Here is a 57,671-nt window from a genome sequence, read left to right as displayed (position 1 = left end):
ATGAACGGCAGCAACCAGCCGATTACTGACCTTCCCTTCATCGTCACCCCGGACTTGATCCGGGGTACCGCTTGACTTCGAACGCTGCGGAAGCCCGCAAAAGAGCTGGATCCCGGGTCAAGCCCGGGATGACGAGGGTAAAGGGCAGCTTCCGGCCGCGCCGGACATCCCGCACCGTTTCCCAAACACGCCAACCAAAAAAAGGCACCCACCCGGCCGGGAGCCGAATGAGTGCCAAGATGAAGGTCTCGTCCTCGCAAGGAGGCAGAGCTCTTCTGGGTCGCAAGGCTGGATTATGCCCGCGCGACGATTCGCGATTGTATGGAAACGCCAAAACGACAGCGGGCACGATTCTCGCGATTAACGGTGCAAAATCCGTATTGCCGTCAGGTTTCGGACACCAGCGGGCTGACCTTGCCCGCCAGCTGCTTGCGGCCCCGGGTGGTCGCTTCGGTCAGCGCCGAGGGTCTGGCGAGCTGGCCGGGGGTCGCGCCGGCGAAGCGCTTCATCTCGCGGATCAGGTGCGACTGGTCGTAAAAGGCATCGCCGAGCTGCGCCGCGTCGAGCCCTTCGCCGCGCGCGAGCGCCGACGCGGCGCGGACGGCGCGATATTTGCGCGCCAGCATCCGCGGCGACAGGCCGTAATAATGCTTCGTCATCCGCTCGACCGAGCGGATCGACATGCCGGTCGCCTCGACCAGTTCGGGAACCTGCGGCGATACGGTCCCGGTCAGCCACTCATCGACCGTGCGGGTGAACCAGACAGGGGCCGGCTGGTTCTTCTTCAGGATCTCGCGCGCGAAATTATTGACGATGATCAGGCGTTCTTCGTTGCCCGGTGCCGCCATCAGCGCCGCGATCACATCGTCGATCCAGTCGCCGAACAGGCCGGCGGCGTCAATTGCGCGGTCGGTCAGCTTGTCGGCATGGTCGCCCATCAGCGTCGCCCAGCCGACCGGCAACAGGCCGAAACCGAAGACGCGCAGCGACCCGCCCTTGACCACAGCGCGGACGCTGCCGCTCGTCGGGCCGAGGATCGTGGCGCGCGTCGCCGGAAAACGATGGCCGTCGGGGAAGATATATTCGCCGTCGGCAACGTTCATCATGCGGAATTGCGGGCGGTCGGCGCGTTCATATTCGTCGAACAGCGGCGGGTCGATCCGCATGAAATAAAAACTCGACACCATGTCCGCCAGATCGGGATCGGGCGGGAAATAATGCAGTTCGAACGGCGCTTCGCCGCTCACGTCCCCTGACGAGGAAATCATATCCGACATGACGAGACCGACCCCATCGGCAGCTTTGTTGCCGCCTGTTTATGCCGCGTATAATTTTCCTTTCGTCGCGGCGCGTCAAGCCGCAATTTATTTAGGCCCCGCTAGCCTTTCTGCGTGGCGATCCAGGCGTCGACGCGGCGCTCCATGATGTCGAGCGGCACCGGTCCCGATTCGAGGATGACGTCGTGGAAGGCGCGGATGTCGAAGCGCGGCCCGAGCGCGGCCTGGGCGCGGCCGCGCAGTTCCATGATCTTGAGCTTGCCGATCAGATAGGCGGTCGCCTGGCCCGGATAGACGATATAGCGCTCGATCGCCTTTTCGATATCGCCGTCGGGGTTGGGCGTATTGTCCTTCAGATATTGGATCGCCTGCTCGCGGCTCCAGCGCTTGTCGTGGATGCCGGTGTCGACGACCAGCCGGCAGGCGCGCCACAGCTCCATCCCCAGCCGCCCGAAATCGCTGTAAGGATCGGTGTAAAAGCCCATGTCCTTGGCGAGTTCCTCCGAATAGAGCCCCCAGCCTTCGGTATAGGCGGTGAAGCCACCGAAGCGGCGAAAGGGCGGCAGGCCGGTGAGTTCGGTCTGCACTGCGCGCTGCAGATGATGCCCCGGAATGCCCTCATGATAGGCGAGCGCCTCAAGCTCGGTCTTCGACATGTCCTTGAGGTCATAGAGATTGACATAATAAGTGCCGGGTCGCGACCCGTCGGGCGAGGGCGACTGGTAGAAGGCCTTGCCCGCCGATTTCTCGCGAAACGCCTCGACTGCCTTCACCTGCAACGGCGCTTTCGGCAGCGTGTTGAAGAAGGCCGGCAGCCGCGCTTCCATCGCCTTCACATGCGCATCGACCTCGGCCAGATAGGCCTCGCGGGTCGTATAATAATATTGCGGGCTCGTGCGCATATGGTCGAAAAACTGGTGCAGCGTGCCCTTGAAGCCGACCTTGGCCATGATCGTCTTCATCTCGCCGTGGATGCGCGCGACTTCGGACAAGCCGAGCGCGTGGATCTCGGCCGCGGTCATGTCGGTCGTCGTATAATTCGCCAGTAGCGCGGCATAATAGGCCGCGCCATCGGGCATCCGCCACACCCCGTCCTGCGTCGGTGCTCCCGCCTGCTGGCGTTTCATCTCGGCGAGCAGGCGGCCATAGGCGGGATCGGCGCTCTCGGCCCAGGCGGCCTTCGCCGCCGCGATCAGCCGTGCCTTTTCGGCCGGGGCGGCGTCGATCTTGCCGACCTTCGCGCTGATATCCTCGATCAGCGCATTGTTGGGGCCGCGCAGATTGCCGATGTCCGAAATCACATAGGCATAGACCCATTTCGGCGGCTGAAGCCCCTTTGCGGCGCGCTCGGCCGACTGGGCGATCAACGTGTCGAGCACGGACCCCAGGCCGCGGATGCGTTCGATATAGGCCTCGGCTTCGGCGACGTTCGATACGCGGTGAATATTGATCAGAAAGGCGGGCAGCTGGCTTTGCGCGCCGTTCATCTGGTCAAAGATATAGCCATGATCGCGAAACGCGAACAGCCGGTCGGCGCGTTCGGCCTGCGCGTTGAACAGATCGAACGACAGCGCATCGTCGGGCGACAGCCGGGCAGGGTCGAAGCTGGCGCGCATCGCTGCCGCCGCCGCCTGTTGCAGCTTGTGCGTCGCGACTTCGGTTTCGTCGCTGGGGTCGTTCCAACGTCCGTAATCGCCGTCGCGGATCCCGCGATACGCCTTGCCCTGCGGCGACAGCGACAGCTGCGCCGCGTCATATTTCTCGAAGAACTCGGCGAGGCCGGCCCCCGCAGGCGGTTCGGGCGGAACCGGCGCTGCTGCGGCCGACGTCGCGGGAACCGGGTCGATGGTGGCCGACGCGCATCCGGCGAGCGCAAGGACGAACAGGCTGCCGGACAGCCTGGCGGCAAGGCGAAGGTGCGACACCATATTTCTCCCGGTTTTTCCGATATATTCGGGCTACCCATCCCAAGGCTTGCCATAGCGTCCGGCGCGGCGCAATGGCGGGGCATGTCGCTCCTCGCTTCCGCCGCCGACGCCGCTTATGCGCTCGCTCGCCCGCTCGTCCACGCCACCGACGGCGAGGCCGCGCACAATCTGACGCTCGCGGCGCTTCAGCCGCTGCCGCGCGCGCGCCAGGCGCTGACCAGCCCGGCGCTCGCGACCGAACTGGCCGGTCTGCAATTCCCGAACCCCGTCGGCCTTGCTCCCGGTTTCGACAAGGATGCGCGCGTCGCGCATGCGATGCCGCATTTCGGCTTCGGCTTCGTCGAGGTCGGGACGCTGACCCCGCTGCCGCAGGAAGGAAATCCCCGCCCGCGATTGTTCCGGCTGGTCGAAGATGGCGCGGTGATCAACCGCATGGGCTTCAACAACGGCGGGCAGGCTAGGGCGGCCGATCGAATCCGCTGCCTGCGCCGCTACGGCCTGCCGGTGCCGCTTGGCATCAACATCGGCGCGAACAAGGACAGCGCCGACCGCATCTCCGACTATGCGAAGGGCACCGCGGCGATGGCGCCGCTCGCTGATTATCTGACCGTCAATATTTCATCGCCGAACACCCCGGGCCTGCGTGCATTGCAGGACAAGGGTGCGCTCGAAGCCTTGCTCGACGGCGTCGCCGCCGCGCAGCCCGCCGGCGCGGCCAGGCCCGTCTTCCTCAAGGTCGCGCCCGATCTGGAACCCGCCGACATCGACGACATCGTCGCGGTGGCGCTGGACAAGGGGCTTGCGGCGGTCATCGTGTCGAACACGACGATCGAGCGGCCGGTGCTCGCCTCGCGCCACGCGAACGAAACCGGCGGCCTGTCCGGCGCGCCGCTCGCCGCCCTGGCGCTCCTGCGAGTCCGCGATTTCCGTGCCGCCAGCGGTGGCAAGCTGCCGCTCGTCGCCGCCGGCGGCATTGCCTCGGCGCAGCAGGCATGGGACCGCATCCGCGCGGGCGCCAGCCTCGTCCAGATCTATTCGGCGATGGTCTATGAAGGCCCGGGACTTGCGGGACGCATCGCCCACGGCCTCGAAAAACTCGCCGAACGAGACGGATTCGCACGGGTGGCGGACGCGGTGGGAACCTCCGCCTGATCGTCCATCGGGCTTGCACTGCCTCCACCCCCGCGCCAATGTCGCGTCCATGACCAAACGACTCCTTCCGATCATCAGCCTGTTTCTTATCGCCATTCCCTCGCTCGCCGCAGCGCAGGGCGTCACATCGTCCGCCGATCCGCGCGCGACCGAGGCGGGACGCGACATATTGCATCAGGGCGGCACCGCCGCCGATGCCGCGGTGGCGATGGTCGCCGTGCTGACGCTTGTCGAACCACAGTCGAGCGGCGTCGGCGGCGGCGGCCTGCTGGTCTACCATGACGCAAAGTCGGACAGCATCGGCACGATCGATGGGCGCGAGACCGCGCCTGCGGCGGCGAAACCCGGCCGCTTCCTCGGTCCCGACGGCAAACCGCGCGGCTACGCCGATGTGATCCCGGGTGGGCTGTCGGTCGGCGTCCCCGGCAATATGCGGTTGATGGAAATGGCGCACCAGAAATGGGGCAAGCTCGAATGGAAGGCCTTATTCCAGCCCGCGATCAAGCTCGCCGACGAGGGATATGAGGTCACGCCCGCGCTCCATAACTGGCTCGAAAGCTATCAGGATCTGTGGAAGGATTTCCCCGCCGCGCGCGCTATCTATTATGTCGATGGCAAACCCGCGCCCGTCGGCACGCGACTGAAAAATCCCGCCTATGCGGCGCTGCTGCGCGATATTGCGGCGCGCGGCCCCGATGCCTTCTACACCGGCGCCAACGCCCGCGCGATCAGCGATGCGGTGGCGAAATCGGTGCGCAACCCCGCGATGCTGACCGCCAAGGATCTCGCCGCCTATCGGGCGAAGGACCGCCCCGCGGTCTGCGCCACCTACCGCGTCTACAAGGTCTGCGGCATGGGCCCGCCCTCGTCGGGCGCGACCACCGTCCTCGGCATCCTTGGCATGCTCGAGGGTTGGGACATGAAGACGATGGGCAAGGATAGTCCGATGAGCTGGCACCTCATCGCCGAGGCGATGCAACTCGCCTATGCCGACCGCGCCAAATATCTCGGCGACGCTGATTTCGTCGAGGTTCCGGTCAAGGGCCTGCTCGACAAGGCCTATCTCGCGCAGCGCCGCCAGCTGATCTCGCCCTATGGCGCCGCGGGCCATTATGAAGCGGGCACGCCCCCGGGCGCCCCGCCGCGCACCCCGTCGGGTCCGGTGGCCGAGGGCGGCACGACGCATTTCGTCGCGGTCGACCGTGCGGGCAACGTCGCATCGATGACCTCGACCGTCGAAAGCATCTTCGGCAGCCACCTCAACGCCAACGGCTATTTCCTCAATAACGAACTCACCGATTTCGATCACAGCCCGGTGCAGGACGGCGCGCCCGCCGCCAATCGCGTCGAGGCAGGAAAACGGCCGCTGTCGTCGATGTCGCCGACGATCGTCTACGGCCCCGACGGCAAGGTCATCCTCGCGGTCGGCTCGGCGGGCGGCAAGCGGATCATCATGCATGTGACCAAGGTGCTGATCGGCGTTCTCGACTGGGGCCTGTCCGCCGAAGATGCGATCGCGCTTCCCAACCTCTTTTTCGGGCAGCAGGGCGTGGTGATCGAAAACGATGCGGCGGGGCAGGCGATCGCGGCAAAGATGCAGCCGTTCGGCTACAGCTTCACGCCGATCGACCTCGGATCAAAGCTGAACGCCGCGCAGCGCGTCGGCGATGTGTGGCACGGCGCCGCCGATCCGCGCGGCCCCGGCACCTCCTCGGTGGACGGCGCGCCGCCGCAGGGATAACCCTATAGACCAATGAACCTCTGTGGGAGAGCAAGAGGCATGAAGCTGGAAAACCCCCATCTCGACCAATTCCCGAGCTTGGTCGCGATGTTCTTCGACCGCGCCAAAAAGGGCGGCGAGGATCCCTTTCTGTGGCGCAAGGCCGACCGCGCGTGGCAGCCGCTGAGCTGGCGGCAGGTCGCCAATCAGGTCGCGGCGCTCGCGCATAATCTTCGCGAACTCGGCCTCAAGGAAGGTGACCGGGTGGTGCTGGTCAGCGAAAACCGCCCCGAATGGTGCATCGCCGACCTTGGCATCATGGCGGCGGGCTGTATCACTGTGCCGACCTATACGACCAATACCGAACGCGATCATCAGCATATCCTCGACAACAGCGGCGCCAAGGCCGTGATCGTATCGACCGCGAAGCTGGCGCGCACGCTGATGCCCGCGGTGATGCGGTCCGAAGCGCATATCGTGATCAGCATGGAAAGCTTGCGCGTCGGGCAGCAGGGTGAGGTCGCGGTCCACGACTGGGACCCGCTGGTCCAGAATGGCGATACCTGGCTGGAGGAAACCAAGGCGCGCGGCCTCGGCGTGACCCGCGATGATATCGCGTGCCTCATCTACACCAGCGGCACCGGGGGCGCGCCGCGCGGGGTGATGCAGCATCATGGCGCGATCCTGCACAATGCGGCGGGGGCGGCCGAAGTGCTGGTCAATGATTTCGGCATCGGCGATGAGGAAGTGTTCCTGTCCTTCCTGCCGCTCAGCCACGCCTATGAACATTCGGGCGGCCAGTTCCTGCCGATCATGGTCGGCGCGCAAATCTATTATAGCGAGGGGCTCGAAAAGCTCGTCTCGAACATCGAGGAAACGCGCCCGACGATCATGGTCGTCGTGCCGCGCCTGTTCGAGGTGATCCGCGCGCGGATGATCAAATCGGTCGAAAAGCAGGGCAAGCTCGCCAACTGGATGCTGAACCAGGCGCTGCGTGTCGGCGAAAAGGATTATGAGCGCCGCATGGGTTTGCTCGACCGGCCGGTCGACTTGCTGCTCGACAAATTGTTCCGGCCCAAGATCGGCAAGCGCTTCGGCGGCCGGATGAAGGCGCTGGTGTCGGGCGGTGCGCCGCTCAATCCCGAAATCGGCGTCTTCTTCCACTCGATCGGGCTGACCCTGCTGCAGGGCTATGGCCAGACCGAGGCCGGGCCGGTGATCAGTTGCAACCGCCCCAGTGCGGGGATCAAGATGGACACCGTCGGCCCGCCGCTGATGAACACTGAGGTGAAGATCGCCGACGACGGCGAAATCCTCGTGCGTGGCGAACTGGTGATGAAGGGCTATTGGCGCAATCAGGCGGAGACCGAGCGCGTGCTGGTTGATGATTGGCTTCATACCGGTGACATCGGCCATATCGACGCCAAGGGCCGCATCGTCATCACCGACCGCAAGAAGGACCTGATCGTCAACGACAAGGGCGACAATGTCTCGCCGCAGCGCGTCGAAGGCATGCTGACGCTGCAGCCCGAGATTTTGCAGGCGATGGTTTATGGCGACAAGCGCCCGCACCTTGTCGGCATTCTCGTTTCCGATCCCGAATGGGCGGCCGAATGGGCCGAGGCCGAAGGGCTGCCCAAGGATATGAAGCTGCTCCGCGAGCATAAAAAATTCCGCGCCGCAATCCGCGCCGCGGTCGACCGCGTCAACGGCCAGCTTTCGGTGGTCGAAAAGGTGCGCAAGTTCGACTTCGCCGACGAAGCCTTCACGATCGAAAATGAACAGATGACGCCATCGATGAAGATCCGGCGCCATGTGCTGAAGCAGGTCTATGAGGACAAGATTGCGGCGCTCTATAAGGCGTGACCTTGCCGTGCGGAGGGAGCGCTGTTGAAGGAAGGTGCCGCGTTAGTGGGGCCTAGCTGTTTAGGCCTCATCATGCTGAAACAAGTTCAGAGTGACGATGATTTTAATGTCTGATTTCGGCCGGAAGCGGACATTCCCTTTTTCGTCACCCCGGACTTGATCCGGTCCCGCTTGATGCCGAAACTGCCGGTGCTCCCCAAGAGAAGCGGGATCCCGGGTCAAGCCCGGATGACGAGGATGGGCGAAGCAACGGCCGCTCTCCACCCCAATGCCGCCATTCGGCATCACTGCCAAAAGCTATAAGCAAGCGGGGTTTGCGACCCGAAGAGCTCGGCGCAAACCGGAACCCCGCCTGCGACTGAACCGATGGTTCAGCCTTCGTCCCCCGCCGGTTTGCGATAGGGGACAAATTCGCCAAGCACACAGGTCGGACCGCGGATGCCGCTCGATCGGTCGACCAGATGAAAGAAATCGCCGCTGCAGGTCGACGACCCGAACTGGCGCGTAACCATGATGTCGCTGTCGCGCGCCAGGCCCGGACAGCTGCCTTTCAGGTCGTTGCGATAAACAAGGCTGCCGTTCGCGCGATAGAGCAGGATATTGTCCGAGACGCGGATCGTGTCGGTGGTGCGAAAGGTCGGCAGACATTTTTCCGGCTTGCCAGGCACCTTGCCCGCCAGCTGCTTGTCCAACGTCTCGGCCTGTTTCGGGGTCAGAGCGGCAGCGCCCGGCTCGGCGCCACCCGCGGGCGCGCAGCTTGCGATCAACGGTGCCGTCAGGATTACCAGCATCGCGGCCGCAATGGGATTGAGCTTCGCCATCATCTGCTCCTTCGTTCATCATGGCTTCGGAAAAATGAACGTTCCCTGAAGCCGTGTAATCGCTACGCAGCGTCCTTCAGCGCGCGGATGCGGCCCAGTTCGGCGGCGCTGGTCGCGCGCAGGAACGGGTTGGTCGCACGCTCCTCGCCGATGCTCGTCGGCACCGTCGCCTCGCCCGCGCCGCGCGCCGCCTCGACCGCCGCCAGTCGCGCCGCCAGCGCGTCGTTGCCCGGATCGACGGTCACCGCGAAGCGCGCATTCGACAGCGTATATTCGTGCGCGCAATAGACGCGCGTCGCATCGTCAAGCATACCCAGCCGCTGCATATTGTCGAACATCTGTTCTGCGGTGCCCTCGAACAGCCGCCCGCAACCCATCGCGAACATCGTGTCGCCAACGAAGATCGCGCGGTCAGCGGCAAAATGATAGGCGATATGGCCTGCGGTGTGCGCGGGGACGTCCCAGACCTCGGCGATATGCGAACCCAGCCGCACCTGGTCGCCGCCCTTTACCCGCACATCGAGCGTAGGGATGCGCTCATATTCGGCCGCCGGGCCAGTGATCGTGCAGCCGCCCCACGCCTTCGCGGCTTCCTTGATCGCCGCATTGCCGCCGGTATGGTCGGGATGCCAGTGCGTGTTCCAGATATCGGTGATCGTCCATCCGCGCTCTGCCGCTGCGGCGAGCACCGGGTCGGCCACCGCGGGATCGACGACCATCGTCGCCCCGCTATCGGATTCATGTACCAGCCAGACATAATTGTCGCTGAGGACGGGGATGCGGACGATGTCGAGTGCGGTCATGACGTCTCCATTCCTTCGCGGCCTCATTCACAGCATAGACGGCGCCAGGCCGAGGCGGCCTTGATGTGTGGCCTACCAGCTGCCCGTGTTCGGCATCGATACCCAGGGTTCCTGCGGCGGCAAATGGCCGTCCTGGAGCAGTTCGACCGAAATGCCGTCGGGCGAACGGACGAACGCCATATGGCCGTCGCGCGGCGGCCGGTTGATCGTCACGCCGGCATCCATCAACCGCTGACAGGTCGCATAGATGTCTTCGACGCGATAGGCGAGGTGCCCGAAGTTGCGGCCGCCCTCATAGGTCTCGGCCGCGCTGCCGTCCTCAGGCGGCCAATTATAGGTCAGCTCGACCTCGGCGACCCCATCCTGTCCGGGGCAGGCAAGGAAGATCAGCGTGAAGCGCCCCTGCTCGCTATCGAAACGGCGCGTTTCCTCGAGCCCGATCAGCTTGAAGAAGGCGATGGTCGCGTCGGGATCGGTGACGCGGATCATGGTGTGAAGATATTTGGCCATGGCCCTATTTAGGCGCGAAGGCTCCGTCCTTCAAACGCTTCGAACAAGTTTACGAATGCATCGGGCACCGGGGCGGTCGCACCGCGCGCTTCCTCGACATGGACGCTGACCTCCAGCCCGGCCGCGCGCAGGTCGTCCTTGTCCCTGCCATGGAGCTCGAAAAGGAAGGTCATCGAACTGCGGCCGACGCGCGAACAGCGAACGCAAATATCGATTTCTTCGTCGAGCAGGATCGGCGCCTTATAATCGACCTCGGCACGCGCGACGTGGAATTCGGGGCTTTCCAGCGCGGTCCAGCGGTCATAGACACCGGCGGCGCGCCAATATTCGGTGATGCCGATGTCGACATATTCGAGATAGCGGCTGTTGAACACCACCGCCTGCGCATCGATCTCCGCATAGCGGACACGCTTGGAGACGTGGAAACGAAAGTCGCTGCGGGCCATGATGTTCCTTCTCGATTATGAGGCTGCGAGGCGCGCGACGGTGTCGATGAGCAACGCGATATCGCCGTCGCGCGACAGCCGGTGGTCGCCGCCCTTGACGAGCGTCACCTGCACATCCGCGCTTGCCAGCGCCGCGGACAATTTTACGCTGATCTCCGGCGGTACGTCGCCGTCTTCCTCGCCATGCAGCAGGCGGACGGGGCAGGTGAGGGGGATTTCGCCGTCCAGCACCCGGTTCGCTTCGCCCGCCTGCCAGAAGGCACGCGTCGTAACATAGGGCTGGTCGCCGTACGGGGTGTCTTCGCGAAGCTCGCCTTCCGCCAGGATGATCGCCTTTTCTTCGGGTGTGAAGCCCCAGTCGGTGAAATCGGGCGCCGCCGCGATGCCGACGAGCCCGGCGACGCGTGCCGGTCCGTCGCGTTGGACCAGCGCGAGTGCAGCCAGCAGCATCAGCCAGCCGCCCATCGACGATCCGACGATGACGACCGATCCCTCGATCCGCGCGTCGATCAGATCGATGATGTCGCCGCGCCAGTCGAGCAATGTCTGGTCGGCGAACAGCCCGTCCGACAGTCCGCACCCGGCATAATCGAGCAGCAGGCACGCCCGCCCTTCGCTGGCCGCCCAATCGAACAGGGCGGTCGCCTTGCCCCCCGCCATGTCGGACATATAGCCGGGCAGGAAGACGATCGTCGGTCCCGCGCCCTTTGTGTAGCGAAAGGCCAGCCGTGGCCGCGTGGTGCGGCCCAAATAATCGGGCGTATCGGACACGCCGGTCAGATGACCCAGTCGACGGTCTGCATCTGCGTCGCGGCCTGCCCCTTGGCGGCGCGCTGTTCAACCATGATCTTGTTGAGGCGGCGGATCGTGTCGCTGCCGGTCGTGATGCACCAGCCGGGGACCACCGCATGCACCAGCGCGCAGGCACCGCCCCAGATCATCGTCACGCCAAAGCGCGATGCGACGCCGAAATGCTCGGCATAGCTTTCATCGACGGCCTTGGGATGATCGACGAACAGGCGCTTGAACATGTGAAGGCTCCTTTTTCGGCTGGCGGGATCCCATGGACGGGGCGGCCTGATATCCGTTACGAGATGGCCTGTGCGAAGCGGCCGTTGCGACGATACTGGACCAGCCAGCCTTCGGCCACATCGGCGAGCGACGTCGGCGTGACGCCGAACTGCGCCAGGCCATCGGCCGCCGCCGCGACGACATTGTCGGTCTGCAGCATCAGCCATTGATCCTTGGTGATCGGCGCGCCGGGCGCCCAGCCGAGCCCGCTGGCCAGTGCCGACGCGACCATATCGGGAATTTCGACGAACAATCGCTTGCGGCCCGTCGCCTCGGCGATCCATTGCTGCAGTTCGGCCATCGTCAAAACCTGCGGCCCGCCGAGCTCAAATGTCCCGCCCGCAGCCGTCGGAGCAAGCGCTGCGACCACCGCATCGGCAACATCGCCGACATAGACGGGCTGGAACTTCGCGTTGGGAGCGATCACCGGAACGACCGGCGACAACCGCATCATGGTCGCAAAGCGATTGATGAACTGGTCTTCGCGGCCGAAAAGCGTCGACGGGCGCAGGATCACGGCATCGGGAAACGCCGCGCGGACCGCCGCTTCGCCGTCGCCCTTGCTGCGGCCATAGGCCGACGCGCTGCCGCTGTCCGCGCCGATCGCCGAAACATGGACGAGCGTACGCACGCCCGCCGCTTTCGCGGCGGCGGCGACATGGCCGGCACCATCGGCCTGAACGGCGAACATATCGTCGAAACTGCCCGCCAGGTTGATCACCGCATCGCTGCCCGCGACCGCACGCGCGACGCTGGCGGCATCGCGTACGTCGGCGACGGCGAATTGCGTCTGGCCCAGTCCGCCGAGCGGCTTCAGGAAGACCGCCTTGCGCGGTTCGCGCTCGGCGATGCGCACGCGTGCCCCGCGCGACAACAGGCGCTGAACGGTATAGCGGCCCAGAAAACCGCCGCCGCCCAGCACCGTAATCAACTGCCCGTCGAGCTTTTGCATCATGTCCGCCTGTGTCTGATTCTCAGATGGCGCAACGCGGCACCACATGGCCCCCATGCCGCGAAGCGCCTCGCGGGGCAAGGGGCGACGCGGCGCATGGTGACGCGAAACCGCGCACGCGCGATAAAATATGCCGCCTTGCGCGCAGCGCGGTTGACAAGCCGACCACCCCCCCGCTAAGCGCCCGCTCCTACCCCGTGCCCAGATGGCGGAATTGGTAGACGCACCAGCTTCAGGTGCTGGCGATCGCAAGGTCGTGGAGGTTCGAGTCCTCTTCTGGGCACCATTTTCTCCAAAGACCCTTTGTTTTCAAAGGGTCAGCGAGAGCGCACCCGAAGTCTACCCAACACTTCTCGGGTAAGTGGTCATTTGACCACGTTTTCGGGTGCTGACTGTGCATCCGCAGACCATTGAATTGCAAGAGAATTTGGTTACGATTTGCGCTCGCGGACGCCCGCATGCACGTGCTTTTGCTCTGCATCGGCTATGCAAGACGTGGAAAGCTGTCCCCGGTCCCCGGTCCAATTTACCCAACAAATTTGTTTCGCTGAACGACCTGTGGCATTCGGCTCGCTAGATAATAGCGTTGGCGCAGGCGTCTGCCCCCGGTCCGTTAGCGCATATCGATCAGCAAAACCTCCGCGTCGCTGTCAGCCACAATTTCCAGCAGATCCTCCGACGTGATCGCGGCGCCGTCCCCTTCGCGCATTTCGGTCCCGTTGAGTGCGGCGATCCCCGCCACGATCTGTACCCAATAGCCGCGGCCAGGCTTCAAGTCGCGCGCGAGGTTCATTCCCTCGTCGAGCCGGGCCATCTCCATCGACGCGTCCTGCCGTAGCGTCAGCGACCCGGCGCGGCCATCCTGGCTTGCGATAGTCACCCACTGATTGCGTGCCATGTCGAGGTCGAAGGATTTTTGGTCATAGGACGGGTCGCCGCCCGTCTCTTGCGGAATGATCCAAATTTGCAGCAAATGGGTTCGCTCATCCGTGCTCGGGTTACGCTCACTGTGCCGGATGCCGCGGCCCGCGCTCATCCGCTGTACCTCGCCCGCCCGAATGGTCGAAGCGTTTCCGAGGTTATCGCGATGCTCGATCGCTCCTTTGAGCACGATCGTGACGATTTCCATGTCGTGATGCGGATGCTCGGCGAGCCCGGCGCCAGGTACCACACGGTCCTCGTTCAAGACCCTGAGATCCCGAAATCCCATATGCTTGGGATCATTGTAATCGGCGAAGGAAAAGCTGTGATGTGCGTCGATTTCGCCACCTTGGTGACGGCCACGAGCACCGCGGTCCCTGAAACGGATCAATGTCACGGTCTCCTGATAGAGCGCCGCGGTCCGTGCGGCGCTCCGGTTGCCTTGATCACATCAAGGAAAAGCGTTGGCCTGCCTCGCAAGTGATGATGCGGACGGCGCCGCAATCGCTGATCGCGGCGCCGCTGTGCGCCTTGATCTGTATCTGAATGCCGAGCCGTCGCCATCATTTTCATTCGCTTGGCAGCCGGCACCGGTGGTCCGGCTCTTTTCGGCAGTGCAGGGCTTCCTGGCACGCCGAGGACGACCGCATAGTGTCCGCTGCTGGCGGCGATAGAGCCAGTGATCGCCCGCAGGTAAGCCAGATCATTTCCGTCGGCACTCGCGCCGGTCTGGATCGCGATCGCAGCGCTGTCTGCGCGCACGCTCTGCCATGAGCTGGCTGTCCCTCGCAAGCTCGGACAGCATCCGGCTTTCCTCAAGCTTATCGAGCTTCTTGACGTCACGGCGACGCTGCTGCTCGAGCATGCAGTCGGTGAACGCCTGGGTGCCATAGTTGGCACCGAAGCTTTCCGCGGTCTGGTCGATGAAGGAGCAACTGTGGATCGTCTCGCGCTTCGCGGATGTCCGGACGGTGCTGCGCGCTGATGTGTGATGATCAGCGGCAACGGGGTGGCTGCGAATCCGGTGATGAACCGCCCGATGTGCCGATCACTCTCACGAGCGACGGCGCGACGCATCTGCGCCGCCGCCGCATCCTCCAGCGCCCGGTCATGCCGGGGTCGCTCAAGCTTCTCGGGCCACGGCTCGAGGCCGAGGCCGCGCAGCTTGTTGCCAGCCTCGCGAACGGCGAGGAGCATGAGGCGATGACGCAGTTCGCATCGCATTTGTTCGTCCATGTCGTGAGCGACCTGATCGGCCCGTCACCCGCCGGACGCGAGGCGATGCTCGCATGGGCGGCGGCGAGTTTCGACCTCATGGGTCCGATGAACGATCGCGGGGCGGCCGCTGTTCCGCAGGTGACCGAGCTCACGGCCTTCGTCGACGGTCTCACGCCCGGCCACGCCGCCGCGATCATCGGCTTTGCTCTCAAGAACAGGCCGCGCGACATGCAACTGATCCTTGGACGGTCTCGCTGCACGGCGCCGGGTATGGCGGGCATGTCATTGACCCGCAGGTGAAAGAGTCCTTGCTTCAGCGCGACCAGTTCGACGCGGTCAACGCCTATATGCGACCTTGATCAACGAGATGCTCGGACAAGATCAGGGAGAGCCTATCTGGCCCCCGGTTTTCGAGTCCGAGGGCACCGCCCCGGGCAGGTCACCAGAGGCTGCTTTAATAACGCTGTCCCCCCAAACCGGACCGTCCGCGATCGGCCGGTCAGGGGCGTTGAAGTGCAAAATCCAGCGCCGCCCGTACCGCAGCGACCTGCGCCCCGACACATTCCTCGGGCGTCGTGCGGGGGCTGTCGGGATACACTTCGGTGGTGGTCGTGTAGCGCGCCCCGGTAATCGAGGGGCACAGGCCGAGGTCCTTTAGCGGGTATTGGATCACGCCCCTTGCAACGACGGTCGAACCGATGATCTCGCCCTTTGCGTCCGCTGGGGCGATATGGGTCACCTGTTCGACCGCGGCTATAATCGAGCTCTGGAACTCTGGCTGGGGATTCTCGCTGTCGTCGACGAGATAAAACCCGTCGGGAATAATCTCGGTCTCGTGATCCTTGCCGTCGCGCGCGGCTCGCGCAGGCCCGAATTCACTGGCGTCGCTGTCGGTCGTCTCGTGCAGGTCGATATGGACCAGGAACGTCTCGTCCACAGACGCGACCAGCTCAATCAGCGCGGTCGCCTCGCGCGCCGGCCCGTCGACGCGGAAGTTGCGATTGGGGTCGACGGCGTCATGGTTCCAGCGGTTGATGCGCTCATATGCCCACGGACTCACGCAAGGGGCGACAAGCAAATTGACCTTGCCGGCATAATCCGCCGCGTCGGTCTCTAGAAATTCCAGGGCTCCGAGCACGCCACTGGTTTCATATCCATGGACGCCGCCGGTCACCAGCGCGGTTGGCAGGGCAGGATCGAAACGCCGGTCGCGCAGCGCGAACAGCGTGAAGCGCTCGCCCGCATAGTCGAGTTCGCCATAGACAATCTTCTCGTAGCGATCGGCAAGGGCTTCGATGCGCGGCACGATGTCTCTGTCGTAGCGACGAAGGCGTGACTGCCGGCTGCGCCATTGCTCTACGTCATCCTCTCCCCACGGCTGCCCGGGGATGCCAACTGGATAAAAGCGCGCCATTTTCATTTCATTGCCATCCGTCAGATTTCCTTTGGACCGCGATTGTCGAGCGCCCGTAAGCGATAAGCGCGGCAAGTGGCCGTTGCTTAGCTCCGCACGCGGACAATATCCATGTCCCTGAGGGCTTGCTCAGCCCGTGGACCAAGATGCGGGTCGCTGAACGTCTGCTTCTCTCAGCAGCTAGCTGGTGCCGCTTACAGGACTCGAACCTGTGACCCCATCATTACGAATGATGTGCTCTACCAACTGAGCTAAAGCGGCAACGTCGGCGCCTCTAACAGCGCGGTCGAGCCGTGACAAGCGCCGTCGAGGATTTGTTCTTCAGAAGAGTTCGTAGAAGCGGGGTAGGGTGCCCGATGGACCGCGCATTACACCGTCTCGCGCGCATCGCGCGGCGAGCGGCGCAGCGTGATCGCCATCAACTTAAACAGCGATCGGCGAAAGCCCAGAAGAGCGCCTGTTGGGCATAGACGCTGGCCAGGTCGGCGCTGCCCTGGTGACCGCTGTCCATGTCGGTCTTCAGGATAGCGGGGTTATCGCTGGTCGAACGATGGCGGACTTCGGCGACGAGCTTGGCCGGTTCCCAATAGGAGACGCGGTCGTCCTTCAGTCCCGCGGTGCAAAGCAGGGGCGGGTAGGGCGCCGCACGCACATTCTCGTAAGGCGAGATCGATGCGATATAATCGTAAGCCTTGGGATCGGCGAGCGGATCACCCCAGTCGGGGCGGAACAGCGGGACGAGCGGGTGGCTGACATCGCTCATCGTATTCAGCATGTCGACGAACGGGACCTGCGCGATGACGCCGCCCCACAAGGTCGGCGCGATGTTCATGCTGGCGCCGACGAGCAGCCCGCCGGCCGACAGGCCATAGGCGATCACCCGCCCTTTCGTTGCATAGCCCCCGGCGCACAAATGTTCGGCGCTGGCGATAAAATCGGTGAAGCTGTTGCGTTTGGTGAACTTGCGGCCGCCGAGAAACCAGCGGCGTCCTTTCTCGGACCCGCCGCGCACATGCGCGATCGCATAACGCCAGCCGCGATCGACGAGCGCGAGCGCGGGGATGGAAAACTCGGGGTCGCTGGGGACGCCGTAGGAGCCGTATCCATATTGCAGCAACGGCGCCGATCCGTCCTTCGGCGTGCCGCGCCGCGACAGCAGGGTGACGGGAACCATCTCGCCGTCGGGGGCGGGGGCGAACAGCCGTTCGACCTCATAATCGTCGGGGTTGAAGTTCGCGACCTGCTGTTGCTGGACGACGCTCTGCTTGCCGTCCGCCAGATCGACCGCGATCCAGCGCCGCGGTGATTTCGGCGACTGGTGGACGATCATCACCGTCGGCGCGGCATAGCTTTGTTCGGCGGGCAGTTCGATCGCATAGGCGGGGTCGTCGAAGGCGATACTCCGTTCGCTGCCGTCGGCGCGCAGGATGACGAGCTGGTGCAGCCCGTCGACGCGTTCCAGCCGCACGAGTGCGCTCTGGAACGGCTGCAATTGCAGGATCGGGGTGCCGGCGCGATGCGGGACGAGCGTCGCCAGGGTGCGAAAGCTCTTGGGATCGAGCTGCAGCAGTTTCATGTCGAACGCGTCGTCGGCATCGGTCAGCGCGACCAGATGGCCGTTCCACTCGTCGATTTCATAACGGACACCGGTCTTGCGCGGCCAGACGACCATCGGCGGCGCCGTTTCATCCGCTGCCGCTAACAGCCGGACCTCGGCGGTTTCGGGGCCGGCAAGGGTCAGCGCGACAAAACCGTCGGCGGCGGTCCGCTTGACGCTCATGAAGATCGCCGGATCTTTTTCCTCATAGACAAGGTCGGTCGTCTTGCCGTCGACCGAGGTGCGATAGAGCCGCGTCGGCCGGTTGCGCGCGTCGCGCCATATCCAGAACAGCCATCCCGACGAGGGCGCAAAGACCATCGCGTCATAGCCATAAGCGTCTTTGTCGACGAGCGTGCGCAGCGTGCCGCTTTGATTGTCGCGGATGATGATGCGGTGGCGGTCGTTGCCGATCACATCCTCGGCCCAGGCGAACCAGCGGTGGTCGGGGCTCGGCTGGTGCCCTGTGCTGCGGAAATAGGGCTGGCCTTTGGCGCGAGCCGCCTCGTCGACGAGCAATTCGGACTTGCCGTCCCGTTCGCGGATGTAGCGGGCGTGCGTCGCGCCCGCCGGGATCGCCGAGGAATAGGCCCAGCCGTCCTTTTCGATCGCCGGCGCCGCGACGTCGCCCGCGCCGCGCGCCAGCATCGCGCGCACCAGTTCGTCCTGAAGCGCGCGGGTCGGCTTCAGCATCGCTTCGGCATAGGCATTTTCGTCGGCGAGCATTTTGGCCACCGGCTTCGGAATATTATCGCGCGTGCGTTCGCCCTGTTCGGGGACGAACTTCATCCACGAATAGACGTCGTCGCGCTTGCGGCCGAGCTGTTCGATGACATGCGACAGGCGCGGCGCGTTCGGGCGCGGCGCGTCGGGCCAGCGCGGCGCAGCGGCCTTGGCTCCCGCGCTGCCGCCGGTGAGCAGGAACGCCCCCGCGGCCGTGCCAGCCAGAAACTCCCGCCGCGCCATATTGCCAAGCCTCCTCATCCCGATCTCTCCCGTGCGATCCAATATATCGTCAGTTTATGGCGCGATGAATGGCTTACTGCGCCGATCAGGCCGCCCAATCCATCGATCGGGCAAATCGTCGCGGCACCGTTCCCCGCCCTACGGTGGCCCGATCGCGCGCGCTGGCCCGATACGGCGCGATATTGGCCCAACCCTCGCCGACACGATGGCTCAGCATGTTAGCGTGATGGCTGGAGTTGCACAGCAATCAGGGAGGCGAAAATGAAAATTGCATCGGCCCGGCGGATCGTCGTTTATGGTATTTCGGCGCTGGCCCTTGCCCAGGCGTCGGGCGCGATGGCGCAGGGCGCACCCGCCGACGACAGCGAAATCGTCGTCACCGCGGCGAAGCGCGAACAATCGGTCCGCGACGTCAGCGGTTCGGTATCGGCGGTCAGCGAAGCGACGCTGCAAAAGCTCAACGCGCAAAGCCTTGCGGATTACATCACCCGCGTCCCCGGCGTCGTCTTCAACGATTATCAGCCGGGCGTTTCCGAAGTCGTCATCCGCGGCGTCGCCTCGTCGACCTATCATGAAGCGAACCAGGCGACGACGGGCTATTATCTCAACGAAATTCCGCTGATCGAGCCGGGCTTTCCGCTCGTTATCCCCGACGTCGACAGCTTCGACGTGAGCCGCGTCGAGGTGCTGCGCGGGCCGCAGGGCACGCTGTTCGGTTCGTCGTCGCTCGGCGGCGCGATCAATTATGTCGTCAACGAAGCCGATCCGTCGAAATTCGACGCGGGCTTCGAAGGCAGCGTGTCGACCACCAAGCGCGCGGGCGAAGCAAGCTATGGCGTCAAGGCGATGGTCAACGTGCCGATCGCGACCGACAAGCTCGCCGTCCGCCTCGTCGGGCTTCAGCGCGTCGACGCCGGCTATCTCAACAACACGCTGCTCGGCAAGAAGGGCAGCAACGACCTGCGCGTCCGCGGCCTGCGCGGGTCGATCGTCTTCACCCCGACCGAAACGACGCGCATCTCGCTGCTCAGCATGTATCAGGAATATGATCTCGACGATCAGACCTATGTGATCTTCGGCCCCCCGAAGACCTTCGACCGCGCCACCAACGTCGCCGAATATCAGGACACCCAGTTCATGATGCACAGCCTGCGGATCGAGCAGGACCTGGGCTTTGCGACGCTGACCGCGATCGGCAGCCATACCGAGAAAAAGGCCGATCTGGCGTTCGACAATTCGATCTTCGGCGGCAACGACCCGCGCACCGACACCCCCGAACTGGCGAGCAGCGTCGGCAAATCGAAGACCGAATATGGCGAACTGCGGCTCGCGTCGCCCGACGGCGGCCGCTTCCGCTGGCTGATCGGCGCCAATTACACGCGGCTGCGCTCGCACAATACCGACGGCACCTATATCGAGGGGATCGCCGATTATATCGACGCCAACCCCGGCGAATTCGACGGCCAGCCGGGCAGCGAGCTCGCCCCCGGCGACCTCGCGACGCGGACGATCAGCAGCAACCGGGTGACCGAAAAGGCGATCTTCGGCGAAGCGTCGTTCGACATCGTCGACGCGCTGACGCTGACCGTCGGCGGCCGCCTGTTCGAATATCGCACCCGCCCGCGGCTGCAATATCTGCCCAACGCCAACCTCGTCGACCCGTTCGACTTCGCGCCGGCGGCCAGCAAGGATTCGGACTTCATCCCGAAGGTCTCGCTGACCTACAAGCCGTCGAACGACTTCATGATCTACGCGCTCTATTCGGAAGGCTTCCGCATCGGCGGCGTCAACGTCTATTCGGCGGCGGTGCCAGGCCTGCCGCTGACCTTCGAAAGCGACACGACGAAGAATTACGAAGTCGGGACGCGCTTCGACCTGATCGACCGCACGCTCAGCGTCGACGTCACCGCCTATCATATCGACTGGGGCAACATCCAGGCGCGGCTGTTCACGCCCGACCCCGATTATGATGCCTATACGGTCAACGGCGGCGGCGCGAACATCGACGGGGTCGAAATCAGCCTCAATCTGCGTCCGACGCGCAACCTGACCTTCAGCTCGAACGTCTCGTACAACGATGCGCGGCTGTCGACGCTGCTTCCCGACAGCTTCGCGCCGGGCGGCGGCTATGCCAAGGGAACCCGCCTGCCGGGCGCATCCGAATGGACGCTGTCAAACTCGCTCGACCTCAGCTTCCCCGACATGAAGCTGAAGCCGCGCTTCGGCATCGCCCACCGCTATCTGTCGAGCGCGCCGGTCGATTTCGCCGGAACGCTGGAGAAGGGCGACTTCCACCTCGTCGACCTCAACGCGTCGGTCACGGTGGCGGATCGGATCGAGCTGGGCCTGTTCGCGAAGAATCTGTTCAACCAGTACGGCATATTGAACGCCCCGTTCGCCTTTGCCGGATCGGTCGCGCGGCCGCGGACGATCGGGGCGAGCGTCCGGTTCAGCCTGAATTGACAGAGATAGCAAAATGGGGCCGCTTCGCTGGTTGGCGGAGCGGCCCCTTTTGTGTTGCGCTGAAAGCAGGCTCGTTTCTGTCCGCTTTCGGCCGGTTGCGGACCCTAGCTAAATAACCGTCGCCCCCGCGAAGGCGGGGGCCGCTGGCAACCTTGCGCCAGGCCGACGGCGGCCCCCGCCTTCGCGGGGGCGACGATTATCGATGGGTAGCCAACGGCCGCTCCCCACCCCAATGCCGACGTTTATCCGCTGAATCCCGCAAGAAACGCCGCGACATTCAGGCCCAGGTCGCCGACGGCGTAGCCGCCTTCCATCACGATCAGCGTCGGAACGCCCAGCGCCGCGATCCGCGCCGCCATCACGCCATAATCCTCGCGTTCGAGCGCGAAGCTCGAAATCGGATCGCTGCTGTGCGTGTCGGCGCCGAACGAGACGATCAGGAAACGCGCGCCCCAGGCCGAAATCGCATCGAGCGCCCGGTCGAGCGCCGGAACATAGGCCGCGCCGTCGGTGCCGCGCGGCAGCGGCAGGTTGAGCGTGCTGCCCATGGCTTCGCCCGCTCCGGTCTCGTCGGCATGGCCCCAGTAAAAGGGATAGTCGGTGCGCGGATCGGCGTGGATCGAGGCGAAGAAGATGCCCGGATCTTCGTAGAATATATCCTGCGTCCCGTTGCCGTGATGATAATCGACATCGAGGATCGCCACCGGGCCCAGCCCCTGCGCGCCGGCCGCGCGCGCCGCGATCGCGGCGTTGTTGAGGTAGCAATAGCCGCCCATATAGTCGCGCCCGGCGTGGTGCCCGGGCGGACGGCACAGCGCGAAGCCGTGGGCGTCGCCGCTCGCCGCCAGATGATCGAGCGCGGTCAGCGCGCCCTGCGCCGACCAATAGGCCGATTGCCACGTTCCCGCCGCGACCGGCGTCCCGGCGTCATAGCTATAGGCGCCCAGTTCGGCGTCGATGCGGCCGAAATCGAGCGGCCGCCGGTGCCGGATCGGAAAGGTATAGCCGATCGCATCGCCGCTGCGTCCCGCCGCCACCCACGCGCCATGCGCGCGCTCGAGGAAGGACAGATAATCGGCGTCGTGCACGGCGAGCAGCGGCGCCATGCCGAAATCGCGCACGGGTTGCCAGTCGGCGAACTGACGGGCGATCGAACGCGGACGCTCGACATTCTCGGCATAGGGAACCCAGTCGCCATTGTGCAGTTCGCGCAGCGGGGTGTGGAGCAATTGCCGGTCGTCGAAAAACAGCTTCATGGGTGCGCCTGTCCCTCCATCCATGCGGCGAGCACCCGGTCGGGGTGGCCCGCGACGATTTCTGCAAAACCCGCCGCGCTTTCGTCCTGACCCAGCTTGAAGCGGGGCTCGCTCGACCGGACATGCGCGCGAAAGCCGATGACCTGCGCCAGCATTTGTTCGTACCGCGGGCCGACGCGGGCGGTGGACCAACGGTCGCCTTCCATCTTTTCCGCCAGCCGCTCGATCGCCGCATGCGTTTCTTCGGGGACGAATTCGACCTCGACCTGGAAACGCAGCACGGCAAAATTCCACGTCGGCGCCCAGTCGGGCTTGGAAACCAGCCCGGGCGACACATAGCCCTCGGGACCGTTGAACAGGATCAGTCCGCGCGGGTCGGCGCGAAAATCGGCGACAATGGGGCTCTGCCGCGGGCAGTGGCCGAACAGCGCGACAATCTCTCCCGCTTCATTCGTTTCGCCGATCAACGGCAGCGGGCTGGCGTTGAAATCGCGCGAAACCAGCCAGGCGAGCGGATAGTCGGCGACCAGCCGGGCGACGTCGGCGGCACTGCGCGGCTGATAGGGATCGCTCATCCGATCGTCTCTTTGATCCAGGCCGCCTGGTCGTCGAGCGCGCGGCTCGCGAGCGGCGAAATCGACATCGCCTCCAGGAAGCTGTGGGTGGCGCCGCGATAGACGATGCTGCGCACCGGCACCCCGGCTTCGGCCAGGCGTTCGGCGAAAGCATGGTTGCAGTCGGCCAATATGTCGCATTCGGCAACCGCCAGGAAAGCAGGCGGCAGGCCGGCAAGGTCGGCGCGCAGCGGCACGACGAGCGGATCGGCGAGCTGGTCGGCGCTGCTTACATAATTGTGCCAGAAATCGTCCATCTCGGCCACCTCGAGCGAATATCCGTCGCCGAACCGGTCATAGCTCGGCAGATGCTCGGGGGCAAAGGCGCCGTAATTCAGTACCATCGCGGCGGGCAGCGGCCGCCCGCGCGCGCGCTGCAGCAGGCAGGTCGCGACCGAAAGGTTGGCGCCCGCCGAATCGCCGCCGATGACGATGCGGGCAGGGTCGATGTTCAGCGCGCCGGCCTGTGCGGCGATCCAGTCGAGCGCTGCGGCGCATTCCTCCAGCGCGACCGGGAATTTCGCCTCGGGCGACAGGCTGTAATCGATGCCGATCACCGCGACCCCGGCGCGCGCCGCATATTCGCGCATCAGCCGGTCGTGGGTTTCGATGCTGAACAGCATCCAGCCGCCGCCGTGGATATAAAGCATCGCGGGCAATGTCGCGTCGGCGACCGGGCGGTGAACGCGCAGGCGGATGCCATCCATGTCCATATCGACGCTGGTCACCATTTTCGGGCCACCTTCGCGCCACGGCTGGCGGACGCGTTCGGCCGCGGCGCGGCGCGCGGGAAGCCCGGCGCCGGCGGGCGCCGCATGCGTCACATAGGCCGCGTTGATCGCATCGACGAAGCGCCGGACGTCGGGATCGACCACGATATCCTCACCGGCGTTCAAGCCTTTCGGCATATTGGCATTTCCTTCCCAAATCGGTCCTCTCCGCTGATAGCTTCGCAGCGCCGCAGCCTATCGAACAATCGGGCCAATCACCGCTGCATACAGGCCATTAGCCGCGGGGCGGGCTGGTCAGCGCCGGTTTTGGCCTATATTATCGCGTCAGCTATATTATGCGAGGATCGGGCCATGAAGCATAGCATCGACATCCTTTCGACCGCCCGGCCGGTCATCGCGCTGCAGGATGAATATCCCGCGGGCTTCGTCGACCCGATGCACAGCCACGACCATATCCAGATCCTCTATGCCTCGTCGGGGGTGATGTCGGTGCGCACGCCCGAACGCAGCTTCGTCATTCCGCCGCAGCGCGCGGTGTGGCTGCCCGCCGGGATGAGCCACGAGGTCGCGTGCCGCGGGCCGGTGTCGCTGCGCACCTTGTACCTGCCCGTGGGACGCGATGAGGAAAGCCGCGATTGCCGCGTCTTCGAAGTGTCCAACCTCGTCAAATCGCTGATCCTCGAGGTCGTCGACTTCCCGCTGCTCTATGACATCGACGGCCGCGAGGGGCGCATCATCGACCTGCTGCTCGCCGAAATCGCGCGCATGCCCAACGCACCCTATCAGGTGTCGATGCCCAGCGATCCCCGGCTGCTGCGCATCTGCAACGCGATCCTCGCCGATCCGTCCGATCCGCGCGATATCGACGAATGGGCCGATCTGGCGGCGATGGGCCGGCGCACCCTGACGCGCAGCTTCAAGCAGGAAACCGGGATGGGGCTGGCGGTCTGGCGGCAGCAGGTGCGCTTGATGGAAGCCCTGTCGATGCTCGCGGCGGGGGCGTCGATCACGCAGGTGACCTACGAGGTCGGTTACGACAGCCCCAGCGGCTTCGCCGCCATGTTCCGCCGCGCCTTCGGCGTCCCGCCGAGCCAGTATCTGAAGCCTTGACCCTCCACTGGCTTGACCCTGTAGCGGCTACAGGGTGCATAGGCTGTTCCGACTCGAGGCGAATCGAGAGGACAGGACTTTGGCCGACCAGCAACGCGCGGTTTTGCGTGCGATCAGATTGCAGCTCCACGGGGTTCGTGGTAGGCGCGGGGCCATGTCGGCCTTCCTCGCCCGCGTCCTGCTCACCGTCTCGCTGCTGTTCGGCAGCGTCGTGGTGCCGGCCATGGCGGGCGGCGAAGCGGCGCATTCGATGGAAATCATCGACGGCGATTGCGACGTGCCGACGGCGTCGGCCGAAGCCGGCGGGCAAGCGCCCGGCACGCCTGACAAGGCTCCGGCGCTCCACATCGACCACCATCATTGCTCGGCCTGCACCGAAGTGAGCGGCCGGCCGCAGTCCTCGGGCCTGTTCGCCGCGGGTAATTTCTTCTTCGGCGGACCCGCAACGATCCTCGCATCGCGCGCGACGGCGCCGCCCACCCAGCCTCCAGCCGCCTGATCACTGCTTCGCGCGGGCCTTTGCCTGCGTCGTCTTGCATTTGATCAGGAGTATTTATGCCGAAATCATTGGGCGCCCTGCTGTGTGCAGGGATGCTGGTCCTGTCGGGCCAGCCGGCGTTCGCCGAACCCGTTTCGCTGTCCGCCGCGCTGGCGCGCGGACAGGATGTGTCGCCGCGGCTCGCCGCGGCCCGCGCCGAACTGAAAGCCGCCGAAGGCCGCGCCATCCAGGCGGGCGTACGGCCGAACCCCACCCTGTCCGCCGAGGTCGAGAATTTCAGCGGCACCGGACCCTATCAAAGGTTCGGCCAGACCGAGACCACGGTCGCGGTGTCGCAGCCGTTCGAACTCGGCGGCAAACGGCGCGCGCGCAAGCAAGTCGCCGCCGCCGAGCGGGAGTTCGCGGCACTCGCGCTGCGCCAGGCCGAGGCCGATCTCACCTATGACATCACCACCGCCTATGCCGAGCTGCGCGCCGCCGCCGATCGCGCCGAACTCGCCCGGAGCGTCGAGCGGCGCGCGGTCGATCTGGTGCGTATCGCCCAGACGCTGGTCGACGTCGGGCGCGATCCGCCGCTGACCGGGCTGCGCGCCGACGCGCTGCTCGCCGAGGCGAGGGCGGAAAATCTGCGCGTCGCCGCGGAGCTGTTGTCGGCGCGGCAGCGCCTCGCGCTGCTGATCGGCAGCGAGGATTCCGAGCTTTCGGCCGGGTCGCGCGACCTGCCGGTGCCGCCAGCCGTCCCCGCCGCTGCGCCAAGCCTGGGCGAACGCCTCGCCGCCGCCGAACGCGATGCCGCCGCGGCGCGCGTCGGGCTGGCGCAGGCGGAGGCGGTGCCCGACATCACCGCGTCGGGCGGGGTGCGCAACTTTCGCGAAAGCCGCGACACCGCGTTCATCGTCGGCGTCTCGATCCCGTTGCCGCTGTTCGACCGCAATCGCGGCAATATCGCCGCCGCGCGCGCGGGCGGCGAAGCGGCCGCGGCGCGGCTGGCGCAGACGCGGCTCGACACCCGCTTCGCCCGGCGTGACGCCGAGCTGTCGCTGGCGGCGGCGAACGAACGCGTGTCGGCGCTGTCGGGGGCGGGGCTGTTCCAGGCCAGCGAAGCCGCGCGGCTCGCCGAAACCGGGTATCAGCAGGGCAAGTTCACCCTCGTCGAACTGATCGACGCCCAGGCGGCGCTGACCGGCGCCCATCTCAAACTCATCGAAGCCGAACTCGACCGCGCCCGCGCCCTTGCCGCGCTGGGCCGCGCGACGGCGCAATAGGAACAACATCATGCAAATCCTTGAAAAGAAAAATCATCTGATGATCGCAGCCGCGATCGGAGCGCTGGCCGTCGGCGCCGCCGGTATCTGGATCGGCACATCGCTGTCGAGGACCCCCGCTGCCGCGCCCGCGTCCGCGCCCGCCGCCGAAGAGGAGGGTCATGCCCCCGGCCAGATCCTGATCGACACCGCGCGCGCCAGCGCCGCCGGCATCGTCACCGAACGCGTCGAGGCCGGCGGCCTCGGTTCCGAAATCCTGGCGCAGGGCGTGGTCGCGGCGACCCCCGAAGGCGAAGCGGTGCTCACCGCGCGCGCCGACGGCGCGATCGTCCGCATCGACCGCCGCCTCGGCGATGCGGTGCGCGCCGGCGACGCGGTGGCGGTGATCGAAAGCCGCGACGCCGCCGCCATCGCCGCCGAACGCAGCAGCGCGGCGGCGCGGCTGGCGCTCGCCCGTTCGGTCCATGCGCGCGAGAGGAAGCTGTTCGATGCCCGCATCACCGCCCGGCAGGACCTCGAGGCGGCCGCTTCGGCCCTCGCCGAAGCCGAGGCCGAGGCACGCCGCGCCCAGTCCGCCGCGTCGGCCGCCAAGCTGTCGGGCGATGGCCGCACGCTTGCGGTCACCAGCCTGATTTCGGGGCGGATAACGAAATCGGATGCGAAGCTCGGCGCCTATGTGCTTGCCGGAACCGAATTATTTCGCGTATCGGATCCGGGTCGCATCCAGGTCAACGCATCGGTGCTCGCCGCCGATGCGCGGCGAATACGCCCGGGCGATACCGCCGTCGTCGAATTGCCGGGGGGCGAAACCGCGAGCGCCACCGTGCGATCGGCTACCCCCGGCCTCGATCCCGAAAGCAAGACCGCGACGATCGTCCTCGTCCCCGACGGCGCCGGCGGCCTGACCCCGGGACAGGGGCTGCGCGTCCGCATCAAGCCGAAGCAGGCGCCCGGCGCGACGCTGATCGCCCTGCCCGAAGAGGCAGTGCAGACGGTCGAGGGGCGCGAGGTCGTGTTCGTCAAGACCGCAAAGGGGTTTCAGAGCGCGCCGGTGGTCACTGGAAAACGCGGCGGCGGGCGGATCGAGATCGTCGACGGCGTGACGCCGGGCGCGGTCATCGCGACCCGCGGCGCTTTCCTGCTCAAGGCCGAAATCGGCAAGGGCGAGGCGGAGCATTGAGATGATCGAAAAACTCCTCGATGCGTCGATACGCTTTCGCTGGGCCGTCGTGCTCCTCACCCTCATCGTCTCGGCCTACGGCCTGACGCAGCTTTTCAAGCTGCCGATCGACGCCGTTCCCGACATCACCAACAAACAGGTCCAGATCAACACCGTCGAGCCCGATTTGGGGCCGCTCGATATCGAACGCCTCGTGACCTTCCCGATCGAAACCGCGATGGCGGGGATTCCGGGGCTGCAAAGCTCGCGCTCGATCTCGCGCAACGGGTTCAGCCAGGTCACGGTGATCTTCGACGACCGTACCGACCTCTATTTCGCGCGCCAGCAGGTCGCCGAACGGCTGGCGCAGGCGAAGGGCAGCCTGCCCGGCGACGCCGAACCGCAAATGGGTCCGGTGTCGACCGGCCTCGGCGAGGTGCTGATGTACACCGTCGATTTCGCGCCGCCGCCCGCCAAGGATCGCGTCGCCGGAAAGCCCGGCTTTCAGCCCGATGGCACCTATCTCACCCCCACCGGCGAACTGCTGACCGACGATGTCGCGAAGCTCGGCTATCTGCGGACGGTGCAGGATTGGGTGATCCGCCCGCAAATGCGTTCGGTTGCGGGCGTCGCCGGGATCGATTCGATCGGCGGCTATGAAAAGCAGTTCGTCGTGTCGCCCGACGCGGTGAAACTGGCGAGCTACGGCATCAGCTTTTCCGAACTTGCCGCGGCGCTCGAACGCGCCAACATCTCGGTCGGCGCCAATTTCGTCGAGCGCGGCGGCGAGGCATTTCTGGTGCGCGCCGACGGCCGCATCCGCACGCTCGACGAGATAGCGCGCGCGACGGTTGCGAGCCGCGGCGGGGTTCCGGTGATGGTTCGCGACGTCGCGACGGTGCGGATCGGCGGGGCGCTGCGCACCGGATCGGCGTCGGAAAACGGCAAGGAACTGGTCGTCGGCACCGTGCTGATGCTCGCGGGCGGCAACAGCCGCCTCGTCGCGTCCGCCGCCGCCGAACGGCTCGACGCCGTCGCGAAGTCGATGCCGCCGGGCATCGCGGTCAAGCCGGTGCTCGACCGGTCAGAACTCGTCGACGCGACGATCGGCACGGTCGAGAAGAATCTGGCCGAGGGGGCGTTGCTGGTCGCCGCCATATTATTCTGGCTGCTCGGTAATTTCCGCGCCGCTGTCATCGCGACATTGGTCATCCCGATCTCGTTCCTGGTCATGGGGACGGGGATGAACATCACCGGCACCTCGGGCAATCTGATGAGCCTCGGCGCGCTCGATTTCGGGCTGATCGTCGACGGATCGATCATCATCATCGAAAACTGCCTGCGGCGCCTCGCCGACCGCCAGCATCACGAAGGCCGGCTGCTGTCGCTGAACGAACGGCTGCACGAGGTGTTCGAGGCGTCGCGCGAGATGATCCGGCCGACGATCTATGGCCAGGCGATCATTTTCCTCGTCTTCGTGCCTTTGCTCACCTTCACCGGGGTCGAGGGCAAGACCTTCTCGCCGATGGCGATCACGGTGCTGCTCGCGCTCGCGGGGGCGTTCGTCGCTTCGCTGACCTTCGTCCCGGCGATGGTCGCGTTGCTCCTGCGCGGCAAGGTCGCCGAAAAGGAAGTGCGCGCGATCGGCTGGGTGAAGACGCGCTACCAGCCCGTGCTCAAACGCGTCATCGCGCGTCCCTGGCCGTGGATCGGTGCCGGTGGCGGCACCTTCGCCGCCGCCATATTGGCGTTCGGGATGCTCGGCAGCGAGTTCATCCCGGTGCTGGGCGAGGGCAATCTGGCGATGCAGGCGCTCCGTATCCCCTCGACCTCGCTCGCCAAGTCGCAGGCGATGCAGCTTCAGGTCGAAAAGGCCGTGTCGTCGCTGCCCGAAGTCGCCTTCATCTATTCGAAGACGGGCACGGCGGAAGTCGCGAGCGACCCGATGCCGCCCAATGCGTCCGATACCTTCATCATCCTGAAGCCGCGCGGCGACTGGCCGGCCGGGGTGCGCACCAAGGACGATGTGATCGCGCGCGTCGAAAAAAGGCTGGAACCCCTGGTCGGCAACGCGTTCGAAATCAGCCAGCCGATCCAGCTCCGCTTCAACGAGCTGATCGCCGGGGTGCGCGGCGACATCGCGATCAAGCTGTACGGCGACGATCTCGATGAAATGGGCCGCGCCGCCGGGCAAGTGGCGGCGATCCTGAACGGCGTTCCGGGCGCCGCCGACGTCAAGGTCGAACAGACGGCGGGTTTCCCGGTGCTCGATGTCCGGTTCGACCGCGATGCCATCGCGCGCTACGGGCTGACGTTGCAGGACGTCAGCGACACGGTCGCCGCCGCGCTCGGCGGGCGCGAGGCGGGAATCGTGTTCGAAGGCGACCGGCGCTACGACATCGTCGTCCGCCTCGATCGCGCGACGCGCGACGATCTCGACGCGGTGGCGGCGCTGCCGGTGCTGCTGCCCGGCGAGGGCGGGGCACGGGCGTCGGTGCCGCTTGGCGAGCTTGCGAAGTTCGGCTTCTCTGAAGGATTGAACCAGGTCAGCCGCGAAAACGGCAAGCGCCGCGTCGTCGTGCAGGCGAACGTCCGCGGCAACGACCTCGGCTCCTTCGTCGCCGAGGCGCAGGAAAAGGTGAACGCCGGGGTCAAGCTGCCGACGGGCAGTTTCATCATATGGGGCGGGCAGTTCGAAAATCTGCAGGCCGCATCGGCGCGGCTGTCGATCGTCATCCCAATCATCTTCGCCGCGATCTTCGGCATCCTGTTCATGGCGCTGGGCGGGGTGCGACAGGCGATCGCGGTCTATTCGGCGATCCCGCTCGCGCTCGCGGGCGGGGTCTTCGCGCTGCTGCTCACCGGGCTGCCCTTTTCGGTGTCGGCGGCGGTGGGCTTCATCGTGCTGTCGGGCGTGACCGTGCTCAACGGGCTGGTCGTGATGTCGAGCATCAACCAGCGCATCGACGAAGGAAAGCCCATCGATAAGGCGATCGGCGAGGGGGTCATGGAACGGGTACGCGCGGTGCTGATGACCGGCATCGTCCCCGCGATCGGCTTCGTCCCGATGGCGCTCGCCACCGGGACCGGGGCCGAGGTCCAGAACCCGCTGGCGATCGTCGTCATCGGCGGCCTGATCACCTCGACCCTGCTGACCTTGTTCGTCCTGCCCGCGATCAGTCACCTGCTGCTGCGCGGGCGGGCGGGGCAGCATGTCGCGGGCGAATATGACGATGTCACCGCGCTCGGCGAGCGGGTCTTCATCGGCGGCGGCGGGAAGCCCGGTGGGGGAGGCGAGGGGTGAACCATGATCGCCGCTCTATATCCGGTCCCCCGATATCCTGTTCCCCGGCGAAAGCCGGGGTCCAGATTAAGCATGCGACGGTTCATGGACCCCGGCTTTCGCCGGGGAACACCCATTTGCCGACCGGAACCGACAATGCTTCCATCGATTTGGAGATAGGACGATGAACGGAGACGACAGATGACGGCAGGTCATGATCACGCCCATGGCGCCGGAGGCGGCCATGCCGGCCATAATCACGGCGCGGGGGCGAGCAGCAAGCGGCTGGCGGTCGCGCTGGCGCTGACGACGACCTTTCTGGTCGCCGAAATCGCCGGCGCCTTCCTGTTCGACAGTCTCGCCCTGCTGTCCGACGCGGCGCATATGTTCACCGACTCCGCCGCGCTCGCTATCGCGCTCGCGGCGGTGCGGATCGGCCAGCGCGCACCCGACGACAAACGCACTTTCGGTTACCGGCGCTTCGAAATCCTCGCCGCTGCCTTCAACGCCATCCTGCTGTTCGTCGTCGCGGGCTATGTGCTGGTCGAGGGGATCGGGCGCTTTTTCGACCCGCGCCCGGTGGAATCGGTCGGCATGCTCGTCGTCGCGGCGCTTGGCCTTGTCATCAACCTGATTTCGATGCGCATCCTCGCCGGCGGCAAGGACAGCAGCCTCAACGTCAAGGGCGCCTATCTGGAGGTCTGGGCCGACATGCTCGGCTCGCTCGGCGTGATCGGCGCCGCGATCGCCATCTACCTGACCGGCGCGTTCTGGATCGACCCGATCGTCGCGATCGCGATCGGCCTCTGGGTGCTGCCGCGCACTTGGATCCTGCTGCGCGACACGACGAACATCCTCCTCCAGGGCGTTCCCCGCGGCTTCGACCTCGCCGCCATCCGCTCGGCGATGCTGGAGGTCGAGGGCGTGCGCGGCGTCCATGATCTCCATCTCTGGTCGATGGCCGGCGACGACGCCAGCCTGACCGCGCATGTCGTGGTCGGGGAGGGGAGCGATATGGAAGCAGCGCGCTGGGCGGCGCTCGCCATGCTGGAGGATCGCTTCGCGATCCGCCATGCGACGATCCAGACCGAGGCGGAGCCGTGCGCCGATGACGGCGCACGGCATGACTGAGCGGGACATGGCTTGGCGCGTTCGCCAAGGGGGGGGCAGGAAGTGGCCGATAGCTGCCGTTCTTCTCCCCTCCCTTTTAGGGAGGGGCCGGGGGTGGGTAGCCGCCGAAGGCGGCGCTCTGCCTCTGGCTCGCTACGCTCGCTACCCACCCCTAACCCCCTCCCTAAAAGGGAGGGGAATGTCTCAAATCCACCCCAAAGCCGCCATCCGGCCATCTTTCCGCAACGCAAGCCACCCCGGATATAGTATCATTTGACACCAGTTTCGCGGCCCCCCTATATGGTTTCAATTGAAACTATCTAGGGGGGCTTTCATGGATTCCACCGCAACATCACCGGCCATCGACGAAACCCATGCGCCCGGCCGGACAAGCTGGGTTGCGGGGGCCAGCAACCATGGCGACTTTCCGGTCCAGAACCTGCCGCTCGGCATTTTCTCGCCGCCCGGCGGCACCCCGCGCCCCGGCACCGCGATCGGCGATCACATTCTCGACCTCGCGATGCTGGCCGACCTGTTGCCGCCCGATGTCGGGCCGGCGCTGGCGCAAACCACGCTGAACAGCCTCTTCGCCCTGCCGCGCGCGGCGCGTCTGGCGCTCCGCCGGCGGCTGTCGTCGCTGCTGTCCGACGACCGGCATCGCGGCGCGGTCGAACCGGCACTGCGCCGCGCCGATGCTTGCGAACTCCATCTCCCCGCGGCGATCGGCGACTATAGTGATTTCTATGTCGGCATTCATCATGCGACCAATGTCGGCACCCTGTTCCGCCCCGACAATCCGCTGCTCCCCAATTACAAGCATGTCCCGATCGGCTACCATGGCCGTGCCTCGTCGGTCCGCCCGTCGGGGGTGCCGGTGGTGCGCCCGAACGGCCAGCGCAAGGCGCCCGATGCGGCCGAACCGGCTTTCGGTCCGTCGCAGCGCATCGATTACGAGCTCGAACTCGGAGTGTGGATCGGCCCGGGCAATGCGCTCGGCACGCCGATCCCGATCGCGTCGGCCGCCGATCACATCGCCGGTTTCTGCCTGCTCAACGACTGGTCGGCGCGCGATTTCCAGGCGTGGGAATATCAGCCGCTCGGTCCGTTCCTGGCCAAGAATTTCCAGACGACGATCTCGCCCTGGGTGGTGACGGCCGAGGCGCTGGCGCCCTTCCGCCGCGCGCAGCCCGCGCGGCCCGCGGGCGACCCGCGGCCCTTGCCCTACCTCTGGGACGAGGCCGACCAGCAGGCGGGGGCGCTCGATCTCGAACTCGAGGTGTCGTTGCTGACCGGAAAGATGCGCGCCGCCGGGGCGCCGCCGCACCGGCTGAGCTGCGGCCCGGCGTCGAACATGTACTGGACGGTCGCGCAGATCGTCGCGCATCACGCGTCCGGGGGGTGCAACCTCAGTCCCGGCGACCTGCTCGGCACCGGAACGATCTCCGCCCCCGATCGCGAAGGGTTCGGCAGTCTGCTCGAAATCACCCGCGGCGGCAGCGATCCTGTCACCTTGCCCAACGGCGAAATCCGCCGCTTCGTCGAGGATGGCGACGAGGTGCTGCTGTCGGCCCGCGCGCGCCGGGACGGCCATGTCGCGATCGGCTTTGGCGCCTGCCGCGCGATGCTGCTGCCGGCGTTGCATTTCGGCGCCGCCGGCCAAATATAGGTGCCATGGTACAGCGGACCGATTATCATCTGTTCGAAACCGCGGCGGGCACCGTCGCGATCGGCTGGAACGCCGCCGGCATTTCCAGCCTGCGGCTGCCCGCGGCAAGCGCGAACGAGGCCGAGCGCGCGCTGCTCCGCCGCTTCCCCGACGCCGTCCGCTCCGCCCCGTCGCCGCCGGTCGCCGCGGTGGTCGATGCGGTCGTGCGCTATTTTGCCGGCGAGCAGGTCGATTTCAGCGCGGTCCCCGTCGACATGGGGGCGCAGGATCCGTTTTTCGAGCGCGTCTATGCCTTTGTCCGCGCGCTCGGCTGGGGCGAGACGGCGACCTATGGGGCGGTTGCCAAGGCGCTGGGCGCCGGTCCCGAATATGCCCGCGACGTCGGGCAGGCGATGGCGAGCAACCCGGTGCCGCTAATCGTGCCCTGCCATCGCGTCACCGCCGCCGGCGGCCGGATCGGCGGCTTTTCGGCGCCCGGCGGGTCGATGTCGAAAGCGCATATGCTCGAACTCGAGGGCGTCGCCGTCGTGCCGCCTGCAAAAAAGCCTGCCGCATCCGACAGCAAGGCGCAGGCCGCCTTCGACTTCTGACCCCGCCGAATCGCTTCCCCCCGCGCCCCTTTACCGGGGGTGTCACGCCGCGCGCCGGGGATATCGCCGGTTCATTGCGGCGTTAATGAGCAAGATTTCCAAACCAAAAATCATGCATGATCCAAAAAATATCGTTACTTTTCAAGTCATTTAGATCCAATGCAAACTTATTAATTCTTATATGAATGAATATTGACAAACCTCCGCTTTGCGCGCACTTCACGGGGCGAGAACGCCGCAGAACGTTCGCAATGGGAGAAGATCATGATGAGCAAATTCTTGCTGTCGGTGTCCGCCGTCGCCCTGCTGGGCAGCGCCCCGGCCTTCGCACAAGCCACCACCGCCCCCGCCGACGAAGCGCGTGCCGATACGTCCGGCGGCGAAGGCGAGATCGTCGTCACCGCCGAACGCCGCACGACCAACCTGCAACGCGCCAGCGTCGCCGCCACCGTCCTCACCGCCGAGGATCTGGTGCACAAGAGCGTCAACAATGTCGAAGGGCTGCAATTCGCGACGCCCTCGCTGACCGTCAACACGACGGGGCAGGGCAATGCCTTCAACATCCGCGGCATCGGCAAGACCGAACAGACGAGCGCGATCGGCGTCGGCGTCATCACCTATCGCGACGGCGTCGCGACCTTGCCCGGCTATTTCCAGAGCGAACCCTATTATGACATCGCCAGCGTCGAGGTGCTGCGCGGGCCGCAGGGCACCTTCGCGGGCGGCAATGCGACCGGCGGCGCGGTGTTCATCACCCAGCAGAACCCGACCTTCGACCGGGTCGGCGGCTATCTGCTCGCCCAATATGGCAATTATGACCATATGAAGCTGCAGGGCGCGCTCAACATCCCGAGCGGCGACACGCTCGCGATCCGCTTCGCCGGCAATATGGAGCGCCGCGACACCTTCTACGACGTGTCGGGTCCGTGGACGGGCAACCCCGGCAACCGCCGCGACTATAGCGGACGGATCAGCATCGCGTGGGAGCCGACCCCCGAATTGCGCATCCTGCTGAAGGGCGATTACAACAATATCGAATATGGCGGCCTGCCCGCCGGCAACGCGCTCGAAACCGGCGACCCGCTCAAGATCGCGAACAACGCACATCTCAGCGGCCGCGACGAATTCGGCCGTATCGTGCTCAACGCGCAGTATAAGTTCGCCAGCGGGCTGACGCTCCGTTCGATCAGCGGCTTCCAGCGCGGCACGACGCAGATTTCCTATGACGCCGACGGCACCGCGACGATCCTGCCGGCACTGTCGTTCCGCGACAATATCACCGAGGAAATCTGGAGCCAGGAATTCAACATCATTTCGCCCGACACCGGTCCCTTCACCTGGATGCTCGGCGGCTATTATCAGCACGACAAGATCACCATTCCCGAAAACGGCGGCTATTATTCGGACGCGACGCCGAACACGCCGACCGCGCTCGATATCGAGATCGTCGGTACCAATCCTAAGACCGCGCTCGCGGCCTTCGGCCAGGTCGGCTACGAACTGACCGACGGGCTGCAGATCACCGTCGGCGGGCGCTGGTCGCGCTCGACTTCAGCCAATGATGCCGAGGCGCGCGCCTATTTTACCGGCATCCCGGGTCCCATCCTGACGCTGCCGCAGGTCGACCGGACGGTGAACAAGAAGGTCAACGGCAAGATCGCGATCAACTGGACGGTCAACCCGGACCACTTCCTCTACGCCTTCGTCGCGACGGGCAGCAAGGCGGGCGGGCTCAACGGTCCGAACATCCTCGGACGCACGCCGCTGGCCTTCGACGCGGAGGACGTCACCGATTTCGAGGCGGGCTGGAAGGGGACGTTCGCCGACGGCCATATCCGCACCCAGATTGGCGGCTATTACAACATCTACAAGAATTTCCAGGTCAACATCGTCGACCCGCGCATCACGTCGATCAGTTCGATCTACAACGTGCCCGGCAAGACCAAACTCTACGGCATCGAGGCGTCGATGCAGGGCAGTTTCGACGCTTTCTCGTTCGATTTCGCGACGTCGGTTTCGGACTCGAAATTGGGCACATTTTACGCGATCGATCCGCGCATCCCGGTGGTACAGCCAACCCCGGCCTGCGACGTGGCTGGTCCCGCCAATGGGCGCTGTCTCGAACTGACCGGAAACGAACAGAATTATGCACCGAAATTCACCCTGAGTGCCGGTGCGCAATATAAGATTCCGCTCGGCAGCGAAGCGACGCTGACGCCGCGCGTCGACTTTGCCCATATCGCCGCGACCTGGGCCAGCCTGTTTCAGAACCGGGCGCTCGGCGACCGGCTGGAGGACCGCAACATCCTCAACGCGCAACTGACATTGACAACCGGCGACTGGTCGATCGCGGCCTATGGCACCAACCTGACCAACCAGCATTATGTCGCCGCGATCAACGGCGCCCGCCGCCTTGCGGGGGCGCCGCGCCAATATGGCCTGCGCGTCAGCCGCAATTTCTGATCCTCCCTCGCGGGCATGGCCAGTCCCGCCATGCCCGCATCTTTTTGGCGATGATGGTGATGGAAAAGGAAGAATGCTGGTGTGGGGGTGGACGCTGCTCCCTGCAGTTTCGTCATCCCGGACTTGATCCGGGATCCACTGCGGCGCTGAAGTCGTGGACCCCGGATCAAGTCCGGGGTGACGATGAAAGAGAAGCTCGAACCACGAACATGCCCCAAACCTTCGCAAACACATAACCGCCATCCTTAACGGACATTCCCCCATGCCGGCCCCTTCCTCACCATCCATCCCCGCCGCCGGTCGCCCGAATGACCGCTACGCCTGGTTCGTCCTTGCCGCACTGTGCCTCGTCTATGTCCTGAACTTCCTCGACCGCCAGCTGCTGTCGATCCTCGCCAAGCCGATCCAGGACGACCTCGGCATCACCGACGGCGAACTCGGGCTGCTCGGCGGGCTCTATTTCGCGATGTTCTATTGCATCCTCGGCATTCCCGTCGCGTGGCTGGCCGACCGGACCAACCGCGTGCGCGTGCTGTCGGTCGCCTGCGCCTTGTGGAGCGCCGCGACGATCGCCTGCGGCATGTCGACCACCTATGTCCAGCTCGCCGTCGCGCGCATGGGGGTCGGGATCGGCGAGGCAGGCGGGGTGCCGCCGTCCTATTCGATCATCTCCGATTATTTCCCGCCCGAACGGCGCGGGCTGGCGCTTGGCCTCTTCAACCTCGGCCCGCCGCTCGGGCAGGCGCTCGGCGTCGCTTTCGGGGCCAGGATCGCCGCCGCCTATGACTGGCGGCTCGCCTTCCTTCTGCTCGGCGCGGCCGGGCTGATCGCCGCGGCGGGTGTGTGGGCGTTCGTCCGCGAACCGCGGCGCGGCGCCACCGATGCCGTGGGTGCGGCCGAACCCGCCGGCGACGCGCCGGGCTTTGGCGCGACGATGAAGATGTTCTTTTCGCGATCCGATCTCACCCTCGTCGCGCTCGCGGCGGGCGCGACGCAGTTCATTACCTATGCGACACTCGGGTTCACGACGCTGTTCCTGATGCGCGAAAAGGCGATGACGCTCGACCAGATCGCAATCTGGTACGCGCTCCTGCTCGGCGTCGGGGTCAGCGGCGGCATCTATCTGTCGGGCCGGCTTGTCGATCGCCATGCGGCGCGGCGGCCCGAAGCCTATGGCCTGATCCCCGCGATCGGGCTGGCACTGGCGGTGCCCTTCTTCATCGGCTTCGTCCATACGCCGACATGGCCGCTCGCGATGCTCTTTCTGTTCGTACCGACTTTCCTCAACTATCTCTATCTCACCCCGGCGGTGACGCTCGTCCAGAACGCCGTTCCAGCGCGGCAACGGACGCTCGCGGGCGCGGTGCTGCTGCTGATCATGAATTTGATCGGCCTCGGTCTCGGCCCGACCTGGCTCGGCGCGGTCAGCGACTGGGCCAAGCCGGCGCACCCCGGCAATTCGCTGCAAATCGCTTTCTACAGCCTCGTGCCCTTTTATTTCATCGCGATCGCGCTGCACCTTGCGCTCGCGCGCGTCCTCAAACATGACCATCGAAAGAATGCCGCGTGATTTTCGGTAACCCGCAACCCTATGCGCTGACCCTCGACAAATTCCTGACCCACGCCGCGAAATGGCATGGCGCGCGCGAAGTCGTGACCGGCAGCGCGCCCGCCCGCACCAGCTACGCCGCGCTCCATGACCGCAGCAATCGCCTGTCGGGGGCGCTCTTTGCGCTCGGCCTCGGCCAGGGCGATCATCTGGCGACGCTCGCCTGGAACACGCAGGCGCATATGTCATGCTGGTACGCCGCGATGGGCGCCGGCATCGTCTGCCACACGCTCAACCCGCGGCTGACCGCCGGCCATCTGGCCAAGATGATCGGGCGGGCGCAGGGCCGGGTGCTTGCGGTCAGCGGCGGGCTCGCGCCGCTGGTGCAGGAATTGATCGATCAATGCCCGGCGATCGAACATGTCGTGCTGATGGACGACGGCGCGCCGGACGACCCCGTCCCGGTCGTGAACGGTGCGCGGCTGTGGCATCTGGACGATCTTATCGCCCGCCATGGCGCGCCCGCGGTCTGGGGCGCGTTCGATGAAAATACCCCCGCCGGGCTTTGCTTCACCTCCGGAACCACCGGCGATCCAAAGGGCGTGACCTACACCCACCGGTCGAATTATCTCCACACCGCGCACCTGCTGCAGGCCGATGTGATGGGGCTCGGCAGCGGCGATACGATGCTCGTCGCGGTGCCGATGTTCCATGCGAACGGCTGGGGCTTTCCCTTCGCCGCGCCCGCGGTCGGCGCCAAGCTGGTGCTGCCCGGCCGCGATCAGGACGGCGCCAGCCTCGCCCGGCTGATCGCCGCCGAGAAGGTATCGGTCGCCGCCGGGGTCGCGACAGTCTGGCTGGGCCTCGTCGATCATCTCGACGCGGTGGGCGGCGAACTGCCGTCGCTGAAACGCCTTCTGCTCGGCGGTTCGGCGGTTCCGCAGGCGCTGATGGACCGGCTCGAACAGCGGCTCGGCGTGATCGTCCAGACGAGCTGGGGCATGACCGAATTGTCACCGCTCGGCGCGATGACCCCGGCGAGCGCGACGGACCGGATTTCGGCCAGATCGGGTCGCCCGCCAATGGGGGTCGACCTGCTGCTGACCGACGAACATGGCGTCGCGCTTCCCGATCAGCGCGGCGGCGAGGGGCGGCTGCACGTCAGGGGCGGCAGCGTGGTCGAACGCTATTTCGGCGAAGCGGACAAGGCGACCGATGCCGATGGCTGGTTCGATACCGGCGATCTCGCGACAATCGATGCCGACGGCCAGCTCAGCATCACCGGCCGTGCCAAGGATCTGATCAAATCGGGGGGCGAGTGGATCAACCCGGCCGAGATCGAGGCGATCGTCGGCGGCCTTCCCGACGTCGCGTTCGCCGCCGTCGTCGGTCGCGCGCACGCGAAATGGGGCGAACGCCCGATCCTGATCGTCGAACCGCGCGCGGGCCGGGAGGTCAGCGACGAAACATTGCTCGCCGCGCTGCGCGGCCGCATCGCCAACTGGTGGCTGCCCGACGCGATCGTCCGGCGCGCCGCGATGCCGCTGGCGCTGACCGGAAAAATCGACAAAATGCGCTTGCGGGCCGAATATGGCTGATTCAAAGACGGCGCCTTCACCGACTGCGCCAATCCCGGGGCCGTCGGCACCCGGGACGAAGGGGGCGATATGACGAAGCCGGCAAAGCAGACGCGGCGCACGCGCCCGACCAAGGCCGATCAGCGCGCGGCGACGATGGAGCAGATCTACGACGCCGCCGAGGAGCTTTTCTCGAAACGCGGCCTCTATGGCGTCACGCTGAAGGAGGTCGCGAACCAGGTCGGCGTCCACCAGTCGCTGCTCCATTATTATTTCAAAGACAAGAAGGAACTGTTCGACGCCGTGATCGCACGGCGGGCGCCGGTCACGATCGAGCGCCGGATGAAGGCGCTCGACGCCTATGAGCGTGCGGTGGAGGGCAGGCCCACCGTCGAGGGGGCGCTGCGCGCCTATCTCGACACCGATCTTGAAACGCATAGCGAGGGCGGCCTCGGCTGGCGGTATTACGGCCAGCTCGGCGCCCAGACGAGCAACACCGCCGAATGGGGCGCCGAACTGATGGACACCCATTTCGACCGGGTCGTGCTGCGGCTGATCGGCATCCTCAAGCAGGCGATGCCCGATTGTCCCGAAGAGGACCTGTTCTGGGGCTATCATTTCGTCTCGGCGGGGCTGATGCTGACGCTCGGGCGCACCGGGCGGATCGACAAGCTGTCGGGCGGATTGTGCCTTTCTGACGACTTCGAGGCGGTGAAGGAACGCATGGCGCGCTTCATGGCCGCGGGCTTCATTGCGACCTGCGAAGCGCGCCGGGCCGCCCGGGAAACGAAAGAATGAGCCTCGCGTCCGAACGCAAGGCCGGCTGGCTGCGGGGGCGGACGGGCAGGATCCGCAAGCGCTGGAAGCTGTTGGCCACGATCGTCATCCTCCTTGCGCTGCTGTCGCGCTGCTCGATCACCCAGGCGCTGATCGAAGGCTCGCGCGAGCCCGGGCAGCCCTTTGCGCGGACCAAAGCGCCGCCCGCCCCCGACTATGCGCGGCAGGCGGCGTGGTTCGCCTTGCCGGGCCGCGACGGGCTGGAACGTTCGGTGCCGGCGGGGTTGAAGGCGATCGACGAAGCCGACGCGCCCGCCGACGTGTTTTTCATCCACCCGACCATGTATCTGAAGAACGACGTCTGGAACGCCCCCTATGACGTTCGGGGCGCCTATAATGGCCCGGTGCTGCTCGCGCAGCTTTCGGCGTTTAACGGCTGCTGCCTCCTCTACGCGCCGCATTATCGCCAGGCGTCGCTGCGCGGGCTCGGTGACGGCGATGCGGTCGCGCTTGCCTATTCGGACGTCGCGCGCGCCTTTCGCTATTATATCGACCATTATAATCGCGGCCGCCCGTTCATCATCGCCTCGCACAGCCAGGGGACGGGGCACGCCGTCCGCCTGCTTCAGGAAGCGGTGGTCGGCACCCCGCTCCAGCAGCGGCTCGTCGCCGCCTACACCGTCGGCGCTTACACCCCCGCCAATTTCGCGTCGATCGGCCTCCCGGCGTGCCAAAACGCGCGCCAGACGGGTTGCGTGCTCTCCTGGAACACCGCCCAAAAAGGCCGCAGGACCGCGGAAATGCTGACCAAAAACGTCGATTTCTGGTGGCAGGGAAAGAGGATCAAGAGCACAACCCCCGCCCTCTGCACAAACCCCCTCACCTGGAATGAAAAGGGTGTTGCCGATGCGTCAGTCAATCTGGGCAGCCTACCCTTCCCGGAAGCGCCCTATCCGAAGCAGGCGGCGGTGATGGCGCCGCTGGAAATGGGGCTGACCGGCGCGCGCTGCAACGACAGTCTGCTCGACGTCGACATTGCCTGGTCGTCGGGGTTCCGGGATTCGCTGAGCTGGCTCTACGGCAGCTATCATCGCAATGATTATGGCATTTTCTATGCCAATATCCGCGCCAATGCGATCGAGAGAGTCGCGAGCTGGCAATCGCAATCGCGCTGAAAATCCGGGGGGGCTTCATCACTTGCATTTGCCGGCCTCTGCGTGCGAGGGACGCGCTCGCAAATCGGTGAGGCATGCGAGAGGGCGAGAAAATGCGATTCGATGTGGTGATCGTGGGGGCTGGGCATGGCGGCGCGCAGGTGGCGGTGATGCTGCGGACGCAGAAATTTGCCGGCAGCATTGCGATCATCGGCGACGAACCCGAACTGCCCTATGAGCGTCCACCGCTGTCGAAAGAATATTTCGCGGGCGAGAAGGAATTCGAACGCATCCAGCTGCGCCCCGCGAAATATTGGGACGAGCGCGAGGTGACGATGCTGCTCGGCAAGCGCGTTGTCTCGGTCGATCCCGTCGGTCACAATGTCACCACCGACGGGGGCGAGACGATCGGCTATGGCAAGCTCGTCTGGGCGACCGGCGGATCGCCGCGCATGCTGCCGATCCCGGGCGGCGACCTGCCCGGCGTGCAGGGCGTGCGCACCCGCGCCGACGCCGATACGATGAAGGCGGCGTCCGAAACCGCGGGCCAGATCGTCGTGATCGGCGGCGGCTATATCGGGCTCGAAGCCGCGGCGGTGCTGCGCAAGGCGGGCAAGAAGGTGGTGCTGCTCGAAGCGCTCGATCGCGTGCTTGCGCGCGTCGCGGGCGAAGAGCTGTCGCGATTCTACGAAAAGGAACATCGGGGTCATGGCGTCGACCTGCGCCTTGGCGTGTCGGTCGAGGCGATCGAAGGCGAGACCCGCGTCACCGGCGTGCGCCTGGCGGACGGCGAAGTGATCCCCGCCGACCTCGTCATTGTCGGCATCGGTATCGTGCCCGCGGTGGAACCTTTGGTCGCGGCGGGTGCCGAGGGTGGCAACGGCGTGCTCGTCGATGGACTGTGCAAGACCAGCCTGCCCGATATCTATGCGATCGGCGACTGCGCCGCGCATGAGAATCATTTTGCCGAAGGCGTCGTCATCCGGCTGGAATCGGTGCAGAATGCGAATGATCAGGCCAATGTCGTCGCCAAGGGCATCGTCGGCGACGAGGCGCCCTATCATGCCATTCCCTGGTTCTGGTCGAACCAATATGACCTGAAGCTCCAGACCGCGGGCCTGTCGACCGGGCACGACCAGGCCATATTGCGCGGCGACCCCGCGACGCGCAGCTTTTCGGTCGTTTATTTGAAAGCGGGCAAGGTCATCGCGATCGACTGCGTCAACGCGACCAAGGATTATGTCCAGGGCCGCATGATCGTCACCGCGGGCCTGCAGGCGACCCCCGCCCAACTTGCCGACGCCGAAACGCCGCTGAAGACGCTGCTGCCCGCCTGACCGCTACCAGCTGATCGTCAGACCGACCGTGCCACCGAGCCGCCGGCTGTGCGGACCGCCGGCGTTGATCGCATAATCGCCCTTCAGGTGCACGCCGACATTCTTGCCGAGCCGGGCGACGAGCCCTGCTCCCGCCTCGAACTCGGTACGCCCCAAGTCGGTGCGGATCGGGTCGGCGCCGAAGTAGGTCGTTTGCCGTCCCGTCAGGCCGTGGCGCAAACTCGCATGAACATAGGGCTGGAAGCGGCTGCTGTCTCTTCCGTAATCGCCATGCAGGCGCAATCCGAGGCGCCCGGTCAGTGCGTCGTCCGATGCGAAATCGATGGTCGAGAAGATATCGGCGCGATCGTCGAGCGACACGTTTTGCCAGATGATTTGCGCCTGCGGTTCGAGCGTCCAGCGTCCCGATAGGACGAGCGGATAACCCGCCTCCAGCGACGCCGCCCAGCCGGTGCCGTCGATGTCGATCGCCAGCCCGCTGTCGGCAGCCGCCTTGCCGTCGAACCAGCTATGCATGACCACCGCATCGACATACCAGCTGTCGGCACCGACCAGCGTCGCATAGCCGCCAAGACTGGTGCTTCTGGTATCGATCCGGCCGACCGTCAGATCGTTCCAGCCGAGCGATTGCCCGCGCGTGGTGCCGTCCATTTCGGCGCGGCCGATGAAGATGCCGGCGCGGATGTTGGTGCTTTCGGGGTCACCCTGGCCGAACAGGTCCTGCCCGATCTGGAAACCCTTGAGGTCGCCGTCAAAGGACGGGGCGACGTCGCCTTTCCATTTGAGCTTGCTGTCCTCACCGAGGATGCGGCCCCATGTCGCGGGCAGCACGCCGCCGTCGCGCAGCAGCGCCTGCTCGCCGCGCCGCGCGTGAAAGGTGCCGAGCGCCGCCGTCGCCAGATAATGCGCGACGGGAATTGCCACGGTAAAGGCGGGCACTTCGGGGCGATAAAGTGGAACCACCTCGGCGATCACCGGCGTCGCGCCGGGGGTCGGCGGCGGCGTCGGCGTATCGGGCACCGGAACCGGCGCCGGCTCGGCGGGCGGCGCGGGCGGCGGCGCCGGTGGTTCGGCCGCGGGCGCGGGCGGCGGCGCGGGCTCTGCAGGCGGCGCCGGATCGTCGATCACTACCGGCGGGGCCGGATCGACCGGATCGGGGTTGGCTGGTGTTGGTTCGGGCGGTAGCGGGGGAGGAGGCGGTGCGGGCGGTGGTGGCGGTGCCGGCGGTTCGGGCGCTACCGGTGGCGGCGGTGGCGGCGCCGGTTCGAGCGGGGGCGGCGCCGGTGCGGGCTGCGGCGGCGGGGTGCCGGCAGGCGGGGTGACCAGCGTCGAACGCAAGTACCAGCTTTCTGCCGTGCCTGCCGAAACCCCGCCGCGGAACAGGTAATATTCGAACGCCCCCACCGCCACGCGATGGTTGAGCGCAAAGGCACCGCGTGCGGTCGTCGCGCCGTTCAGCGCCTCGACCACCAATATCCCGTCCCTCATCGTAGCCGCGCCGGTGCCGCCGGCATTCAACACGTTGACCCCCGTCGTTCCCGACGCGGTGCCGCCGTCGATGACAAGCTTGTCAGAAGCCGATGCATCGTCGCCGAGCACGGTATCGATGAGCAGCAGGCCGCCGTTGCCGACATAATTGCCCGCGATCGTGAAGCTGTCGCCGGGCAGATTGCCGCCGTTGGTCAGGTCGATGCGTCCGGCGTTGATTACCGTCACGCGCTGGCCGGCGGTGAACGCCATGACGCCGCTTTGCGCGCCGCCGCCGAAGATCGTGCTCGACGCGTCGATACGAAATGTCCCTGTGCGAGTACCCGCATCGCCCAGCGTCAGGAAATCGTCGAACATCAACTCGGTATCATTCGTGAGGTCAACCGTCTCCCACCCCGTGAAGCGCGTGACATTTCCCGTTGAGACATTGTGGAACGTCAGCGCGTCGCTCCCTTCGCCGCCGCCCACAATGGGCGTCGCGCCGATGTTCGCGTCGGTAAGGTTCGCCAGCCGCGCGGTGTCGTCGTCGTCGCCAAGGTCGATCGCGCCGTGGATCACGCCGCCGCCGTCCCAGACGAGGCTGTCGGTGCCGCTGCTCATACGGATCTCTCCGCCGACCGAACCGCCGGTGACGGTGACGCTGTCGGTGCCGCCCGACACGCTGATGTTGCCGCCGACCGTTCCGCCCGACAGGATGATCGTGTCGTTGCCGAAACCGGTGACGAGGTTGCGATCGATCGTGCCGCCCGACATGTCGAACAGATTGTCGGCGAGTTTCATGTTCACGCGGCCGATGCGTCCGCCGGTCATCGTCGCGATGTCGCCATCATCGAAGGCGTCGACGATCCGGCCGCCCGACATGAAGAAGGTGTCGAGCGAGCCGCCCTGGTTTAGTGACCCGATGGCGCCGCCCGTCATCCGGAAGTCATCGACGCCTTCGCCTTGCTGGACATTGCCAGTGACGGTGCCAGCGCTGATTTCAAAACGATCGTTGCCATTTCCTTGGTCGATCGTTCCACGAATTTCGCCCGCACCGATAACAATGATGTCGGTCCCCGCGCCGAATATCACATTGCCGTTGATGATGCCGGTGCCGCCGGTGGGGAGGTCGAGCCGGTTGTTCCCGCCGGGATCGTCGAGAGCGCCGGGCGAGGTGCCGCTGTCGCAAAGATGATTGTCGTCGCCGGGGGTCGGGACGGGATTGCATTCGGCGAATGCCGGCGCCGCGTGGCCAAGCGCGAAGGTGATCGCCGTCGAAACGAGCAGTCGCCGGCGCGTCCGTGCCGGAACGAACAGGCCGAAAACGATGCAAGAAATGACGGTTTTGGACCTCTCAGGCATAGACTTCCCTCCGTGTGGAGCGCTGTCTGGTCCTGTTTCCGCCATCCTCTAACGGAAAAACGCGCGGTTTTCATATTCCAGCCTAAGCAGGCAACTCTTGCCAAATCCCTAACCTAGGCGGGAGGACGTTCAACGGGCACGGGGGGGTGCGGGCCATCGCCCAACGCCATTTTCAGCGTTGCCTTGATATTGCGAAGCAGGCGGCGGAGCGCGATGATCACGACGACGGCGGCGATCGCCATCAGGATTGCGATTGCGATGGCCAACGGCGGAAAGGCGATGGCGAGCGCGAGGAGACCACCGGTGGCGACGTCTTCGCCGGTCGAGACGACGGCATTGCTATAGGGTTCGGGACTGACATTGACGACCGCGCGCGTCGTCGCTTTCGCGCCATGGCTGAGCAATGCGCCGCCGCCGCCGAGCAGAAAAGCGATCACCTGCCAAGCGGGATCGGATGAATCGACGAGCGCGAGCGCGAGGAGCGCGCCACCAAGCGGACGGATGATGCTGTGGATCGTGTCCCATATGGAATCGACCCAAGCGATCTTGTCGGCGAGAAACTCGGCGATCGTCCCGATCAGGGCGACGCCGAGCACCCACGGATTGGCGAGCACCTGCAGCGCAGCGAGGTGTTCGGGAAGCGGCAGCCACCCGAAATGCATCGCGATCCCCGTCGCCAATATGGTGAGATAAAGGCGCCAGCCCGCCAAGAGGCTGAGGCTGCCGGCGACCCCCAAAATCTCGACAATTCCCATCGTCCTGCTCCCGGCCCTTGCAGCTGTACGGCATCTTGCACCTGCGGACGTCCGCCCGCAATGGCCAACCCGCGGGCGTCCGCCCGCAATGGCGAGATGACAAGCCGCCGCGGGGCAGTTATCGCCAAGGTCATGACCGATAAATCTTCATCACCGGCGAGTTCTTTGAAACTGCCCGAAGGCGCAATTCCCGCGGCCACGCTCGTTATCATGCGACCATCCGGCGACGGTGGCCCCGACGAAATCCTGATGGTCAAGCGAGCGAGCAACATGGCGTTTGCGGCGGGAGCCGTCGTGTTTCCTGGCGGGCGGATCGACCCCGACGATTATCTCGTCGCGCGCCAGCACGGCTTTGCGGGTGACGAGATCGATGGCGCTGCGCGGGTAGCGGCGCTGCGCGAGACGCTGGAAGAAACCGGGCTTGCGGTCGGGTGGCCGGAGCTTACGGAAGCCGATGCAGCAGAGGTGCGGCAGGCGCTTCTGAACGAAACGCTGCTTTCCGACATATTGGCGGCGCGCGGCGAACGACTCGTGATCGAGTCACTGGTGCCCTTTGCGCGCTGGTGCCCGAACTTCAAGGAGGCCCGTACCTTCGACACGCGTTTCTATGCCATAGAGGCGCCGTCGCACAGCCATGAGCTTACGGTCGAGGAAGCCGAGCATAGTCACATCTTCTGGGCGAGCGCGCAGGCTACGCTGGCGATGGCGGATAGTGGTGAGGTGTCGGTGATATTCCCGACCCGGCGTAACTTGGAAAAATTAGCCCAAGCAAAAGATTTCGCCGGGTTTTCCGAGCATGCCGGGCGCTTTCCGGTCGACCTTGTCACGCCATGGATCGAAGAGCGTGAAGGCGAAACCCATCTATGTATACCAAGCCATTTAGGCTATCCGGTAACGAGTGAGCGTTTCGAGCGCGTCCGGCGCGGATGAAATTTATTGGGGTGCGCTTTTTCGGCGATTTTTCAATTTTCCGGCCGTTGCGGGGGCGAGCAAAACATGTTGCAATTGCGAACGTCAAACCCTAAGACAGCAACGCAGAAGCAGATCGGGGAGCGATTCTCCTTGATGTGATTCGAGAAGACAAATTTCCAGTGGACGGAGAATAAGATGAACCTGATGAAGAAAGCTGCGATCTCCCTCGCGGCGACATCGATGATCCTCGCGCCGGTTGCGGCCTCGGCTGCTCCGTCGGTTGACGGCGCGCGTGCGACTTCGACTGTTGCTGGTGAGAGCGAGCTGGACGGATCGTCGGGCTGGCTTCTGGGCCTGCTGGCGTTGGCCGCAATCATTGGCGGCATCTTCCTTTTGGCCGACAATAACGACGACGCTCCCACGAGCCCGTAAAGTCGACCACTCGACAAGAGATACCAAAGGGCTCCGAGTGCACTCGGGGCCCTTTGCGTATTTGTGCGAAAGCGATCTTGCGGTTTGCAATGCCGGCCTGATTCTCCATTCTCCGCGAGATGTCGCTTTGCGCCAAGCCGGGCTAGCCGTGCGGAAAGGGGTGGTATTCGCTACAGAGGTACGGCACGCACGGAACGCGAGCGCGTCAGGGGGATTGCCTGCCTGGCATGTTCCGCAGCATCGGGCGCGATTGCTGCCAGGATGAGCGTATAGGCCGAATCGCGGTTGGTTTCGCAGGCCGCATCGGCAAGAATGCTACCCCATGGATCGACCGCGAGGCTGTGACCATAGGTCGCCCGCCCGTCGGCATGTATTCCCGACTGCGCTGCCGCGATGACGTGACAGGCGGATTCGATAGCGCGGGCGCGCAGCAGCACGTGCCAATGCGCTTCGCCGGTCGATACGGTGAAGGCGGCGGGTATTGCAATGATGTCGACGCCGCGGTCGACGAGCGCACGGTAGAGTTCGGGGAAGCGCAAATCATAGCAGATGCTGAGGCCGAGGCGCCCAAGCGGCGTATCGACGACCGCCAGCGTGTCGCCCCCCGCATAGGCGGCCGATTCGGTCCAATTCTCACCCGACGGCAGCGTGACGTCGAACATGTGAATCTTGTCATAGCGGGCGCGGATGCTGCCGTCGGATGCTATGATATGGCTGCGGTTCACGCGCCGCGCGCCGTCGTCGGCAAGCAGCGGCATCGATCCCGAATGCAGCCAAAGCCCATGCCGCCGTGCCATATCCCGCAGCGCGGCCGGCCATGGGCTGTCCGCCTCGCTCAATATATGAGCCGCCGACCTTTCGCGGTCGCGGTCGAGCAGCAACGACATTTCGGGCAGAAACACCATCGCGGCGCCGCGTGCCGCGGCTTCGGCCATCGCGCGGTTGATCGTCTTCAAATTGACGGCGGGATCAATGCCGCTGGTCATCTGGACGAGTGCGGCGAGGGGCGGGGCAGGGGTGGTTTCCATCACATCTTGCTAGTCTGATGACATAGGCAGGACAAGTGCGCAGCACCGGGGGCGTGACAGTTCAGTGGCCAGTCAGCTTCGAACGCGATAAGATGGACCGATGTTCTATTCTCCTGTGTCGACCACCCTCTCGCTCGTCCGCTTCTTCCTCCCGGCCTGCACCGCCACCGCCCTGCTGCTGTCGCCGCCCGCGCTGGCGCAGGCAGACGGAACTGCTGCACCCGCCGTCAAGACGGCGGGGAGCAAGGCGAGCGCCAATGACTGGCTCTACGTCGGGAGCGACATTCCGCGGGATACGGCGTGGCAGTTCGGCGTCCTGCCGAATGGCGTTCGCTATGCGGTACGCAACAATGGAGTCCCCCCCGGACAGGTATCGATCCGCGTGCGGATGGACGTCGGGTCGATGTTCGAAACTGAAAAAGAGCGCGGCTATGCACATCTGCTCGAGCATCTGACCTTCCGCGGATCGGAACATATTCCCGACGGCGAGGCGAAGCGCATATGGCAGCGGTTCGGCGTCACCTTCGGCAGCGATTCGAACGCGCAGACGACACCGACCCAGACCGCCTACCAACTCGATTTGCCGAGCGTCACGCCCGCCAATCTCGACGAGAGCATGAAACTGCTCGCAGGGATGGTGCGCGAACCGCGTATCTCCGAAGCGGCGGTGACTGCCGAACGCGGTGTCGTCATGTCCGAACTGCGCGAATCGGACGGCCCGCAAAAGCGGATATCCGATGCGACGAGCGCCCATCTTTTTGCCGGCCAGCTGCTCGGCGAGCGATCGCCGATCGGCACCACCGAGTCGCTCGGGGCGGCCCGCGCCGCCACCGTGGCGGCTTTCCACGATCGCTGGTACCGCCCCGACCGGGCAGTGGTCGTGATCGTCGGCGACGGCGATCCGGCCGAGTTCGCACGGCTCATCGAAAAATATTATGGCGACTGGCGTGCCGCAGGTCCCAATCCGGCGCAGCCCGATTTCGGCAAGCCCAATCCCAAGGCCTCGGTCGCACGGTCGATCGTCGAGGCGAACCAGCCGGTTGCACTGTCGCTCGCGATGGTCCGCCCGTGGAAAAAGCGCATCGACACCGTCGAAAACACCCGGCGGCTCTATATGGAATTCATCGCGCAGGCGCTGGTCAACCGGCGCCTCGAAAACCGCGCGCGTAGCGGCGGCAGCTATCTCGTCGCGACGGTCGAACAGGAATATGTCAGCCGCAGCGCCGACGTGACGATGGCGCAGATCGTCCCGCTCGGCGACTGGAAGCCCGCGCTCGCCGACGTGCGCGGCGTGATCGCCGACGCGATGAAAACGCCGCCATCGCAGGCCGATATCGATCGCGAAGCGAATGAGATCGAAGCCTTCCTGCGCAAGGAACTTGAAAATGCGCGCAACGAGCCCGGTGCGCGGCTGGCCGACGACATGGTGCGGGCGGTCGACATCGGCGAAACGGTGACCAGTCCGCAAGGGCAGGTCGACATGTTCAAGTCGATCCGCGCGGCGGCGACGCCGCAGGCGATGCTCGATATCAGCCGCGCAATCTTCAGCGCGCCGGTGACGCGCGTCGTCCTGACGACACCGACCCCGATTGCGGGTGGTGACGGCGCGCTGCTTGCCGCATTGGCGGCGCCCGCGCTAGCCCGCGACGACCGACTGACGGCGATCAAGGCCGATTTCAGCCAGCTTCCCGCGATTGGAAAGCCGGGGACGATCGCATCGACGACCCTGATCCCGGGGCTGCGCGCCGAACGGATCGAATTCGCCAACGGCGTGACGGCGCTTGTTTCGAACAACAAGGTCGAACCCGGCAAGGTGCGCGTCAACGTCCGCTTTGGCGCCGGGAACCGCAGCGTTGCCGCCGATGCACCCAATCTGCTCTGGACCGGCGACTATGCGCTGATCGCGAGCGGCATCGGCCCTTGGGGCCAAAACGAGATCGATCAGCTCACCAATGGCCGGCAGATCCAGATGAGCTTTGCGATCGACGATGATGCGTTCGAATTGTCGGCCGAAAGCAAGCCTGCCGACCTTTCCGATCAGATGAAGCTGCTCGCCGGAAAGCTGGCTACGCCGCGATGGGATAGCGCACCCGTCGACCGGCTGCGCATCGGTTATCTCACCGGTTACGATGTCAATGACGCAACCCCCAATGCGGTGCTAGACCGCAATTTGCGCGGCTGGCTTTCAGGGAATGACGCGCGCTGGTCGGCGCCCGACAAGGCCGAGATCGAGGCGCTGACGCCGGCGGCGTTCCGGGCCTTCTGGGAACCGCGTCTCGCGAGCGGGCCGATCGAGGTCCAGCTATTCGGCGATATGGCATCGATCGACTATCGCCAGATTCTTGCCGAGACGTTCGGCGCCCTGCCTTCGCGCGCGCCGCTGGCGCCGCCGGGCGGGCAGAATGTCGCTTTTGCAAAGCATGTGACCGTGCCCGAAGTCGCCTTTCATCGCGGCGAGAAGGGGCAGGCGGCGGCGATGACGGCATGGCCGACCAGCGGCGGGCTTGCGAGCCCGCGCGACGCGCGTGGGCTCGAAATACTCGCCGCGATCTTCAACGATCGCCTGTTCGACCGTTTGCGGGCGGAGCAGGGCGCGAGCTATGGCCCGGTCGTGGACAGTCATTGGCCGACGGCTTTTGACGCCGGTGGCTATCTGCTTGTCGGCAGCCTGCTGGCGCCCAAGGATGTTGACCGTTTCTATGGCATTGCGAAAGACATCGCCGCCGATCTCGTCGCCAATCCGGTCACGGCCGACGAACTCGCACGCAACGCGGGGCCGATCCGCGAGCAGGTCGCGCGGGCATCGACGGGTAATGTCTATTGGATGTTCCTGCTCGAAGGCGCGACGCGGGATCCACGCATCGCAGCTGCGGCGCTGTCGATCCAGGACGATATCGCCGCCGTGACCCCGGCCGATGTCCAGCGGCTTGCCAAGCAATATCTGACGCCGGCGCGTCAATGGTCACTGGCGATCCTGCCCAAGGGGATGACGCTGGCCGATGCATCGGCGGCGGGCGCCGCAGCGGCGCAGGCGGCGGGCGGGCGCTAGGTGTTTAGTCCCATCATGTGATGGTGTGGCTCCATATTGAAGATATCCGGCTTGGATTTCCAGAGTTCTTCGATGGCCTCATAGGGTGTCTTGAAGCGCAGCGCTTTCAACTGCTTGGCGAAGTTGTAGGCGACCAGCCAGTCGCGGACATGGCGGCGCAGTTCATTGATCGACGTGTAATGGAAGGATTTGACGGTGGCCTCTTTGATGGTGCGCACCATCCGCTCGGCCTGGCCGTTGGTCCACGGGTGATAGGGTTTTGTGAGGCGATGCTCGATGCCGTGCTGCGCGCAGACACGGCCGAAGATATGGCCGATCCAGCCCAGTGCACCGCCCTGATCACGCTGAACGAACTGCACACCGTTGTCGGTGAGGATGGTGTGGATCTTGTACGGAACCGTCTTGATCAGCACGCGCAGGAACGCTGCCGCAGCGAGCTTCGTCGCCCGGCGATAGATCCGGGCGAACACCAGCTTTGAGGTGCGATCCACCGCGACATAGAGGAAGCCTTTGCCGCCTTCGTAGCGCAGTTCGGCGATATCGATGTGGAAGTAGCCGATCTCATATTTCTTGAACTTCTTCGGCTTCTCGCGATCCGCTTTGGGCAACCGGCTGATCCCCTGCCGCTGCAAGCAACGGTGAAGCGACGAGCGCGTCAGGTGCGGGATCACGTCCTTCAACGCAATGAAGACGTCATCAAGTGGTAATCGGGCCTGAACCCTGAGCGCCACGATCGCTGCCTCTTCCATCGGTGACAGCACTGTGCTGCGCCGTTCCTTCGGGCCCATCGGCATATCCTCGACCGACTGTCGGCGACGCCACTTGATCACCGTCTTCTCGTTGATCCCGTATCGCTTCGCGAGCTGCGCGACCGGAGCTTGCGATCGCTGTAGCTCCGCTCGAATGGCGTGCGTGGTCTTGGCGCTCCCATGTAAAAACTGTCCCATAATCCCTCCCGCTGTGACGATGACAATCTTACACCATCACATGATGGGACTAAACACCTAGGGTCTTGTTTCACTGACTGAAACAGGCCCTAACTGCCCTCGCTGCGCGGAGCGGTCATGCGTGTCCTGCGGATTCGCGGTTCGCGCTCGAGCTGCCCCTTGGTCATAATGTCCTGCCGCATCTTGGCGCGCACATCGTGGATCGATGCGATCACCGGTCCCATCGCGACGCCAAGATCGATCAGCACCGCCTCGGCGAGTTGCAGCGAGCTTTCGAGCGTTTCGGGCACCGCATCGCTCGCCCCCGCCTGGTAGAGTGCGCCCGCATGGTCGGCGTCGCGTGCGCGGCTGATGATCGGCAGGTCCGGATATTTCTGGCGCAGCTGCCGTGTCATGCGAAGCTGCTGAACCGGATCGTCCATCGTAAGCACGATGGCCTGGGCATTCTCAATCCCCAGCTTGTCGAGGCTGCCGGGACGCGCGACATCGGCGAAGCGGACGATAAAGCCGTCGCGCCGTGCCGCGGCGACGGTGTCGATGTCGGCGTCGACGGCAATATAGGGACGGCCATGCTCGCGGAGCAGTTGGGCGACGGTGTGGCCGACGCGGCCGAACCCGACGACGACGGTGCGGCCCTCGGGTGTTTCGGCGGCCTGGCTGCTGTCGCCGCTACGCATTTCGATCCGCCGCGAAATATCGTGACCGATGCGTGCGAGCAGCGGGGTGATGGTGAGGCCGATGGCGGTGACCAACTGCCAGAATTCGGCGGTGTCGCGGCTGATGATCTGCGCCTGCAGCGCGGTGGCGAGCACGATCAGCGTTGTTTCGGACGGGCTCGACATCAGCAGGCCGACTTCGGCCGCGGTGCCGCGCCGCGCGACGTTCGAGAAACGCAGCAGCGCGGCGGTGACGATCGCCTTGATCGCGACGACGCCGACGACCGCGACGATGAGCTGCGGCCACTGGTCGGCGATCGTCTTGAGGTTCAGCCCCATGCCGACGCTGATCAGGAATACCCCGAGTGCGAGGCCTTTGAACGGCGCGGTGATCGCTTCGACCTCGCCATGATATTCGGTTTCGGCGATCATCAGCCCCGCGAGCAGCGCCCCGACGATCGGCGACAGGCCGACGGCGGCGGTGGCAAGCGCTGCGACGATGACGACGAGCAGGCTGGCGGCAAGGAACAACTCCGGGTCCTTGGCGCGCGCCGCTTGCGCGAAAATGCGCGGCAGCAGGAACCAGCCCGCGACGGCGAGTACTGCGACGACGAGGATGCCCTGCCACAGCGTGGTCAGCAACATCTCGGTATTGTCGGCAGCGGCGTTCGGAGCGAGCGCGCCAAGAATGAAGATGATCGGCACGATCGCCAGATCTTCGAACAGCAGCATTGAAAAGGATGCGCGACCGACCGCCGATTTTGTCCCGGCGATCGGCAGGACGAGCGCGGTCGACGAAAGAGCCAGCGCGATGCCGAGCCCGAAGGCGGCGGGAACCGAATAGCCGCCGACAAGCATCAGCGCGCCGCCGAGGATCGAGCCGCCAAGCAACAATTCGGCGGCGCCGATGCCGAAGACCAGCTTGCGAAGTTGCCACAGGCGGCGGAACGACAGTTCGAGCCCGATCGAAAACAGCAGCAAGATGATGCCAAATTCGGCGAACAGGGCGATGTCTTCGGTCGATCCGATCGTAACATGTTTCAGCCACGGATAATCGGCAGCCAGCATGCCGAGCCCCGACGGGCCGACGAGCAAGCCGACGAGAATGAACCCGATCACCGGGGGCAGGCGAAAGCGGGCAAAGGCGGGAATGACGATGCCCGCCGCGCCAAGCACCACCAGCGCGTTGCCGATAGCGGATGTTTCTGTTTCGGATACCATAAGGGCCGACCTTATGCAGGCCGGCCCCGATTGGCTAGTCGCGCATGTCGACTAAATCGCTAAACTATGTTCGCCGTCAGGCGCCCATCTTGGCATCGAGATTTTCGACGATCGCCTCGAAGAAGCCTTCGGTGGTCAGCCAGTTCTGGTCGGGACCGATCAGCAGCGCCAGGTCCTTGGTCATCTTGCCGCTTTCGACCGTCGCGACGCAGACCTTTTCGAGGTCGTCGGCGAACTTGATCAGTTCGGCATTGTCGTCGAGCTTGCCGCGATGCTTGAGGCCGCCGGTCCAGGCAAAGATCGACGCGATCGGGTTGGTCGACGTCGCCTTGCCCTGCTGGTGCATGCGGTAATGGCGGGTGACGGTGCCGTGCGCGGCTTCGGATTCGACCGTCTGGCCGTCGGGGGTCATCAGCACGCTCGTCATCAGGCCGAGCGAGCCGAAGCCCTGCGCGACGGTGTCCGACTGGACGTCACCGTCATAATTCTTGCAGGCCCAGACGAACTTGCCGCTCCATTTGAGCGCCGAGGCGACCATATCGTCGATCAGACGATGCTCGTACACGATGCCGATCTCGTCGAACTTCGCCTTGAATTCGGCGTTGAACACTTCTTCGAACAGGTCCTTGAACCGGCCGTCATAGGCTTTCAGGATCGTGTTCTTGGTCGACAGATACACCGGCCACTGGCGCGCGAGGCCATAGTTCAGGCTGGCGCGCGCGAAGTCGCGGATCGAATCATCGAGATTGTACATCCCCATGGCGACACCCGACGAAGGGAAGTGGAACACTTCCTCGTCGATCAGCGTGCCGTCTTCGCCTTCGAACACCAGGCGCAGCTTGCCGGGGCCGGGGACGCGGAAGTCGGTCGCCTTATACTGGTCGCCGAACGCGTGACGGCCGACGACGATCGGGTCGGTCCAGCCGGGAACGAGGCGGGGAACATTCCGCATCACGATCGGCTCGCGGAAGACAACGCCGCCGAGGATGTTGCGGATCGTGCCATTCGGCGACTTCCACATTTTCTTCAGGCCGAATTCCTCGACGCGCGCCTCGTCGGGGGTGATCGTCGCGCACTTCACGCCGACGCCATATTTCTTGATCGCGTTGGCGGCTTCGACCGTGATCTTGTCGTCGGTGCGGTCGCGTTCCTCGATACCGAGGTCGTAATAATGAAGGTCGACGTCGAGATAGGGGAGGATCAGTCGCTCGCGGATCCACTGCCAGATGATCCGGGTCATTTCGTCGCCGTCGAGTTCGACGACCGGGTTGGCTACCTTGATCTTGCCCATATCTTCGCCTTTTTCCTTGGGGAGTCGGATTGCGAGGGGCCTTAGGCAAAGCGCGGCGATAGTTCAACTGCCGTGGTGGATGCGGAACCATCGCCTTATTCGATTGTCAGTGAGGGGGACGCACCCTAGAAAGATCGGCATGTCCACAACCATCTCTTCCAATCGTCCGGGCGGCGGTATCAAGTGGCGCTGGCCCTCGGTTCACCCCGAAGGCCGCAAGTTCCTGCTCATCGCGGGCATCATCACGCTCTGCTTCTGGCTGCTCGGCTGGGAAATCATCGGCTGGCTGATGCTCGGCGTGACGATCTGGATCGGCACCTTCTTTCGCGATCCCGTTCGGGTAACGCCAACGGGCGCCGACGTGATCGTGGCGCCCGCCGACGGGCTGGTGACCCAGATCGCCGAAGTCGCCCCACCTCCGGAAATCTCCGGGCCGGATGGGCTGGTCGATGCGACGATGCTGCGCGTCTCGATCTTCATGAGCGTCTTCGACGTCCACATCAATCGCACCCCGGTTGCAGGTACGCTGCGCAAACTGGCCTATATTCCCGGGAAGTTCTTGAACGCCGACCTCGATAAGGCGAGCGAGGAAAATGAGCGTCAGCATTTCGTTGTCGAGCGCGCCGACGGCGTGCGCATCGGTTTCACCCAGATTGCGGGTCTCGTCGCGCGGCGTATCATGCCTTTCGTCAGCATGGGGGCCGACCTCACGACTGGGCAGCGCGTCGGACTGATCCGCTTCGGCAGCCGCGTCGACGTCTATCTTCCCACTGGCACCGCGCCGCAGGTGCTGCTCGGGCAGCGTACATTGGCGGGCGAGACGATCGTCGCGCGGGTCGGCACCGCCGGAACGATCGAAGGCATCGGGCAGTAACATGGCCGACGGTGCGGAGCTTCCTGTCGATGCCGAGCGGCGTCGTATCGGCGGCGTCCCGCTGCGAGCCTTTGCGCCCAACGCGATCACCATCCTCGCGCTTTGTTCGGGATTGACCGGAGTTCGCTTTGCGATTGGGGGGGATTGGGCTGCGGCTGTGACGATGATTGTCGTTGCGGGGGTGCTCGACGGCATGGACGGGCGCATCGCCCGGTTGCTGCGCGCGCAGAGCAAGTTCGGCGCCGAGCTTGATTCGCTGTCCGATGTGATCGCTTTCGGGGTCGCGCCGGCGATGATCCTGTTTCTCTGGTCGCTCGCCGACGCGCCCAAATTCGGCTGGACCGCGGCGCTCGCGCTCGCCGTCTGCTGCGCGCTGCGGCTCGCGCGGTTCAATTCGCGGATGGATGCGGAT

Annotated in this window: 45 protein-coding genes and 2 tRNA genes (1 of these 47 only partly in view); 25 read left to right on the top strand and 22 right to left on the bottom strand. The window is 65.2% G+C overall.

The genetic code is table 11. The features are described from left to right. Positions 1–386 precede the first annotated feature (386 nt). Both FHR22_RS14770 and FHR22_RS14765 read right to left on the bottom strand, forming a co-directional pair. Entirely contained in the window at positions 387–1,277 is an 891-nt protein-coding gene (locus FHR22_RS14770) for an AraC family transcriptional regulator (RefSeq protein ID WP_166944174.1), read from the bottom strand. Positions 1,278–1,378: 101 nt separating this feature from the next. Next, entirely contained in the window at positions 1,379–3,205 is a 1,827-nt protein-coding gene (locus FHR22_RS14765; RefSeq protein WP_166944172.1) for a DUF885 domain-containing protein, read from the bottom strand. An 81-nt stretch (positions 3,206–3,286) separates the two neighbouring features. On the opposite strand from FHR22_RS14765, the gene FHR22_RS14760 reads away from it, so the two are divergent. From FHR22_RS14760 to FHR22_RS14750, 3 genes are read left to right on the top strand one after another with little or no spacing between them, the layout of a single operon-like run. Beyond that, positions 3,287–4,357, top strand: coding sequence for a quinone-dependent dihydroorotate dehydrogenase (locus FHR22_RS14760; protein ID WP_166944170.1), 1,071 nt, complete (start codon positions 3,287–3,289; stop codon positions 4,355–4,357). Positions 4,358–4,406: 49 nt separating this feature from the next. Next, positions 4,407–6,098, top strand: coding sequence for a gamma-glutamyltransferase (ggt, locus tag FHR22_RS14755; protein WP_166944168.1), 1,692 nt, complete (start codon positions 4,407–4,409; stop codon positions 6,096–6,098). A gap of 39 nt (positions 6,099–6,137) precedes the next feature. Then, a complete protein-coding gene (locus tag FHR22_RS14750; RefSeq protein ID WP_166944166.1) occupies positions 6,138–7,943 on the top strand; it encodes an AMP-dependent synthetase/ligase in 1,806 nt (601 codons plus the stop codon). A 371-nt stretch (positions 7,944–8,314) separates the two neighbouring features. Here FHR22_RS14750 and FHR22_RS14745 read toward each other — a convergent pair whose 3' ends face one another. The 7 genes from FHR22_RS14745 to FHR22_RS14715 all read right to left on the bottom strand — a co-directional run bounded on the left by FHR22_RS14745 (position 8,315) and on the right by FHR22_RS14715 (position 12,546). Then, positions 8,315–8,764 carry a hypothetical protein gene (locus tag FHR22_RS14745; protein ID WP_166944164.1) on the bottom strand — a complete coding sequence of 150 codons (450 nt, stop codon included), beginning with the start codon at positions 8,762–8,764 and terminating at the stop codon, positions 8,315–8,317. Between the two features lie 62 nt (positions 8,765–8,826). Further along, positions 8,827–9,567: a hydroxyacylglutathione hydrolase gene (gene gloB, locus FHR22_RS14740; protein WP_166944162.1), complete on the bottom strand. Its 741-nt coding sequence runs from the start codon at positions 9,565–9,567 to the stop codon at positions 8,827–8,829. A gap of 72 nt (positions 9,568–9,639) precedes the next feature. Then, entirely contained in the window at positions 9,640–10,077 is a 438-nt protein-coding gene (locus FHR22_RS14735) for a VOC family protein (RefSeq protein ID WP_166944160.1), read from the bottom strand. A gap of 8 nt (positions 10,078–10,085) precedes the next feature. Further along, on the bottom strand, positions 10,086–10,523 hold the full coding sequence (locus FHR22_RS14730; protein ID WP_166944158.1) for an acyl-CoA thioesterase: 438 nt from the start codon (positions 10,521–10,523) through the stop codon (positions 10,086–10,088). A 15-nt stretch (positions 10,524–10,538) separates the two neighbouring features. Next, on the bottom strand, positions 10,539–11,303 hold the full coding sequence (locus FHR22_RS14725) for an alpha/beta fold hydrolase (RefSeq protein ID WP_166944717.1): 765 nt from the start codon (positions 11,301–11,303) through the stop codon (positions 10,539–10,541). After that, positions 11,300–11,554 (bottom strand): DUF6356 family protein, encoded by a 255-nt coding sequence (locus FHR22_RS14720; RefSeq protein WP_166944156.1) that lies wholly within the window; start codon positions 11,552–11,554, stop codon positions 11,300–11,302. Before FHR22_RS14720 ends, FHR22_RS14725 begins: the two co-directional genes overlap by 4 nt. 56 nt (positions 11,555–11,610) lie before the next feature. Next, positions 11,611–12,546, bottom strand: coding sequence for a complex I NDUFA9 subunit family protein (locus FHR22_RS14715; protein WP_166944154.1), 936 nt, complete (start codon positions 12,544–12,546; stop codon positions 11,611–11,613). A 199-nt stretch (positions 12,547–12,745) separates the two neighbouring features. Between FHR22_RS14715 and FHR22_RS14710 the strand changes: the two genes are divergently transcribed. Continuing rightward, positions 12,746–12,832: transfer RNA gene (locus tag FHR22_RS14710), tRNA-Leu, on the top strand. A 327-nt stretch (positions 12,833–13,159) separates the two neighbouring features. Here FHR22_RS14710 and FHR22_RS14705 read toward each other — a convergent pair. Further along, on the bottom strand, positions 13,160–13,864 hold the full coding sequence (locus tag FHR22_RS14705; RefSeq protein WP_208417726.1) for a pirin family protein: 705 nt from the start codon (positions 13,862–13,864) through the stop codon (positions 13,160–13,162). 644 nt (positions 13,865–14,508) lie between these two features. On the opposite strand from FHR22_RS14705, the gene FHR22_RS14700 reads away from it, so the two are divergent. Then, on the top strand, positions 14,509–14,985 hold the full coding sequence (locus tag FHR22_RS14700; RefSeq protein ID WP_166944152.1) for a cytochrome P450 family protein: 477 nt from the start codon (positions 14,509–14,511) through the stop codon (positions 14,983–14,985). Positions 14,986–15,184: 199 nt separating this feature from the next. On the opposite strand, the gene FHR22_RS14695 is transcribed toward FHR22_RS14700, so the two are convergent. The 3 genes from FHR22_RS14695 to FHR22_RS14685 all read right to left on the bottom strand — a co-directional run bounded on the left by FHR22_RS14695 (position 15,185) and on the right by FHR22_RS14685 (position 18,680). Next, positions 15,185–16,099, bottom strand: coding sequence for a M14 family metallopeptidase (locus tag FHR22_RS14695; protein ID WP_208417725.1), 915 nt, complete (start codon positions 16,097–16,099; stop codon positions 15,185–15,187). A gap of 185 nt (positions 16,100–16,284) precedes the next feature. Beyond that, positions 16,285–16,360 (bottom strand) — tRNA-Thr (locus FHR22_RS14690). Positions 16,361–16,517: 157 nt separating this feature from the next. Then, positions 16,518–18,680: a S9 family peptidase gene (locus tag FHR22_RS14685; protein WP_166944148.1), complete on the bottom strand. Its 2,163-nt coding sequence runs from the start codon at positions 18,678–18,680 to the stop codon at positions 16,518–16,520. A gap of 243 nt (positions 18,681–18,923) precedes the next feature. Between FHR22_RS14685 and FHR22_RS14680 the strand changes: the two genes are divergently transcribed. Then, positions 18,924–21,125: a TonB-dependent receptor gene (locus tag FHR22_RS14680; RefSeq protein WP_166944146.1), complete on the top strand. Its 2,202-nt coding sequence runs from the start codon at positions 18,924–18,926 to the stop codon at positions 21,123–21,125. A gap of 242 nt (positions 21,126–21,367) precedes the next feature. Here FHR22_RS14680 and FHR22_RS14675 read toward each other — a convergent pair whose 3' ends face one another. The 3 genes from FHR22_RS14675 to FHR22_RS14665 are packed head-to-tail and all read right to left on the bottom strand — an operon-like array spanning position 21,368 to position 23,903. After that, positions 21,368–22,381 (bottom strand): histone deacetylase family protein, encoded by a 1,014-nt coding sequence (locus FHR22_RS14675; protein ID WP_166944144.1) that lies wholly within the window; start codon positions 22,379–22,381, stop codon positions 21,368–21,370. Next, entirely contained in the window at positions 22,378–22,956 is a 579-nt protein-coding gene (locus FHR22_RS14670) for an FMN-binding negative transcriptional regulator (protein WP_166944142.1), read from the bottom strand. The genes FHR22_RS14675 and FHR22_RS14670 overlap by 4 nt, the downstream gene beginning before the upstream one ends. Then, positions 22,953–23,903, bottom strand: a complete 951-nt coding sequence (locus tag FHR22_RS14665; protein ID WP_166944140.1) for an alpha/beta hydrolase — start codon at positions 23,901–23,903, stop codon at positions 22,953–22,955. The genes FHR22_RS14670 and FHR22_RS14665 overlap by 4 nt, the downstream gene beginning before the upstream one ends. A gap of 174 nt (positions 23,904–24,077) precedes the next feature. Between FHR22_RS14665 and FHR22_RS14660 the strand changes: the two genes are divergently transcribed. From FHR22_RS14660 to FHR22_RS14595, 14 genes are all read left to right on the top strand, one after another. Continuing rightward, the gene (locus tag FHR22_RS14660) at positions 24,078–24,836 is read left to right on the top strand and encodes an AraC family transcriptional regulator (RefSeq protein WP_166944138.1); all 759 of its coding nucleotides are present in this window, start codon (positions 24,078–24,080) and stop codon (positions 24,834–24,836) included. A 154-nt stretch (positions 24,837–24,990) separates the two neighbouring features. After that, positions 24,991–25,335, top strand: coding sequence for a hypothetical protein (locus tag FHR22_RS14655; RefSeq protein ID WP_166944136.1), 345 nt, complete (start codon positions 24,991–24,993; stop codon positions 25,333–25,335). Positions 25,336–25,391: 56 nt separating this feature from the next. Next, complete coding sequence (locus FHR22_RS14650) at positions 25,392–26,600, top strand: TolC family protein (RefSeq protein ID WP_166944134.1); 1,209 nt, start codon at positions 25,392–25,394, stop codon at positions 26,598–26,600. A 10-nt stretch (positions 26,601–26,610) separates the two neighbouring features. Then, positions 26,611–27,780, top strand: a complete 1,170-nt coding sequence (locus FHR22_RS14645; RefSeq protein WP_208417724.1) for an efflux RND transporter periplasmic adaptor subunit — start codon at positions 26,611–26,613, stop codon at positions 27,778–27,780. 1 nt (position 27,781) lies between these two features. Beyond that, complete coding sequence (locus FHR22_RS14640; RefSeq protein ID WP_166944132.1) at positions 27,782–31,063, top strand: efflux RND transporter permease subunit; 3,282 nt, start codon at positions 27,782–27,784, stop codon at positions 31,061–31,063. Between the two features lie 180 nt (positions 31,064–31,243). Next, positions 31,244–32,173 (top strand): cation diffusion facilitator family transporter, encoded by a 930-nt coding sequence (locus FHR22_RS14635; protein WP_166944130.1) that lies wholly within the window; start codon positions 31,244–31,246, stop codon positions 32,171–32,173. 313 nt (positions 32,174–32,486) lie between these two features. After that, positions 32,487–33,818 carry a fumarylacetoacetase gene (fahA, locus tag FHR22_RS14630; RefSeq protein WP_166944128.1) on the top strand — a complete coding sequence of 444 codons (1,332 nt, stop codon included), beginning with the start codon at positions 32,487–32,489 and terminating at the stop codon, positions 33,816–33,818. A 5-nt stretch (positions 33,819–33,823) separates the two neighbouring features. Beyond that, on the top strand, positions 33,824–34,408 hold the full coding sequence (locus FHR22_RS14625; protein ID WP_166944125.1) for a methylated-DNA--[protein]-cysteine S-methyltransferase: 585 nt from the start codon (positions 33,824–33,826) through the stop codon (positions 34,406–34,408). A 264-nt stretch (positions 34,409–34,672) separates the two neighbouring features. Continuing rightward, positions 34,673–36,871, top strand: coding sequence for a TonB-dependent receptor (locus FHR22_RS14620; RefSeq protein ID WP_166944123.1), 2,199 nt, complete (start codon positions 34,673–34,675; stop codon positions 36,869–36,871). A 262-nt stretch (positions 36,872–37,133) separates the two neighbouring features. Then, the gene (locus FHR22_RS14615; RefSeq protein ID WP_166944121.1) at positions 37,134–38,441 is read left to right on the top strand and encodes a spinster family MFS transporter; all 1,308 of its coding nucleotides are present in this window, start codon (positions 37,134–37,136) and stop codon (positions 38,439–38,441) included. After that, the gene (locus FHR22_RS14610; protein WP_166944119.1) at positions 38,438–40,018 is read left to right on the top strand and encodes an AMP-binding protein; all 1,581 of its coding nucleotides are present in this window, start codon (positions 38,438–38,440) and stop codon (positions 40,016–40,018) included. Before FHR22_RS14615 ends, FHR22_RS14610 begins: the two co-directional genes overlap by 4 nt. Before the next feature lie 69 nt (positions 40,019–40,087). Beyond that, on the top strand, positions 40,088–40,795 hold the full coding sequence (locus FHR22_RS14605; RefSeq protein WP_243853748.1) for a TetR/AcrR family transcriptional regulator: 708 nt from the start codon (positions 40,088–40,090) through the stop codon (positions 40,793–40,795). After that, a complete protein-coding gene (locus FHR22_RS14600; protein WP_166944117.1) occupies positions 40,792–41,949 on the top strand; it encodes a DUF3089 domain-containing protein in 1,158 nt (385 codons plus the stop codon). The genes FHR22_RS14605 and FHR22_RS14600 overlap by 4 nt, the downstream gene beginning before the upstream one ends. A gap of 92 nt (positions 41,950–42,041) precedes the next feature. Next, positions 42,042–43,265, top strand: coding sequence for an NAD(P)/FAD-dependent oxidoreductase (locus FHR22_RS14595; protein WP_166944115.1), 1,224 nt, complete (start codon positions 42,042–42,044; stop codon positions 43,263–43,265). A 3-nt stretch (positions 43,266–43,268) separates the two neighbouring features. On the opposite strand, the gene FHR22_RS14590 is transcribed toward FHR22_RS14595, so the two are convergent. Next, positions 43,269–46,094 (bottom strand): autotransporter family protein, encoded by a 2,826-nt coding sequence (locus FHR22_RS14590; RefSeq protein ID WP_166944113.1) that lies wholly within the window; start codon positions 46,092–46,094, stop codon positions 43,269–43,271. A gap of 113 nt (positions 46,095–46,207) precedes the next feature. Further along, a complete protein-coding gene (locus FHR22_RS14585; RefSeq protein WP_166944111.1) occupies positions 46,208–46,849 on the bottom strand; it encodes a DUF4126 domain-containing protein in 642 nt (213 codons plus the stop codon). Between the two features lie 132 nt (positions 46,850–46,981). On the opposite strand from FHR22_RS14585, the gene FHR22_RS14580 reads away from it, so the two are divergent. Continuing rightward, on the top strand, positions 46,982–47,779 hold the full coding sequence (locus FHR22_RS14580; protein ID WP_166944109.1) for an NUDIX hydrolase: 798 nt from the start codon (positions 46,982–46,984) through the stop codon (positions 47,777–47,779). Positions 47,780–47,956: 177 nt separating this feature from the next. Continuing rightward, positions 47,957–48,193 (top strand): hypothetical protein, encoded by a 237-nt coding sequence (locus tag FHR22_RS14575; protein WP_166944107.1) that lies wholly within the window; start codon positions 47,957–47,959, stop codon positions 48,191–48,193. 170 nt (positions 48,194–48,363) lie between these two features. Here FHR22_RS14575 and FHR22_RS14570 read toward each other — a convergent pair whose 3' ends face one another. Beyond that, positions 48,364–49,221 carry a carbon-nitrogen hydrolase family protein gene (locus tag FHR22_RS14570; protein ID WP_166944105.1) on the bottom strand — a complete coding sequence of 286 codons (858 nt, stop codon included), beginning with the start codon at positions 49,219–49,221 and terminating at the stop codon, positions 48,364–48,366. 100 nt (positions 49,222–49,321) lie between these two features. On the opposite strand from FHR22_RS14570, the gene FHR22_RS14565 reads away from it, so the two are divergent. Further along, a complete protein-coding gene (locus FHR22_RS14565; protein ID WP_166944103.1) occupies positions 49,322–52,270 on the top strand; it encodes a M16 family metallopeptidase in 2,949 nt (982 codons plus the stop codon). Here FHR22_RS14565 and FHR22_RS14560 read toward each other — a convergent pair. The 3 genes from FHR22_RS14560 to FHR22_RS14550 all read right to left on the bottom strand — a co-directional run bounded on the left by FHR22_RS14560 (position 52,267) and on the right by FHR22_RS14550 (position 56,385). After that, complete coding sequence (locus FHR22_RS14560) at positions 52,267–53,217, bottom strand: IS481 family transposase (protein WP_166944101.1); 951 nt, start codon at positions 53,215–53,217, stop codon at positions 52,267–52,269. The genes FHR22_RS14565 and FHR22_RS14560 overlap by 4 nt on opposite strands. Before the next feature lie 89 nt (positions 53,218–53,306). Then, positions 53,307–55,094 carry a cation:proton antiporter domain-containing protein gene (locus FHR22_RS14555; protein WP_166944099.1) on the bottom strand — a complete coding sequence of 596 codons (1,788 nt, stop codon included), beginning with the start codon at positions 55,092–55,094 and terminating at the stop codon, positions 53,307–53,309. Positions 55,095–55,170: 76 nt separating this feature from the next. After that, on the bottom strand, positions 55,171–56,385 hold the full coding sequence (locus FHR22_RS14550) for an NADP-dependent isocitrate dehydrogenase (RefSeq protein ID WP_166944097.1): 1,215 nt from the start codon (positions 56,383–56,385) through the stop codon (positions 55,171–55,173). Positions 56,386–56,524: 139 nt separating this feature from the next. On the opposite strand from FHR22_RS14550, the gene FHR22_RS14545 reads away from it, so the two are divergent. Continuing rightward, positions 56,525–57,259 carry a phosphatidylserine decarboxylase gene (locus FHR22_RS14545; protein WP_166944095.1) on the top strand — a complete coding sequence of 245 codons (735 nt, stop codon included), beginning with the start codon at positions 56,525–56,527 and terminating at the stop codon, positions 57,257–57,259. A 1-nt stretch (position 57,260) separates the two neighbouring features. Beyond that, on the top strand, positions 57,261–57,671 hold the 5' portion of the coding sequence (locus FHR22_RS14540) for a CDP-alcohol phosphatidyltransferase family protein (protein ID WP_166944093.1). Its footprint extends 363 nt past the window's final position; the window shows 411 of its 774 coding nt (coding positions 1–411); the start codon lies at positions 57,261–57,263; its stop codon lies off the right edge, out of view.

It is taken from the genome of Sphingopyxis panaciterrae, from assembly GCF_011762125.1.
GTDB classification, from domain to species: Bacteria; Pseudomonadota; Alphaproteobacteria; order Sphingomonadales; family Sphingomonadaceae; genus Sphingopyxis; species Sphingopyxis panaciterrae.
This window is presented reverse-complemented; position numbering and strand designations above follow the sequence as displayed.

What these genes read in the sequence shown, in the direction of transcription:
- FHR22_RS14770 (WP_166944174.1), bottom strand. Translation starts at nt 1,277, where the DNA reads ATGTCGGATATGATTTCCTCGTCAGGGGACGTGAGCGGCGAAGCGCCG.
- FHR22_RS14765 (WP_166944172.1), bottom strand. Translation starts at nt 3,205, where the DNA reads ATGGTGTCGCACCTTCGCCTTGCCGCCAGGCTGTCCGGCAGCCTGTTC.
- FHR22_RS14760 (WP_166944170.1), top strand. Translation starts at nt 3,287, where the DNA reads ATGTCGCTCCTCGCTTCCGCCGCCGACGCCGCTTATGCGCTCGCTCGC.
- ggt (WP_166944168.1), top strand. Translation starts at nt 4,407, where the DNA reads ATGACCAAACGACTCCTTCCGATCATCAGCCTGTTTCTTATCGCCATT.
- FHR22_RS14750 (WP_166944166.1), top strand. Translation starts at nt 6,138, where the DNA reads ATGAAGCTGGAAAACCCCCATCTCGACCAATTCCCGAGCTTGGTCGCG.
- FHR22_RS14745 (WP_166944164.1), bottom strand. Translation starts at nt 8,764, where the DNA reads ATGGCGAAGCTCAATCCCATTGCGGCCGCGATGCTGGTAATCCTGACG.
- gloB (WP_166944162.1), bottom strand. Translation starts at nt 9,567, where the DNA reads ATGACCGCACTCGACATCGTCCGCATCCCCGTCCTCAGCGACAATTAT.
- FHR22_RS14735 (WP_166944160.1), bottom strand. Translation starts at nt 10,077, where the DNA reads ATGGCCAAATATCTTCACACCATGATCCGCGTCACCGATCCCGACGCG.
- FHR22_RS14730 (WP_166944158.1), bottom strand. Translation starts at nt 10,523, where the DNA reads ATGGCCCGCAGCGACTTTCGTTTCCACGTCTCCAAGCGTGTCCGCTAT.
- FHR22_RS14720 (WP_166944156.1), bottom strand. Translation starts at nt 11,554, where the DNA reads ATGTTCAAGCGCCTGTTCGTCGATCATCCCAAGGCCGTCGATGAAAGC.
- FHR22_RS14715 (WP_166944154.1), bottom strand. Translation starts at nt 12,546, where the DNA reads ATGCAAAAGCTCGACGGGCAGTTGATTACGGTGCTGGGCGGCGGCGGT.
- FHR22_RS14695 (WP_208417725.1), bottom strand. Translation starts at nt 16,099, where the DNA reads ATGGCGCGCTTTTATCCAGTTGGCATCCCCGGGCAGCCGTGGGGAGAG.
- FHR22_RS14685 (WP_166944148.1), bottom strand. Translation starts at nt 18,680, where the DNA reads ATGAGGAGGCTTGGCAATATGGCGCGGCGGGAGTTTCTGGCTGGCACG.
- FHR22_RS14680 (WP_166944146.1), top strand. Translation starts at nt 18,924, where the DNA reads ATGAAAATTGCATCGGCCCGGCGGATCGTCGTTTATGGTATTTCGGCG.
- FHR22_RS14675 (WP_166944144.1), bottom strand. Translation starts at nt 22,381, where the DNA reads ATGAAGCTGTTTTTCGACGACCGGCAATTGCTCCACACCCCGCTGCGC.
- FHR22_RS14670 (WP_166944142.1), bottom strand. Translation starts at nt 22,956, where the DNA reads ATGAGCGATCCCTATCAGCCGCGCAGTGCCGCCGACGTCGCCCGGCTG.
- FHR22_RS14665 (WP_166944140.1), bottom strand. Translation starts at nt 23,903, where the DNA reads ATGCCGAAAGGCTTGAACGCCGGTGAGGATATCGTGGTCGATCCCGAC.
- FHR22_RS14660 (WP_166944138.1), top strand. Translation starts at nt 24,078, where the DNA reads ATGAAGCATAGCATCGACATCCTTTCGACCGCCCGGCCGGTCATCGCG.
- FHR22_RS14655 (WP_166944136.1), top strand. Translation starts at nt 24,991, where the DNA reads ATGTCGGCCTTCCTCGCCCGCGTCCTGCTCACCGTCTCGCTGCTGTTC.
- FHR22_RS14650 (WP_166944134.1), top strand. Translation starts at nt 25,392, where the DNA reads ATGCCGAAATCATTGGGCGCCCTGCTGTGTGCAGGGATGCTGGTCCTG.
- FHR22_RS14645 (WP_208417724.1), top strand. Translation starts at nt 26,611, where the DNA reads ATGCAAATCCTTGAAAAGAAAAATCATCTGATGATCGCAGCCGCGATC.
- FHR22_RS14640 (WP_166944132.1), top strand. Translation starts at nt 27,782, where the DNA reads ATGATCGAAAAACTCCTCGATGCGTCGATACGCTTTCGCTGGGCCGTC.
- FHR22_RS14635 (WP_166944130.1), top strand. Translation starts at nt 31,244, where the DNA reads ATGACGGCAGGTCATGATCACGCCCATGGCGCCGGAGGCGGCCATGCC.
- fahA (WP_166944128.1), top strand. Translation starts at nt 32,487, where the DNA reads ATGGATTCCACCGCAACATCACCGGCCATCGACGAAACCCATGCGCCC.
- FHR22_RS14625 (WP_166944125.1), top strand. Translation starts at nt 33,824, where the DNA reads ATGGTACAGCGGACCGATTATCATCTGTTCGAAACCGCGGCGGGCACC.
- FHR22_RS14620 (WP_166944123.1), top strand. Translation starts at nt 34,673, where the DNA reads ATGATGAGCAAATTCTTGCTGTCGGTGTCCGCCGTCGCCCTGCTGGGC.
- FHR22_RS14615 (WP_166944121.1), top strand. Translation starts at nt 37,134, where the DNA reads ATGCCGGCCCCTTCCTCACCATCCATCCCCGCCGCCGGTCGCCCGAAT.
- FHR22_RS14605 (WP_243853748.1), top strand. Translation starts at nt 40,088, where the DNA reads ATGACGAAGCCGGCAAAGCAGACGCGGCGCACGCGCCCGACCAAGGCC.
- FHR22_RS14600 (WP_166944117.1), top strand. Translation starts at nt 40,792, where the DNA reads ATGAGCCTCGCGTCCGAACGCAAGGCCGGCTGGCTGCGGGGGCGGACG.
- FHR22_RS14595 (WP_166944115.1), top strand. Translation starts at nt 42,042, where the DNA reads ATGCGATTCGATGTGGTGATCGTGGGGGCTGGGCATGGCGGCGCGCAG.
- FHR22_RS14590 (WP_166944113.1), bottom strand. Translation starts at nt 46,094, where the DNA reads ATGCCTGAGAGGTCCAAAACCGTCATTTCTTGCATCGTTTTCGGCCTG.
- FHR22_RS14585 (WP_166944111.1), bottom strand. Translation starts at nt 46,849, where the DNA reads ATGGGAATTGTCGAGATTTTGGGGGTCGCCGGCAGCCTCAGCCTCTTG.
- FHR22_RS14580 (WP_166944109.1), top strand. Translation starts at nt 46,982, where the DNA reads ATGACCGATAAATCTTCATCACCGGCGAGTTCTTTGAAACTGCCCGAA.
- FHR22_RS14575 (WP_166944107.1), top strand. Translation starts at nt 47,957, where the DNA reads ATGAACCTGATGAAGAAAGCTGCGATCTCCCTCGCGGCGACATCGATG.
- FHR22_RS14570 (WP_166944105.1), bottom strand. Translation starts at nt 49,221, where the DNA reads ATGGAAACCACCCCTGCCCCGCCCCTCGCCGCACTCGTCCAGATGACC.
- FHR22_RS14565 (WP_166944103.1), top strand. Translation starts at nt 49,322, where the DNA reads ATGTTCTATTCTCCTGTGTCGACCACCCTCTCGCTCGTCCGCTTCTTC.
- FHR22_RS14560 (WP_166944101.1), bottom strand. Translation starts at nt 53,217, where the DNA reads ATGGGACAGTTTTTACATGGGAGCGCCAAGACCACGCACGCCATTCGA.
- FHR22_RS14555 (WP_166944099.1), bottom strand. Translation starts at nt 55,094, where the DNA reads ATGGTATCCGAAACAGAAACATCCGCTATCGGCAACGCGCTGGTGGTG.
- FHR22_RS14550 (WP_166944097.1), bottom strand. Translation starts at nt 56,385, where the DNA reads ATGGGCAAGATCAAGGTAGCCAACCCGGTCGTCGAACTCGACGGCGAC.
- FHR22_RS14545 (WP_166944095.1), top strand. Translation starts at nt 56,525, where the DNA reads ATGTCCACAACCATCTCTTCCAATCGTCCGGGCGGCGGTATCAAGTGG.